Consider the following 55550-nt stretch of genomic DNA (forward strand, 5'->3'; position numbering starts at 1 on the left):
CCTGGCCGCGCTCCTGCCCGACGAGGCCGAGCGCGTCGAGGGCGACGACGTCGTGAAGGTCGCGCCGGCCGAGCTGCGCGTCGGGGACGTCGTCATCGTCCGCCCCGGCGGCAGCATCCCCGCCGACGGCACCGTCGTCGACGGCCGCGCCGACATGGACGAGTCGATGATCACCGGCGAGTCCCGGCCGGTCGCCCGCGGCGAGGGCGACCCGGTCATCGCCGGCACGGTGGCCACCGACTCCGGCCTGCGGGTGGAGATCACGGCCACCGGGGACGACACGGCCCTGGCCGGCATCAACCGGCTCGTCGCCGAGGCGCAGAGCTCGTCTTCCCGTGCCCAGCGCATCGCCGACCGCGCCGCCGCGTGGCTGTTCTGGTTCGCCCTCGGAGCGGCTCTGATCACCGCGACCGTCTGGACGCTGGCCGGGTCCCCCGACGACGCGGTCGTGCGCACCATCACCGTCCTCGTGATCGCCTGCCCCCACGCCCTCGGCCTGGCGATCCCGCTGGTCGTCTCCATCGCCACCGAGCGCGCCGCCCGCGGCGGCGTCCTGGTCAAGGACCGGCTGGCGCTGGAGTCCATGCGTCAGGTCGACGCCGTGCTGTTCGACAAGACCGGCACCCTGACCAGGGGCGAGCCCACCGTCACCGGCGTCGAGCCGACCGGAGACCTGGACGCCGACCAGGTGCTCGCCCTGGCAGCCTCGGCCGAGGCCGACAGCGAGCACCCGCTCGCCCGGGCCATCGTCGCCGCCGCCAAGGACCGCAGCCTCGCGTTCGAGCCCGGCAGCGGCTTCACTTCCTCGCCCGCCGTAGGCGTCACCGCGACCGTGGCCGGCCACGAGGTCCGCGTCGGCGGGCCCCGGCTGCTCGAGGAGACCGGACAGTCCGAGATCGACGCGGCCGACGCCTGGCGCGGCGAGGGCGCGATCATCCTGCACGTCCTGCGCGACGGGCAGGTGGTCGGCGGGCTGAAGTTGGCCGACGAGGTCCGTCCGGAGTCCCGCGACGCCGTCGACGCCCTGCACCGGCTCGGCGTCGAGGTCGTCATGATCACCGGCGACGCCGAGGCCGTGGCGAACGAGGTCGGACGGGAACTCGGCATCGACCGCGTCTTCTCCGGCGTCCGTCCCGAGGACAAGTCGGCGAAGGTCGCCCAGCTGCAGCACGAGGGCAAGAAGGTGGCCATGGTCGGCGACGGCGTCAACGACGCCCCGGCGCTGGCCCAGGCCGACGTCGGCATCGCTATCGGCGCGGGCACCGACGTCGCCATCGCCTCGGCCGGGGTCATCCTGGCCAGCTCCGACCCGCGCTCGGTGCTCTCGGTCATCCAGCTGTCGAAGGCCGCCTACCGGAAGATGAAGCAGAACCTGTGGTGGGCCGCCGGCTACAACCTCGTCTCCGTGCCGCTGGCAGCCGGCGTCCTCGCACCTGTCGGATTCGTGCTGCCGATGTCGGTCGGGGCGATCCTGATGTCGCTGTCCACCGTCGTCGTCGCCCTCAACGCCCAGCTGCTGCGGCGCATCGACCTCACCCCCGAAGCCAGCACCCGCTCCGTCCTGGAGCGCCAGAAGTGAAGGACACGCCCATGACACTCGACACCACCACAGACGGCATCGGCACCGTCAGCCCCGCCACCGGGGCCGACGCCGGTGCACACCAGCACGGCTACATCAGCGACAAGGACCGCTACCTGGCGCGCATGAAGCGCATCGAGGGCCAGGCCCGCGGCATCGCCAAGATGATCGACGAGGAGAAGTACTGCATCGACATCCTCACCCAGGTCTCGGCGCTCACCCGAGCTCTGCAGGGCGTCGCGACCGGATTGCTCGACGACCACCTCAAGCACTGCGTCCTCGACGCCGCCAAGCTCGGCGACGACGGCGCGGCCATCGCCAAGATCCAGGAAGCCACCGACGCGATCAACCGGCTCGTCCGGTCCTGAGGCTCGACGAGCAGCGCACCCGCGCACACCAAGGAGAGGGACCCATGCCCCGTTTCGACCCGCTGACCGCCGAGACCGCCGTCGGCTCGTCCCGGGACCTGCTCGGCGAGCTCGTCGAGCGCCACGGCACCGTGGGCGACATGGTCTCCACGATGGCCCACTCCCCGGCCGTCCTCGGCGGCTACCTGCAGCTGAGCCGGGCCATGCGCCGCGCCAAGCTCGACCGGAGGATCAGCGAGCTGATCTCCATCGCCGTGCAGGCGCAGCAGGGCTGCGGCCTGTGCCTCGACGCCCACGTCGCGGCCGCCCGCTCCCTGGGCGTCGCCGAGGAGGAGATCAGCCTCGCCCACCAGGGCACGTCGAGCGATCCCGCCATCTCGGCGATCATCCGGCTCGGGCTGCAGGTCTATCGGGAACCGACCTCCGTCACCGACGAGCAGATCGCCGAGCTCCGCGCGTTCGGCTACAGCGACCGCGCGATCGCCGACGTCGTCGGCGTCGTCGCGCTCAACATCCTCACCGGCGCGTTCAACCTCGTCGCCGGGCTGGGACCCGAGGACCAGCACTGACGCCCGAGGGCATTCTCTTCGGCGACCCGACTGTGCACGGGGCCTTTCGACCGGCGGGTGCGGGCCGCGTCGTCGGCCTCGCACCGGCTGGCCTGGCAGCGGGAGCCGTGCTCGCAGCAGTCGCACTGGCCTCGGCCAGAGCGGGGTCTGGCGGTCAGCTCCCGGGTCGGATTGGCATGTCGCCGGTGTTTGCCGAATACTTGTCCGGGGCCGCGGCGTGCTCCGCGGCACTCTGGGGCCACCGAATCGAGCGGAAGGCGGGAAGGCAGTGCAGCGTTTCCTGAGCATCGCGCGCCGCTTCTCGCCGGTGCTCGCGGTCCTCACCGTCGCAGCTCTGCTGATGCTGCAGCCGCCGGCTCGCGCCGCTGACCATTTCTCGATGTCTGCGTCACTGGGCACCGTCGCCGCCGGTGCGGGCGCTGCCGAGATGGCGACCGGTCATTCCCCGGCGAACAGCGCTCCCATTGTGGTCCACGGCCAGTTCTCGACCAAGAACGTCGGTGACCAGCAGGCGGCCGCGGCCGCCGACCCCCTGTCCATGGGGACCGTGTCCTCCGGGATGGGCATGGCGTCGGGCTGCGGCGCGGACTGCGGCTCGCCGGCGAGCCCGTCCCCGGGGCCGATGGACTGCGTCGCAGCGGGCTGCCTGATCCTGCTGGTGCTGCTGGTCGGGATCGGAAGCCTGCGGCCGGCAGCCCGCGGAGGCGGCTGGTCGCTTCCGCGCCCAGCACGGCGCACTCTCATTGAATCGTTGGTCCTCCGCTGCTGGGCTCGCCCTCCGCTGAGCCTCGCCGAGCTGTCGATCAGTCGCACCTGAGCCGGTCGCAGGTCCATCCGCGCCCGTTTCGGGGCAGCAGACATGCAGCCGTGGCCGTTCCCAGCCGGAGAACCGGCAAGTAACCACGGACCCGGCAAGTAACCACGGAACCTGTGGGCGGGTGTGCCGACCCGCGACGCTCGCGACGCCCCGGAGTCCATTCTCTGACGACTCCTTTGACAACTCGCGACGACCCCACCGGCTGGAGTTGAGCGGTCCATGCATCCTCGGCGACGTCGGGCACGTCTTCCCCGGTGGCCGTCGACCATCCCAGCTGAGAGACCCATGACCAAGAACCAGAAATCATCCACTAAGTCTTCGAAATCGTTGCCATCGCAGCGCTCGACCGGCGGGCGTACGGCCAGCAGCCGGTCCGCGCGGGACCGGCTGCGGCAGATGCAGCTCCAGGAGGCCAAGGCCCGCCGGACTCGACGGCTGATCACGGGTGCCGCGATCGCCGTCGTGGTGCTGGCCGTCGCCGCCGGAGCGGTGGTCATCGCCAGCCTCCAAGGCGGAGGATCCGGCGACCCCTCCGGCGGGTCGGCCGCCGCCGCGGGGCGTCGGGACCTGCCGCCATGGTCGCTGCCCGCCAACACCTCTGACGCGGCGAAGGCCGCCGGCCTCCGAGTCGGCCCGATGGAGGGAACGGCGGCCCACTTCCACTCCCACCTCGACATCAGCGTCAACGGGCAGCCCATCGCCGTGCCGGCCAACATCGGCGTCGACCCCGCTAGCGGCCAGATGTCGGAGCTCCACACCCACGACGAACGCGGCGTGCTGCACGTCGAGGCCCCCACCGCCGACGGCCGCTACACCCTCGGCCAGGTCTTCACCGAGTGGCAGGTCCGCCTCGACGCCGAAGGCATCGGCGGACTGGACAACAGCAACACCGACAGCCTGCGCGCCTACGTCGACGGGAAGCGATTCCAGGGAGACCCCGCCACGATCCAGCTCACCGCCCACCGGCAGATCTCACTGGTCTACGGGCCGCGAGACGCCACCGACGACCCGGCGGCCAGCTACGCCTTCGAGCAGGGCGAGTAGACGATGCCAGCGAGAGGACCACAGACCGCGGCCCGGACCGTTGCGCTGGCCGCCGTCGTGCTGAGCGTGACGCTGGCCGCGGGCTGCACGAAGTCCATCGACTCCGCCTCGCCGTCGAAGGACGGCGGCTCCGCCGGGCCGGCCTCCGGTGTGCAGCTCTATCAACCCGGCCAGCGCAAGCCCGCCTCGACCGCCGGAGGGCCGGACGTCATGACCGGCGAGAACGTGACCACCGACCATCCCGGCAAGGTGGTCGTGGTCAACGTGTGGGCGTCCTGGTGCGGGCCCTGCCGCAAGGAGGCTCCCGACCTCGCCGCCGCGAGCCGTGACACGGCCAAGACGGCCCGGTTCGTCGGCCTCAACATCCGCGACGACCGCGAAGCCGCGCAGGCCTTCACCCGCGCCTTCAAGACCCCCTACCCGAGCATCTTCGACCCCGAGGGCAAGCAGCTCGTCAGGTTCTCCGGCCAGCTGTCGACCACAGCGATCCCGACCACCCTGGTGATCGACCGCGACCGGCGCAGCGCAGCCCGGATCACCGGCCCGGTCGACCGCGACACCCTCGTCGCGCTCATCACCGACACCGCCAACGGCAAATAGCCGACGCCCCGATGAGTGCCGGACGGGCAAGGGAGGTGCTGGAATCGAACGGAGGCTGGAGCCCCGGCGGTGAGCGGGGACATGCCCGTGGCGCTGCCGGTGGCCTTCTTCTCCCGGGCACGTCCCGATGGACACCCTGCCGCTGCTCCTACACTCAGCTTGCGTTTAGCTCGGCCTCGCCGCAGCGCGACTGATTAGTCTCCATCTGAGGTACGGTGTGCCTGTGCGCGTGCGCCCGAGCCTGACATCCAGCCGATTCCTGGGCTGGATCGTCGTCCTCGTCGCTGCCGTCGCAATCGTGTTCGGGGCGGCAGTCACCGTTCAATCCGGCCAGAAGTCGGCGACGCCGCATGTCGAAGCTGTCAGCCCGGCGGTGCATCGGCAAGTCCTGACCGAGGAAGGCCAAGCGGTTGATCACGGCTGGCAGACCGTGGGGGTGGCGTCCGTGTCGCCGCCTGTTCCCGCAGCCCAGGTGAGCGGCGGTTTCTCGATGACGCCGTCCTCCGGCTCCGACCACGGACCCGGCGACGGCAGCTGCCCACTTCTCGCCGCGGCATGCATGATCGCCCTGATGGTAGTCCTGGTGAGCTGGAGGCTCCGTCGACCCGGCACATCGGTGATCCGCATCCTGCCGCGGATGGCGACCCAGGTCCCGCAGGTCTCCTCCGTGCGCTACATGCCAGCGGCTCGATCTCCACTCATGTTCGGGATCAGTCTGACCTGATCGATGAAGGGGAGGCACAGCCTCTCCCGCTGCGGTTGACTTCCATAGCGCGACCCTCTACCGCCCATGTCGCGGCGAGACGCCCGCGCTGTTCCCTGCGTGCATCGCCACGTTCAGCTGGCGCACCGTCGGCTGCCCCCTGTTCGCGCGAACCCGCTCGCGTTCGGTGTTCGGCATCGGTGTGCCCGTATTCGGAGATCCCAAATGCTTCATCTCGTCAAGCCCGGCCCGGTAAAGGCCCGGCGTGTCGTTGTCGCGGCCGCCTCGGCCGCTCTTCTTCTCGTTACTTCGGCCTGCAGCACTGGTGCCGGTGCATCCCCGACTGGTGGCACCAGTCGCGGAGCAGTCCCCGATCCGGGACTGGTTCTGTTCAAGCCGTCCGACCGGCAACGAACCGCCGTTGCTGAAGGGCCCAAGGTCATGGGATCGGGGACCGCGACCACGAGGCATCCGGGCAGGGTCGTGGTGATCAATGTCTGGGCCTCTTGGTGCGGCCCCTGCCGCAAGGAGGCACCCGACCTGGCCGCTGCCAGCCGCAGCACGGACGAGGTCGCCCGCTTCGTCGGTCTCAACATCAGGGACCAGCGCGATGCCGCGCGGGCGTTCAGCCGTGCCGTCAAGATGCCGTATCCGAGCATTTTCGACCCCGAGGGGCAGCAGCTGGTCAAGTTCTCCGGGCAACTGTCGACCACCGCCATCCCGACAACGTTGGTGATCGACGAGCAACAGCGCAGCGCGGCCCGAATCACGGGCCCTGTCGATCGCGACACCCTGATCCAATTGGTCAACGACACCGCCGACGGCAGGTGAGCGGCAATGCTTGATCAACTGGCCGCATGGGCGACACAGTCGGTGAGCGGGTCGATGCCGGTGGCCCTCCCGGTCGCCTTCCTCGCCGGTTTGGTGTCGTTCTTCTCCCCCTGCGTCATCCCGCTGTTGCCTGGCTACATCTCCTACGCCACTGGCATGTCTGCCGCCGACCTCGTCGCCGGCGGCTCACGGATGCGTCTGGGACGGACCTTGATGGGCAGCAGCCTGTTCGTCGCCGGGTTCGGCGTGGTCTTCGTTGCGAGCGCGTCACTGGCCGGGCTGCTGGGCAGCAGGTTCATCACCTGGCAGGACCCGCTCACCCGCGTCATGGGCGTGATCATGATCGGGCTCGGATTGGCCTTCACTGGCCTCCTCCGCTTCGCCCAGCGCGACCTGCGACTCAGTTGGCTGCCTCGCTTCGGGCTTCTCGCGGCCCCGCTGATCGGCTTCGTGTTCGGGCTGGGCTGGACGCCGTGCATCGGGCCGACCCTCGGGGTCGTGTTGACCATGGCGATGAGTCAGGCGACCGCAGCCAAAGGGGCGTGGCTGGCCATCGCCTACACGCTCGGACTCGGCATCCCGTTCATCGCCGCGGCGATCGCGTTCAACAAGATCAGCACGGCCGCCCGCGCCCTGCGGAACCGGCAGCAGTTGATCATGCGCATCGGCGGTATCTCCATGATCATAGTCGGCCTGCTGATGGCCACCGGCCTGTGGACCAACGTGATCGGTGCGCTCCGACAATCCATCAGCGGATTCGTGACGGTGATCTGATGAAGCAACCAGGCAGCAACAGCACTCCCGAAGAACGTCGTCGAAAGCAACGCCAACGCGAGATGAACCGCCAACTGCGCGTGTGGACTCCGCGCCGCGTCGTCGGGTGGATCCTCGTCGTGCTAGCGGTGGTGATGGGCATCACGCACTGGCTCGCGCACCTGGGATGGCGACCGATCCCACTGGCCATGGGCTGGCAGGACCTGCTGCTCGGCTACCCAGCCGCAGGCCTTCTCGCCATTGCCGGCGGGGTCGTCATCGGCGCGCGCACCCACCGGCCTGGATCCGGGAACCGTGGCCATCACTGATCCCGCTCACAGATTGCCGCACCACATGTCCCGAAACCGGCACTGACAGCAAGGCAGAAGTATGCACCCCCACACGCCAACGGCAATGCCCTTGACATCGGTACGCATCCACGGGCACCGGGACACCGGGTCCGTCCGTCTTCGGACGATGCACGACAGCGGTCCAAGCCGGCACCACGTCCTGCTCGCATGCGTGCAGGGCTGCAGCGACATCGGGGAGGCATCGGCTCAATGATCGGTCACACGCTCCCGTTGTTCTTCATTCCGAGCCCTCCGTGGAGGGAATGGTTGCTGTTCGGGCGACTCCCGATCCGGGCATACGCGCTGTGCATCATCGCGGGCGTGATCATCGGCACGATCGTCGCCACCCGACGGTGGATCGCCCGAGGCGGCAGCCGCGACGCGGTCGAGACCGTCGCCCTGGTTTCGGTTCCGTTCGGCATCGTCGGAGCCCGCCTCTACCACGTGATCACCGACTACCAGCTCTACTTCGGACCGGGCCGCACCTGGTATCGAGCGTTCTTCATCTGGGACGGCGGCCTGGGCATCTGGGGCGGTGTCGCGCTCGGAGCGTTCGGCGGCTACCTGGTCGCGCGCCGACGCCGGATCAGATTCTGGGCGCTCGCCGACGCTCTCGCCCCGGGGGTGGCCATCGCGCAGGCCGTCGGCCGACTGGGCAACTGGTTCAACCAGGAACTCTTCGGTCGGCCGAGCACCCTGCCATGGGCGCTGAAGATCGACCCGCAGTACCGGCCCGTCGGCTACGAGCAGTACGCCACCTTCCACCCGACGTTCCTGTACGAGCTGATCTGGGACGTCGCGGTGGCGATCGCGGTGATTGCGCTCGACCGTCGGTTCCGGCTGGGCCACGGCAAGGCGTTCATGCTCTACGTGATGTTCTACACCGCCGGCAGAGCATGGGTGGAGAGCCTGCGCATCGACCCCGCGCATCACCTCGGCCCGTTCCGGCTCAACGACTACGTCTCGGGCATCGTCTTCCTGGCCGCCCTGCTCTGCTTGCTCTGGCTGCTCCGCAACAAGCCCGGCCGGGAGCTGGTCGTCGAGGGTGACCGGTCGGTCGTCGGCGAGCGGCCGGGCAGCAGAGCTGGTGAAACGCCGCCCGTCCCCGCTTCCGATTCCTTCGCTGCGTTGGACCAATCAGAGCCATCCGCGCTCGATCACCCCACCACGCCGGAGCACGACTCCGGCACAGCCGAGCGTGCCGGCGGGGGTCCGCGGTGATCTACCGACGCGATGACGCGACTTCCACCCGCGGTGCCGCCTGTCACGTTGACGATGCTGCTACCGACATTTCTGTGACCTGCGTGGATTCCTCATCCACCCGGGGCCGCGGCGGTCAGATAATTCAGTCGCTGGGTCGGCTGGTCTTGGCCGCGTTGTCCGGGTTGGCAGTCGGGTTCGCGTTTCAGCCGTACGCACTGTGGCCGCTGGGCTTCCTCGGCGTCGCGGGACTGTCGGTGGCTGTTCACGCGGTTCCGCCTCGGCGCGGGTTCGCGGTCGGATACGTGTTCGGGGTGGCGCTGCTCCTGGTGGCGATCGGCTGGGTCCGGGTGATCGACGGCGGCGGCGCGGCCGCCTACCTGGGTGTGGTGGGCCTGATCGGATTCGAGGCCGTCTTCTTCGGGCTGCTCGGCCTCGCGCTGGCGATCATCGGGCGGCTCCGGTCCTGGCCGGTGATCGCCGCTGCTGCCTGGGTCGGCGTCGAGTACGTCTACGCGCGCTATCCGTTCGGCGGCTTCGGCTGGACCCGTCTGGCCTACACCGCAGTGGATGCCCCGCTGGCCGGACTGCTGCCCTTCATCGGCACCGTAGGTGTGTCGTTCGCGGTGGCTCTGCTGGCCCAGTGCGTCGGCTGGCTGGCGATCGAGATCATCCGGGCACGGCGGTCGCACGGACCGCTGACACGCAGCATGGTGGCCCGGACAGCGCTACCGGCATTGGCGACCTGGTCGATCGTGATGGGCACGGGTTTGGCCCTGTCCGGGTGGAATCCCGGCCCGCCGGCCCCTGCACAGAAGGCTCGTGTGGGCATAGTCCAGGGCAACGTTCCGGGGAAAGGGATCGAAGCGCTGGGCCGGATGCGCACCGTGACCGCGAACCATGTCCGGGAGACCCGCCGACTGATCAACGCCGCAGACCAGGGACGGATCGCCCGGCCCGACTTCGTTCTGTGGCCGGAGAACTCCACCGACATCGACCCGACCGTTGACCCGATCACGCGCGACCAGCTGCAGTCCGCGACCGAGCTTGCCGGGGTTCCCATCTTCGCCGGGGCGGTGATGGCCGGCCCCGGCGTCGACCAGCGGCAGACCAGCGGCCTGTGGTGGGACCCCCGCCGGGGCATCGTGGCCCGCTACGACAAGCGCAACCTGGTCCCGTTCGGCGAGTGGATCCCCTTCCGTGACCGACTGCTGCCGTTGTTCCCGATCTTGAAGCTGGTCGGAGCACAGTCGGTGCCAGGCACCCGGCCCGGCGCACTCCCGGTCCCCCTCCGCCTGGCCGGCGGCCCGGAGCAGCCGGTCATCGTGGGGGATGCGATCTGTTTCGAGCTGGCCTACGACGACACGATCTACGACGTGATCACCGGCGGTGCGCAGCTCTTCCTGGTCCAGAGCAACAATGCGACCTACGTCGGGACCGGCCAGGTCGACCAGCAGTTCGCCATCACCCGGGCACGAGCGATGGAGACCCGCCGCGAGATCGCCGTCGCCACCACCAACGGAGTCTCCGGCTTCATCGGCCGGGACGGCCGTGCGCAGTGGAAGTCCCGTGAGCGCACCGCCGCCTCGACCGTGGTGACGATGCCGCTGCGCACCAACATCACCCCGGCGGTGCGGATCGCCCCCTGGCTGGAGCGTGGCCTCGCACTCCTCGCGCTGAGCGGCTGCCTCACGGCGACGGTCGGGCGTGGCCGCGCCCGCCGGTCGAGAGCGGCAGGAGCGTGATGATGATCGTGAGTAGCCTGATCTGCACCGCGGTTCTGATGGTGGCGACCGGCCTGGGCTGCGTACGGACGCGCCCTTCTGCACGAGTGTTTCCCGGGTTGCTCCAGGTGGCCGGAGCCTGGAGCGCCTGCCTGCTACTTGTGGACCTTTGGCGTCGCGGTGCCGTCACTGTGGCGTCGATCGCGACGCTGTTGACCGTCTGCGCCGTGTCGATGATCTGGTTGCGGAGGGCGGATGGCAGCACCGAAGACACCTCTGACGACTTCCAGCTCTGGGAAAGCGAGCTCGCCAGCCCGGAGGTGTCGGAGGAATGAGCGTCTCCCGCGCGACCGGCCTCGCCCTGCTGGTCAGCCTCGCGCTGATGCACCCGATGGTGTTGACGTCAGCCGAACCCGTGCCGCCGAGCAATTCGTCGGTGCACCGCGTGCCACCCGACGCGCAGCCGATTCATGCTCCAGTCACGGCAAGCAACCCACCCGGTCGACATCCAGCAACTCGACAACCGTTGAGCGGCTGTCCCAGCTGCGCGCCCCCTTCGTTGGCGGCTTCATCGCATGACCGACCGACCGGTCCGATGGGCTGCATCGCCGCCGCTGGCTGCGTCATGACCATCGTCTTGCTGGCGGTGGCCGTGATCGTTCGTGGGCGAACCCCCGGTCGATGGTGGCATTGCCGAGCCCGCAGCATCGGATCGGCCATCGGAGCCGTCGCACATTGGCGTCGCCGACCGGCTCCCAGTCTCATAGAGCTGTCGATTCTTCGGATCTGACCCCACCCGCCCGGGCCATGAGCAGGCTGCGGTGAGCCCCAGCAATTCGTCCCGCTCCTCGGCCCATCAATTGCACACCCGGCTTGATCACTGCGCGCCCGGTTGAGCAGTCAGACAAGCTCCTCAGACTCTCCAGCACGACAGGAAACAGGAACGTGAATCAGAAGCGATCGAAGAACAAGCATCGACACGGTGCATCGACCAATCGCGAACCCGGATCCGCGCGCGCCCGCGCCCGGTTGGCAGAGATGAAACGGCAGGAGGCCCGCGCCCGAACGCGGCGGCGTTTCCTGGTCGGGGTCACCGCGGTCATCGTCGCCGGTGCCCTCGGCATCGGCATTTGGCTGGTGGCCCGGCAAGTATCAGCACCCAACGCCGCTGGGCCGGTGGCCGGCACCAAGGGGCGAAGCGATCTGCCGCCGTGGGGGCTCCCGGCCGATCCGGGCCGCCTGGCCGAGGCCGCCGGTCTGCAGGCATCGAACATGGAAGGCACCGCCGCGCACTTCCACTCCCATCTGGACATCACCGTCAACGGCCAGCCGCTCGCGTTACCGGGAGCAATCGGCGTCGACGCGAAGACCGGCTCGATGTCGGAGCTGCACACCCACGACGAACGCGGCGTCCTGCACGTCGAGTCACACAAGACCGACGGCAAATACACCCTCGGACAGCTGTTCGCCGAGTGGGACGTGCGACTCGACGGCCAAGGCATCGGCGGCCTGACCAACAACAAGACCGACAGCCTGCGCGCCTACGTGGACGGCAAACCGTTCACCGGCGACCCCGCCACGATCGAACTCGGCGAGCGACGCCAGATCTCACTGATCTACGGCCCCCGGAACGCGACCGACAATCCGCCCTCGAGCTTCGCCTTCGACGCCAATGAATGATCTCCGCCCCACCAGCAGATCCGATGCCGCACCTGGCCCGCGAGCCGATCCCGACGCGGCGGGCATCGCAACCACCGAACCCGCCACTCGCAGGACTTCCTCCAATGCGCCGGTGATCGGATTCCTCGGCGGGCTGCGGTTCCTGTGGACGCAGTTGATCACCATGCGGACGGCGCTGGCGTTGCTGTTCCTGCTGGCACTGGCCGCGGTGCCCGGATCGTTGGTGCCGCAGCAGAACATATCGCCGGTGCGAGTCAAGTCCTTCCTCGACCAGCACAAGACGCTGGGACCGATCTATGACAAGGTCGGACTCTTCAACGTCTACACCTCGCCCTGGTTCTCCGCGATCTACATCCTGCTGTTCATCAGCCTGATCGGCTGCATCATCCCCCGGGCCGGGGTCTATCTCCGGGCCGTGCGAGCACAGCCGCCCCGCACACCGCGATACCTGCATCGTCTGCCCGCCTACGCCTCCGCCGACCTGACCGCAGCCGAAGCCGGCGACAGCGCGGCCCCGACCGATGCTGCCATCCTGCGCCGGCTGCGCGACAACCTGCGAAGCAGGCGGTACCGGGTCACCCAGCACCCCGACGGGTCACTGGCGGCCGAGCGGGGCTACCTGCGAGAGGCGGGCAACCTCGCCTTCCACATCAGCCTGGTCTTCTTGCTGCTCGGCGTGGCCGTGGTCTGGCTGACCAGCTTCCGCGGCGACCGGGCGCTGGTCGTGGGAGGCGAAAGCTTCACCAATGACCTGGTGCAATACGACGACTTCAAGGCCGGCCCGCTGTTCCGGCAATCGTCTCTGACCCCCTTCAGCATCAAGGTCGACAGCTTCGACGTGAAGTTCGAGACCGGCAACGTCCAGCGAGGGGCCGCGCGGGAGTTCAACGCCGCAGTCACTGTCACCGACCGTCCAGGAGACAAGCCCCGCCAGGAAACCTTGCGGGTCAACCATCCGCTCAACCTGGCCGGCGGCGAAAAGGTCCACCTGATCGCCTGGGGATACGCACCGATCGTGACGGTGAAGGACGGCGACGGCAACGTCGTCTCCTCCGGTCCTGTCATCTTCCTGCCGCAGGACGGCAACTTCACCTCCGCTGGGGCGATCAGTGCGCCCGACGCCAGGCCTCGCAAACTCGGCTTTGAAGGGTTCTTCCTGCCCAGCGCCTACGTGGACGGCTCCGGGCCCCGCTCGGTGTTCCCCGACGCGTTGAATCCCCAACTGTTCCTGAACGCCTGGTCGGGCAAGCCCACCGCCGAGACCGGCCAACCCCAGAGCGTCTACTCGCTCGACACCCGCGGCATGACCCAGATCATGAACCCGAAGGACCCCAAACAGCCGCTGCGGTTCATCCTCCGACCCGGATACATCCAAAAGCTGCCCAACGGGCAAGGATCCATCCAGCTGGACGGGGTGCAGCGCTGGATCAAGATCCAGGTCGGCGACTCCCCCGGCGCACCCATCACGATCGTCGCTATCGGAACCGCCGTGCTGGGGCTCAGCTTCTCGCTGTTCATCCGGCCCCGGCGGATCTGGGCACGGATCCGACGGGTCGACGGCCACAACCTCCTCGAGATCGCCGGACTCGACCGGGCCGACGCCCGAACGGGACTCACCGAAGACGTCGAAGCCCTCGTCAACAGCCTCGACCTGCAAACGAGCTCACGCAACCAGACCCCACCCGGGCACGGGAACGAACCGGCAGAGCCCGATCCGACCACCGACAACCAATCACCGAAGGAGACGGCATGACGATCGACTACTTCTCCAACCTCGCTCTGGTCACCGCGACCGTGATCTACGCCCTGGCCCTCACCATGCACAGCATCGAATGGGCAGCCGCACGAAAAATTACCGCCGCCCGAAGCACCACCGGCAAGCGGAAGGGCGAGGCAGCGGACGACATCGAGACCAGAACCCGCCCCGACGCACGCGCAACGACCAGCCGCGCATCAGAGGCCTCAGCGTCCACCCTGACGATCACCCGGACCGCCGCCCAAGCCACGCCTGACTCACCGACCCTCGAGCCCGAAGGCGACGTCGACGTCGACGATGAACCCTTTGACGGAGACCCGATTCCGCAGCAGAAGACCGAGATGTTCGGTCGGATGGGCATCTCCTTCACCCTGATCGGGCTGGCCTGCGCGATCGCAGGCATTACCGCCCGGGGCATCGCCGCTCACCGCTGGCCGCTGGGCAACATGTTCGAGTTCACCACCATGGCGATGGTGATCATCGTCGCCGGCTACCTGGTCCTGGCCAAGATGGGGATGCGCTGGCTCGGCCTGCCCATCACCATGGTCGCCACCGTCGGCAACGGCCTGGCAGTGACCGTGTTCTACGTCGCAGTCGCCGGGTTGGTGCCGTCGCTGAACTCCTACTGGTTCATCATCCACATCACTGCCGCGACGATCAGCGGAGCAGCGTTCAACATCGGCGGAGCCATCTCGATCCTGTACCTGATCAAGAAGCGGGCCGAGGACAAGGGAACCGAGAAGGGCTACCTCCTCCGACTCCCCGATTCGCGCCGCATAGACGTGATCGCCTACCGGCTCTTCGCCTTCGCCTTCCCGCTGTGGACGTTCACCATCGCCGCCGGAGCAGTTTGGGCCGAGTACGCCTGGGGCCGCTACTGGGGATGGGACCCCAAGGAGGTCTGGGCGCTGGTCACCTGGGTGATCTTCGCCTGTTACCTCCACGCCCGATCGACCGCCGGCTGGAAGGGCGGACGGGCCGCCGTCATCGCCCTGCTCGGGCTTGCCGTCTTCTGGTTCAACTTCATCGGAGTGAACCTGCTCCTCTCCGGGCTCCACTCCTACGCAGGCATCTAACCAAGAAGCGAACGGTTGACATCGATACCCCTGGGGTACGACAGCGACTCAGCCGTTACCGCGGCACCACCAGCGAGCTCGACCCGTCTCAAAACGACACCCGGCCGCTTCAGGGCCCCTACGGCTTCAAGCCTTTCGCAGTGAACCAAGGCAGTGGATTCACCGTCCGGTAGACATCGCCGGGAGTGACGCCAGCGGGGTACAGCTCCAGGTGTGTGTGCGGGCCGAACGTCCGGCCGGTCATGCCCACCCGGCCGATGACCTGACCGGCGGCAACCCGCTGCCCGGTGCGGACCGCGGCCGACGCCATGTGCGCCATCAGCATCTGCTTCCCGTCGGGGAACTTGATGCTGACGTAGATGCCCGCCCAACCGCTGGCCGGACCGGTACCGCCGTTGGTGACGACCCCATCGGCTGTCGCTCTGATCGGTGTCCCGATCGGGGCAGCGAAGTCCACGCCAGTGTGATAGCGCGACCAGGATCCGACCTGCCCGAACGTGGCGACGATGTTGTAACTTCCCTTGGCGATCGGCAATGCCCCGCCCCCGCTGCTCGTGCCGCCTGCAGTGTCTGAACTGCCGAGATCGGCAGTACCGCTGTCGGAGCCGTTGTCGCTCGATGCCGAGTCGGTCCGGCCGACCGCCGTGCTACCGGAGGATGCATTGCCCTTGCCCGCGTCAGCTTCTTGGGCCGCTCGCATCTGCTGTTGACGCTGCTCCTTGCTGAGCGTTCCCGATAGTTTGCGGCTCTTCTCGGCGTCGGATTTCAACGCCTCTGATCGTTGCCGGGCAGCCTCCTCCGCCCGCGTGTCCTCCTGGCCGGTGTCGACAACCTTGCTGTTCTTCTGGGCTGCCCGGCGCGCCGCCATGTCGACGGTGCCGTCGAGAGGCTGGCCCGTGCTCTGCTCCTCGCTACTGCCGCTGCCTTGGGTATCGCTGCGCTGACCACTGCGTGTTGCCTCCCGAAGGCCCGCGCGCGACCGGCCAGAGGTGTCGGCCCGGTGCCCGGTGGAGCCCGCGTCATCGGGCGCGCCAGCCGTACTGGAGATTCCGGTGACCGCAGGGTTCGCCTCATGGGCAACGCCGGTCATGGCGACCGCGCCAGCGCCGGCAAGGCCGAGTCCTGCGATGGCGGCCGCGGCAATGCCGTGGCGGATCCAGCTGCGTCTGTCCCGTCCGATGTGATCCAGGGCTCGGCCAGCTCTTGCTGCGGTGCCCGCGCGCAACTCGCCGACGCGGGTTCGCAGCTGACCGAGGCTTCGCCGCTGGCGACCGTCGGGACTCATTCGGCTAGAACTCCTCGTGGGATGGGAATGACCGGACCGCTAGAGAATAACGGTTCGATAACATCGATGAATGCTGGCTTGGCCAGACTTGAGGAAATGCTCACGCCTTCGGTGGCGGTCAACGACCGCTCCAGGCCATGATAGGTCAGCCACTGCTGTATAGTTCAGTGGATGCTGACCATTGCTTCGCGCCTTGACGTCATGAACCGGCTCGGCCGGGCGATGGCGGACCCGACGCGCTCCCGGATCCTGATGTCCTTGCTCGGCGGCCCGAGCCACCCGGCCGTGCTGTCGCGCGAGCTCGACCTGACGCGCTCGAACGTGTCGAACCACCTGACCTGCCTGCGCGACTGCGGGATCGTGGTCGCCGAGCCGCACGGCCGGCAGACCCGCTACGAGATCGCCGACCCGCACCTGGCCGCGGCGCTGACGACGCTGGTGGACGTGACGCTGGCGGTGGACGAGAGCGCGCCGTGCATCGACCCGCACTGCTCGGTGCCGGGCTGCTGCGCCGTGACCGGCTCGGGGGACGCCTCGTGAGCGCCGCCTGCGGCTGCGACGAGCCGACCACCAGCCCATCCGAGGAGGCCGAGGAGACCGAGCGCTCGTGGTGGCGCGACCCGGGACTGGTGGTGCCGATCCTCTCCGGCGTCGCGTTCGGCACCGGCCTGGTGCTGGAGTGGTCGGGGATGCACATCGCGGCACTGGCCGCGTTCTGGGCGGGTCTGCTGCTGGGCGCGTACACGTTCGTGCCCGGCGCTCTGCGGAACCTGTTCGTCAGGCGGAAGCTGGGGATCGCGCTGCTGATGACGATCAGCGCCGTCGGCGCGGTGATCCTCGGCTACGTGGAGGAGGCCGCCGCGCTGGCGTTCCTCTACTCGATCGCCGAGGCCCTGGAGGACAAGGCGATGGACCGCGCCCGCGGCGGCCTGCGCGCGCTGCTGAACCTCGTGCCGGAGACCGCGACCGTGCTGCGCGACAGCGCCTCGGTCGAGATCCCGGCAAAGGAGATCGCCGTCGGCGACGTGCTGCTGGTCCGCCCCGGCGAGCGGGTCGCGACCGACGGGCTGGTCCGCGCGGGCCGCTCCAGCCTGGACACCTCGGCGATCACTGGCGAGTCGATCCCGGTCGAGGTCGCCCCCGATGACGCGGTCTCCGCCGGCGCGATCAACACCGCCGGTGTGCTGGAGGTCGAGGCGACCGCGGCGGGCACCGACAACTCGCTGACCACCATCGTGGAGCTGGTCGAGCAGGCCCAGGCCGAGAAGGGCGAGCGTGCGCGGATCGCCGACCGGATCGCCCGCCCGCTGGTGCCCGGGGTGATGGTCCTCGCCGTCCTGGTTGGCGTGCTCGGATCGCTGCTCGGCGACCCCGAGACCTGGATCACCCGCGCCCTGGTCGTCCTCGTCGCCGCCAGCCCGTGCGCGCTGGCGATCGCGGTGCCCGTCACCGTGGTCTCCGCGATCGGGGCGGCGACGAAGTTCGGCGTCGTCATCAAGAGCGGGGCAGCCTTCGAGCGCCTCGGTGGCATCCGCCACCTCGCCGTGGACAAGACCGGCACCCTGACCCGCAACCGGCCCGAGGTCACCGCCGTCGTCGCCGCCGACGGCTTCGACGACGCCCAGGTGCTGGCCTGGGCCGCGGCCGTGGAGCAGCACTCGACGCACCCTCTCGCCGCCGCCATCGCCACCGCGGGCCAGGGAGCCCCCGCCGCGCAGGACGTCGCCGAGGAGGCCGGGCACGGCATCGGCGGCCTGGTGGACGGCCGCCGGGTGACGGTGGGCAGCCCCCGCTGGATCGACGCGGGGCCGCTCAAGGCCCGGGTCGAGGAGCTGGAGGCCGAGGGCCAGACCTGCGTGCTCGTGGCCGTCGACGGCCGGCTGGCCGGGGCGATCGGCGTCCGCGACGAGCTGCGCCCCGAGGTCCCCGACGTCGTGCACACGCTGCGGGCCCAGGGCGTCGAGGTGAGCATGCTCACCGGCGACAACGCCCGCACCGCGCACGCGCTAGCGCAGCTCGCCGGGATCGGCGACGTGCACGCCGAGCTCCGGCCCGAGGACAAGGCCCGCATCGTCGCCCAGCTCTCCGAGGCCTCGCCCACGGCGATGATCGGCGACGGCATCAACGACGCCCCCGCCCTGGCCGGGGCGACCGTCGGCATCGCGATGGGCGCGACCGGCTCCGACGCCGCGATCGAGTCTGCCGACGTCGCCTTCACCGGCCACGACCTCGGCCTCATCCCGCAGGCGCTGCGCCACGCCCGCCGCGGCCGGGCGATCATGAACCAGAACATCGTGCTGTCCCTGGCGATCATCACCGTGCTGCTGCCGCTGGCCATCACCGGCGTGCTGGGCCTGGCCGCGGTCGTCCTCGTCCACGAGGTCGCCGAGGTCGTCGTCATCGCTAACGGGCTGCGCGCCGCGCGTGCCCGCAAGCCTCAGGCAGCGGGCTGATGCGGGCGAAGGACGCGGTCCGCGGGTCCACTGCCCGGATCGCTCATGGTCCGAGGCGGACGCTCCTGGTAGCGGGGACCTTCCTGCTCGGCGGTTTGGTCGTCCTGGTCGACCAAGGGACCAAGGCATGGGCTGAGGCCACCCTCTCGACGCAGGAGCGCATCCCGCTCGTCGGCGAGCTGCTGGGACTCCAGCTGGCGTACAACCCCGGTGCGGCGTTCTCCTTCGGCGAGGGCTCGACCTGGGTGTTCGCGCTGGTCGCTGTCGCGGCCGCGGTCGCCGCGGTCGTCTTCGCGTTCCGTGTCCGGCGTCTTCGGTGGGCGGTCGTGATCGGTGCCGTCGGCGGTGCGGCGGCCTCGCACGCCGGGGACCGGCTCTTCCGCGCCCCCGGCTTCGCCCGCGGCCACGTCGTGGACTTCCTGGCCTACGGCGACTGGTTCATCGGGAACGTCGCCGACATCGTCATCGTCGTGGGCGCGGTCACCGGGGCGTTCCTGATGCTCCACGACGGCTCATCGCCAGAAGACTCCCCGAGTTCTTCGGCACGGCTCAGTTCCGAAGAGGCTGGCGAGCGGAGCTGACGACGGCTGCCGAGCCGCAGACAGGATTGAGAGGAGAAGATGTTGGAGATCACGCTGCAGTACTTCGACGGGTGCCCGAATTGGGAGGTGATCGACCGGCGGCTCGCCGAGGCCCTCGACGGCCGATCGGACGTCCGCGTCGCGCATCAGCGAGTCGAGACCGCCGACGACGCCGCCCGCCTCGAGTTCCACGGGTCCCCGACCGTCCTCGTCGACGGCGTCGACCCCTTCGCCGACGAGCACACACCGGTCGGGCTCGCCTGCCGGGTGTTCCGCACTCCTGCCGGGCTGGCCGGGTCGCCGACCGTCGATCAGCTGCGCGCAGCCATCGGTCGCGCGCCGACGTCGGCGGTGACGGGGCTCGAGTCGCCGGTCGGACCGCTGGGCGGGCTGCCGATCGCCTGCGCGCTCGCGCCGACCGCGGGCAAGCAGCAGCTCGAGAGGTGGCGAGCCTTCGACGACGACTACCTCCTCGAGGTCGAGCGCGGAGAGGCCAGACTGGTCGTGCACTACGCCCGGACCGACGACTCAGCGCGGCGGCTGCGCGACCTGGTCGCGACCGAGAGCGCCTGCTGCTCGTTCGTCGACTGGCAGATCGACGACGACCACGCCGACCTGCGCCTTGTCGTCACCGGCACCCCTGAGCAGCTCGCTGGTCTCAGTATCGGCTAGGTAGGTGTTCGGGGCCAGCCGCTGGCCGCGGCGACGCCGATGCGCCACCAGCATCGTCGTCCCGGTTTCTCAGGCAGCTCGGCGCAATCCGCGCGTGGACGGGCCGCGTCCGGGTACGGGACCGGATGGCCGAACAGTCGCTGACCGTGTTGCCGGGAGGAAGGAATCCGGATGGACGTCCTGAGCGCAGTCGTCGACGCGCTGGCGATGGCCGGCTCGATGGGCTGGCAGATCCTCTGGCCCCTCGTGCTCGGTTTCATGCTGTCCGGCGTCATCCAGGCGGTGGTGCGCAAGGAGCGCGTCACGCAGCTGATGGCCGACGACTCGCCGAGATCGATCGCGGTCTCCGCGCTGTTCGGCGCGGCGTCCTCGTCCTGCTCCTACGCCGCGGTCGCGCTGGCCCGGGCGCTGTTTCGCAAGGGCGCGGACTTCGCGGCGGCGATGGCCTTCGAGATCGCCTCGACCAACCTGGTGCTCGAGCTCGGGCTGGTCCTGTGGTTCGTGATGGGCTGGCAGTTCACCGCCGCGGAGTTCGTCGGCGGCCCGATCATGATCGTGCTGGTCGCGCTCGGATTCAGGCTCTGGATGCGCGGCCGGATCGTCGAGGCGGCGCGGCGGCAGGCCGAGCAGGGGCTCGCCGGGTCGATGGAGGGCCACGCCGCCATGGACATGTCCGTCCAGGGCGACGCCGGATTCTGGGCCCGGCTGCTCTCCCGGGACGGCGTGACCGCGGTCTCGCGCTACTTCGTGATGGACTGGGCGGCCGTGCTCCGCGACATCGTGCTGGGCCTGCTGATCGCCGGCGCGTTCGCCGCATGGGTGCCCAAGGCCTGGCTGCAGGCAGTGTTCTTCACCGAAGACCCGGTCGCCTCGTTCGTGCTGGGCCCGCTGATCGGGCCACTGCTGGCCGTGGTCAGCTTCGTCTGCTCGGTCGGGAACGTGCCGCTGGCGGCGGTGCTGTGGAACGGCGGGATCAGCTTCGGCGGCGTGGTCAGCTTCCTGTTCGCCGACCTGATCATCATCCCGATCATCCTCATCTACAAGAAGTACTACGGCTGGAAGGCCACGTCCCGGATCTGCCTGGTCTTCTACGCCGCGATGGTCGTCGCCGGATACCTCGTCGAATTGATCTTCGGCCCGCTCGGCATGGTCCCGCACGACCGGAACCTGGCAGTCGCCGAGACCGGCATCAGCTGGAACTACACCACCTGGCTGAACATCGCCTTCCTGGCACTCGCCGCCGCCCTGCTGACCGTGTTCCTCCGCACCGGCAGTACCGGCATGCTCCGCATGATGGGCGGCTCCCCGGAGCCGGCAGAGCGCGGACACCACTGACCGGCTCTCCGCCGCGGACGGCTCAGCCCGCGACGCACGAGGACGATGAAGCCTCGGCTGGCGGCGAGTCGGATGGTTCACCGAGATCGTCCATCTCCAGTGCCTGCCGGCCCGATCGGCACGGTGGTCCGGCCGGCGACGACGGCGAGATCGGCGCAGCACTCACAGATACCGGCAGACCTGGTCCGGGCTGCACGAGTCGAGGTCGGGCTTCGCGGCGTCGTTCCTGAGCCCGGCGATGGTGTCTCGGAGCGCCGCGAGCTGGGCGATCTGCTGCTCGATCTCGGCCAGGCGTGCATCGAGGAGGTCGCGCACGTGCTCGCAGGGCGCGTGGCCGCCGTCCCGGATGTCGAGGATCTGGCGGATCTGGGCGAGGGTGAGGCCCGCGGCCTGGCCGCGGTGGACGAAGTCGATCCGGGCGACCGTCTCGGGCGCGTAGTCGCGGTATCCGGACGGCGTCCGCTCGGCCGGGGGAAGCAGTCCCTGCTCCTCGTAGAAGCGCAGCGTCTTCGCCGTCGTGCCCGCCCGCTCTGCGAGTTCCCCGATGCGCATCTCGCATCCCCTCTTCGATCGGCGGAAAGTCCTCTTGACCTTCCCCTGCACTGGAAGGTCCAGCATGGCTGAGCAGGGACCAGAAGTCCAAGCATCGACAGGGAGCCGGGATGACCACCATGTACGACCTCGCCATCATCGGATCGGGCGGCGGGGCGTTCGCCGCCGCGATCCGCGCGACCACGCTCGGCAAGTCGGTGGTGATGATCGAGCGCGGGACCTTCGGCGGCACCTGCGTGAACACCGGCTGCGTGCCGTCGAAGGCCCTCATCGCCGCGGCCGACGCACGGCACTCCGCGGCCGACGCCGCCGACCGGTTCCCGGGGATCGAAACGACGGCGGGGCCGGTGGACATGCCCGCCCTGATCGCCGGGAAGCAGGCGCTGGTCGAGTCGCTGCGGGGCGAGAAGTACGCCGACGTCGCCGACTCCTACGGGTGGGCCGTCCGCCGCGGCGACGCCGCGTTCGCCGGCACCCCCGACGCACCGGTCCTCCAGGTCGCCGGGGACGACGGGAGCACCGAGACGATCGAGGCCGGGCACTACCTGGTCGCGACCGGCGCTCGGCCGTGGGCCCCGCCGATCGACGGTCTGGACGAGACCGGGTACCTGACCTCGACCACGGCGATGGAGCTGACGGAGGTCCCTGAGTCGCTGCTGGTGATCGGCGGCGGCTACGTCGCCCTGGAGCAGGCGCAGCTGTTTGCCCGGCTCGGCTCCGAGGTCACCGTGCTGGTGCGGTCCCGGCTGGCGTCGAAGGAGGAGCCGGAGGTGTCCAGGACGCTGCAGGAGGTGTTCGCCGACGAGGGCATCCGGGTGGTCCGCCGTGCGCTGCCGACGCGGGTGTCGCGGGACGCCGCGACCGGGCAGGCCTTCGTCACCGCCGACGTCGCCGGCGGCCGGGAGGAGTTCCGCGCCGACCAAGTGCTCCTCGCCCTCGGGCGACGACCAGCCACCGACGGGCTCGGCCTCGACGCGGTCGGGGTCGAGACCGGGGACCTCGGCGAGGTGGTCGTCTCCGACCGGATGCAGTCCTCCCACCCGCGGATCTGGGCCGCGGGCGACGTGACCGGCCACCCCGAGTTCGTCTACGTCGCCGCCCAGCACGGCACCCTCGTCGCCGAGAACGCGTTCGCCGACGCCGACCGGGCCGTGGACTACGCCCGGCTGCCGAGGGTCACGTTCACCGGCCCTGCGATCGGCGCGGTCGGGATGACCGAGAAGGACGTCGTCGCCGCAGGGATCCGCTGCGACTGCCGCGTCCTGCCCCTGCATCATGTTCCCCGCGCACTGGTCAACCGCGACAGCCGCGGCTTCGTCAAGATCGTTGTGGACGCCGACACCGGGAAGATCCTCGGCATCACCGCCGTCGCCAAGGACGCCGGCGAGCTCGCCGCCGCAGGGGTCCACGTGCTCGGCAAGACCGTCGCCGAGGTCGCCGACGCCTGGGCCCCCTACCTGACCATGGCCGAGGGCATCCGGATCGCCGCCAGGGCCTTCACCACCGATCCGTCGCTCCTGTCGTGCTGCGCGTGAGCGCGCACGGGGCCCAGCCCACCGATCACAGATCCGAGGAGATCGCGATGACCGACCGCACCACCGACCTGGCAGGAGGCCTGGCCGACCGGCTCGTCCGCACCGAGGAGTCCGGGCTCGACGCCGGCCTGCTCGTGCCGCTGCTGAGGCTGCTCGTCGAAGGGCATCCACTCGCGGTGGAGGACCTCGCCGACGCGGCCGGCCGCAGCGAGGACGACGTGCGCGCAGGCCTGGCGCTCGTCCCCGACACCGAGTACGACGAACAGGACCGGATCGTCGGCCAGGGCCTCACCCTGCGCCCCACCGTCCACCGGTTCGCCGTCGACGGGAACGACCTGTACACCTGGTGCGCCCTGGACACCCTGGCCTTCCCAGCCCTGCTCGCACGCCCGGCGCGCATCGAGTCGACCTCGCCGACCAGCGGCCAGACCGTCCGGGTGACTGTCGACCCCGCCGCAGGCGTCACCCGCGTCGAGCCCGCCACCGCCGTGGTGTCCCTCATCGACCCCGAGCGCTTCGCCTCGATCCGCTCCTCCTTCTGCAACCAGGTGCACTACTTCGCCTCGCCCGAGGACGCCGAGGAATGGCTCGCCGAGCACCCCGACGGCCAGGTCGTCACCGTCGCAGAAGCCCACTGGCTCGGCTCCGCACTCGCCTCCGCTTTCCTGGACGGCCCCGAAAGGGCCACCGGCGGACGCAACGTCCACCCATGCTGTTGATCACGACCCAGCCACGAGAATGCAAGACAAATGCGCCGACCGGATGATCGACCGGGCGGCGGGCTGCTGATGGCGGACGGCGCGGTTCTCTTCGTGGTGCTCTGCTGCGGACTGCCGCTCGTCCTCGCCGGAGGGGCGCTCGCCGGGATCGGCGGCCACCTGCGCAGCCCCTGGACCGTCGCCGCGGGGATCGCAGTCGTCCTGGCCGTCGCCGCGGCCGCAATAGCCGGGGCGCACCGCCGAACCCAGGACGCCGACTGCCGTCCGTCCCGGACCACGCGGGCCGCACAGGACCCAGCGGCACACCGACGCCGAGCAGCCGGCGCGGATCGATGACCGCCCGCGTCTCGCCGAGACGCCGCTCGGGAACGGCGCTGGCGGACACGACGAGCCGGCGCGGACACGGCAGCCGGGCACACGCCCACGAGGATGCCGTCACCAGATGCCCTGCCGCTCCACGCGCAAGGCAGATTGCCGACCAGAACGCGCAGCGATTTGCCATTTGATTCGACGCGCTTCAATATAGAGGCATGTCTAATCAAGCAGTGACCGCTGCGTCCCCGGCGACCCGACGGCTCTCGACCTTGGATCGGTGGCTGCCCGCCTGGATTGGCCTGGCGATGGTCGCCGGCCTGCTGCTGGGCCGTCTTGTCCCGGGGCTGTCCGGGCTGCTGTCCCGGATGGAGGTCGGCGGGATCTCGGTGCCGATCGCGCTGGGGCTGCTGGTGATGATGTACCCGGTGCTCGCGAAGGTCCGCTACGACCGGGTCGCCGCCGTCACCGGCGACAGGAAGCTGCTGGTCTCCTCGCTGGTGCTGAACTGGCTCGTCGGCCCGGCGGTCATGTTCGCCCTCGCCTGGGTCTTGCTGCCGGATCTGCCCGAGTACAGGACCGGGCTGATCATCGTCGGCCTGGCCCGGTGCATCGCGATGGTCGTGATCTGGAACGACTTGGCCTGCGGGGATCGCGAGGCCACCGCGGTGCTGGTGGCGATCAACTCGGTTTTCCAGGTCGTGATGTTCTCCGTCCTGGGCTGGTTCTACCTCACTGTCCTGCCCGGCTGGCTGGGCCTGGACACGCAGGGGCTGGACGTGTCGGTGGGGCAGATCGCGCTCAACGTGCTGGTGTTCCTCGGCGTCCCGCTCGTCGCCGGGTTCGCGTCGCGGTGGATCGGCGAGAAGCGCCGCGGACGGGACTGGTACGAGGAGAAGTTCCTGCCGGTGATCGGGCCGTGGGCGCTCTACGGCCTGCTGTTCACGATCGTGCTGCTGTTCGCCCTGCAAGGGAAGGCGATCACCTCCAACCCGCTGGACGTCGCCCGGATCGCGCTGCCGTTGCTGGCCTACTTCGCGATCATGTGGCTGGCCGGGATGCTGCTCGGCCGCGGCCTCGGCCTGGGCTACGCCCGGTCGACCACGCTCGCGTTCACCGCGGCGGGCAACAACTTCGAGCTCGCCATCGCCGTCGCCATCGGCACGTTCGGTGCCACGTCCGGGCAGGCGCTGGCCGGCGTCGTTGGGCCCCTGATCGAGGTGCCGGTGCTCGTCGGCCTCGTCTACGTGTCCCTCTGGGGCGCAAAGGCCTGGTTCCGCACCGACCCCTACGCCGAATCGAGTGCATCATGACCACCGCCGAAGCCGTCACCGGTTCCGAGGCTTGCGCGCCGTCCACGACGCACGCGATCGGCCAGGAAGCCGCGACGACCGTGGCCGGCGCGCTGAAGGCGCTGGCGGAGCCGCTGCGGCTGCGGATGCTGTCCGCTATCGCGACCGATCCCCGCGGCGAGTCCTGTGTGTGCGATCTCGCCGAGCTCGCCGACGTGTCCCAGCCGACGGTCTCCCATCACCTGAAGGTGCTCAAGGAGACCGGGCTGCTGCTGTCGGAGCGCCGTGGCACCTGGGTCTGGTACCGGATCGCCCCGGCGAGGCGGCGCGCCGTCTCCGCGCTGCTCGACGCGTTCGCCCCCGCCGCGGTCGCCGACGCCCCCGAGAATGCGGAGGCCCGCGCTCAGACGCTGCCGGACATGGACGGCCGGGTCACCCGCCTGGGCGAGGAGCTGGCCGACGAGACGGCCGGCCTGGACCGCGACCTCGTGATCGCGATCGTGCGCGAGTCCTACGCGGGCCTCGCCCGCTCGGCCAAGCTCACCCAGCACATGATCCCGCTCACCGAGCGCTTCGCCCGCCAGCGCCTGGCCGACCTGACGCGAGACCGGGAGGCAGGCCGGCCGCAGGTGCTGTTCGTGTGCGTCGCCAACGCCGGCCGCTCCCAACTGGCCGCGGCGATCGTCAACCGGCTCGCCGGAGGCAGGGTGATCGCGCGCTCGGCGGGGTCGACGCCGGCGGCGGACGTGCACCCGCACGTCCGGTCGCTGCTCGCCGAGATCGAGGGCGGGCAGGAAGCCGACCGAGCCTTCCCGAAGCCCCTCACCGACGACGCCGTCCGCGCCGCCGACGTGGTCGTCACCATGGGCTGCGGCGACGTCTGCCCGATCATCCCCGGCGTCCGCTACGAGGACTGGGCCGTCGGCGACCCCGCCCTGGCCTCGCCCGAAGGAGTCGAAGCGATCCGCGACGACATCGAGCGCCGCGTCCGCACGCTCATCGCCGCCCTCACCGACTGAAAGAACAGGACCGAACATGACCGATCCGAAGCCCTCCGTCCTCTTCGTCTGCGTCCACAACGCCGGCCGCTCCCAGATGGCCGCCGGCTGGCTCCGCCGCCTCGCCGGCGACCGCATCGAGGTCCGATCGGCGGGCTCGATGCCCGCCGATCAGATCAACCCGGTCGCCGTCGAAGCGATGGCCGAGGTGGGCATCGACATCGCCGCGGAGCAGCCCAAGATCCTCACCACCGAAGCGGTGCAGGACTCCGACGTCGTGATCACCATGGGCTGCGGCGACACCTGCCCCTTCTACCCCGGCAAGCGCTACGAGGACTGGACCCTCGACGACCCCGCCGGCCAGGGCATCGACGCCGTCCGCCCGATCCGAGACGAGATCCGCGCCCGCATCGAGAAGCTGGTCGACGAACTGCTCGCGCCCGCCGAGCAGGAGGAACGCGGGCAGGTGCCGGCGGTGCTGTTCGTCTGCAAGAAGAACGGCGGGAAGTCGCAGATGGCCGCCGCCCTCATGCGCCAGATCGCCGGCGACGCCGTCGAGGTCTACTCCGCGGGCACGGCCCCAGGGGCGTCGCTCAATGCGCTGTCCGCTGCTTCGGTCGCGGAGGTCGGGGCGAGCATGGCCGGCGAGCACCCCAAGCCGATCGACCCGGCCCTGCTGCGCACCGTGGACCGCGTCGTCGTCATCGGCGACGAGGCCGTCGTCGAGCCCGCGCCGGGGATGGCCGGGACCATCGAGACCTGGAGCATCCACGAGCCGTCAGACCGCGGGATCGAGGGCGAGGAGCGGATGCGTCTGATCCGCGACGAACTCGCCGAGAAGGCCCGCGGCCTCCTCTCAGATCTGGTCGTCTCGTCGAAGGCCTGAACCCGGGTCACGCCGTCTGCTCGGCCGTGGCCTCCGCCCGGCGGGGAGCCTGGGTGCGTGAGCTGGCGATCATGAGCACCGTCCCGACCGCTGCCAGGGCGGCGAGGACGAGGAACGCGTGCGCGTAGCCGCCGGTCGCCTCGGCCAGCACCGCGCCGGCGAACGGGGCGAGGGCTGTGGCCAGCAGCACCGGCAGGCCCAGGACGCCGGAGAGGTGGCCGTAGGCGCGCGGGCCCCAGCGGTCGGTGATCGCGGTCGCCTGCAGCAGCGTCGCGATCCCGCGCCCGATCCCGGCGGCCATCGCCGCCGCGACCAGCAGGCCGACCGGGCCCGGTACGACGGCGAGGGCGAGCGTGCTCGCCGACACCAGGACGAACACCGTCGCGGTGCGCGCGGTCAGCGGGACGCGGCGCGCCAGACCGGTGTAGACGAGGCGGCCGGCGACCTGGCCAATGCCGCCGAGGCCGAACACCCATGCCGCGGACTGCGCGGTCAGGCCGCGCTCGAGCATGAGCGGGACCAGGGCGAGCAGTCCGGAGTACATCGCCAGCGACACCAGGGTGAGTCCCGCTGCGAGCAGCCGGAACCGTGCGCTGCGCAGGACCTCCGTTGCGTGGGCGCGGTCGACGGCGGGTTCCTCGGGGTGCTGCTTCGCGGGCCAGGGCCGACGCAGGAGGAACCAGTGAGCCGGGACCGTGAGCACGGCGAGGACGACCGACGCCCACAGGTAGGTCGCCCGCCAGCCCACGTGCGCGCCGACGGTCGCGGTCAGCGGAGCGAACACCGTGCTGGCCAGGCCAGCGACCAGGGTGAGCGTCGCCAGCGCACCCAGGCGTCGACCCGAGAACCAGCCGGTGATCGCGGCGAAAGCCGGCGGGTAGAGCACCCCGGCCATCGCGGCCCCGGCCAGCACCCAGCCACCGATGAAGACCGGCAGTTCCGGCGAGACGGCGATCACCACGAGGGCGAGGACGCCGAGGATCGAGCCGGCGGACATGATGCGGCGCGGCCCGTGCTGGTCGATGACCCGGCCGACCGGCACCCCGGCCAGCGCCGAGACGACCAGCGCGGCCGAGAATGCCGAGGCGACGACGACCGGCGACCAGCCAGTGTCGGCGCTGATCCGCGGGGCGAGGACGGGGAAGGCGTAGTAGAGCAGGCCCCAGGAGGCGATCTCGGTCACGCACAGCGCCGCCAGCACCGTCCCCAGCGCTGGGCGCGTCGCCAGCTCAGGCAACGGCGGCACCCCGCGGCTGCCCGGCCAGAGCCGTGACCACGTAGTCGGCGTCGCGGTGGACCCCGCGCAGCGTGTTCGAGGAGAACGAGCGCTGGAACTCCAGACCGAGGAAACCCACACCCGGCAGGCCGGTCGCGACCCCACGGTCATGTCTCGGCATGCCGGCTTCGTCGAGGACGCCGAGGGAACGCAGGTACGGCAGATGCGGCCGGTAACCGGTCGCGAACACCACCGCGTCGACCTGCTCCCGCGAGCCGTCCGGCCACACGACACCGTCGGAGGCGAACTCGGCGAACATGGGCCGCTGGTCGGGGCGTCCCGCCTCCAGCGCCTTCCGGTACTTGTCGGTGCCGATCACTGGGGTGCCGGTGACGATCCGGGCGAGGACCGACGGCGGCAGCAGGTCGGCGCGGGTCACCTTCAACCACCAGTGCAGATCCTTTCCGGCGATGACCTGCGGCGCGAACCGGACCCGGTCCCGCACCGCCAGCGACGTCCTGGCGTGGTCGGCGAGCTCGTGGGCGACCTGGACGGCGGAGTTGCCCGCGCCGACGACCACGACCCGCTGGTCCGAGAACTCCTCCGGGGACCGGTAGTCGGCCACGTGCAGGACCCGGCCGCCGAAGGCTCTCTGACCGGGGATCGTCGGCACGTGCGGGTTGCCGAACGAGCCCGAGGCGGCGATCAGCGCGGACCCCTCGAACCTGCTCCCGTCGGCCAGCTCGACCATGAACGAGAGGCCGTCCGCGGCCACGCCGACGACCCGAGCCCCGGTTCGGATCTCGACATCAAGACTGCGGGCATAGCCGCGGAGGTAGTCGACGACCTCGTCGCGGCCCGGGTAGCCGTCCGGGTCGCCGGGAAATGGGTGGCCGGGGAAGGCGCTGTAGCCGCGCGGGGAGAACAGGCGCAGACTGTCGTAGTAGCGCGGCCAGGACCCGACCGGCTCCGGCCCGGCCTCCATGAGGACCGGCTCCCAGCCGTTCACGAGCCCGGCACGGGCGGCGGCCAGCCCGGACTGGCCGCCGCCGACGACGATCAGGCGGCCGCGGCTCATCCCGCCGTCCTCGTGCCGAGCTGGATCAGCTGCGGCGCGGGCGCGCAGCAGCCGCCGGACGACGCCTCTTCGGGCGCGTCGAACAGGCCCGACCCGCCGCACACCCCGGTGTCGGGCAGCTCCAGCTCCACCCGCGACGCGGCGTCGTGGTCACCGGCGAGCTCGGCGGCCACGCTGCGGACCTGCTCGTACCCGGTCATCGCCAGGAACGTCGGAGCGCGGCCGTAGGACTTCGCTCCGACGATGTAGAAGCCGGGCTCCGGGTGGGCGAGGTCGGCCGCGCCCGTGGCGCGCACCGAGCCGCAGGAGTGGACGTTCGGGTCGACCTCGGCGGCGAGCTTCGCCGGGGCCTGCAGCCGCACGTCCAGGTCCAGGCGCACCTCGGACAGGAACGACAGGTCCGGGCGGAACCCGGTCGCGACGACCACCCGGTCCGCGGGAGCGAGCCGGCGGCCGTCCTCGGCGACCAGGACCGCCCGGCCGTCCTCGATCCGCACTTCCTCGGTGCGGAACCCGGTGACCAGGTCGACGAGGCCGTCCTCGACGGCCTTCCTCGCCCGCTGGCCCAGGGCACCGCGCTCGGGCAGCTCGTCGGCGGGCCCGCCGCCGAACGCGTTGCCGACGGAGCCGCGGCGCAGCGCCCACGTCACCCGGGTGCCCGGCTCGCGGCGCACCACCGCCGCGAGGTCACCGATGGCGGTCGCTGCCGAGTGCCCGCTGCCGACGACCACGACGTGCTTCCCGGCGAGGGCTGCAGCCTCATCCCGGCTCGGGGTGCGATGGCCGAGCAGACCGGCCTCGACCGCGTCGACCTCGCCCAGGGCAGGCAGCCCGTCCGCGCCCGCCGGGCTCGGGGCCCGCCAGGTGCCCGAGGCATCGATCACCGCACGCGCCTCGAACCGCTCCTGGCTCCCGTCGGCGCGGCGGACGTGGACGACGAACGGCTGCTCGGCCCGACCGGCGTCGACCGAGAGGTCGCGGCCCTTCCGGCCCACCCCGACCACGCGCGAGCCGTACCGGACGCGGTCGCCCAGCGCCTCGGCGAGCGGGGCGAGGTAGCCCTCGACCCACTGCGCGCCCGTCGGGTAGTCCTTGTCAGGCGTGCTCCAGCCGGAGGGCTCGAGCAGGCGGCGGGCCGCGGGATCGGTGAGCTCCGACCACGGCGAGAACAGGCGCACATGGCCCCACTCCGTGACAGCCGACGCCGGGGTGTCGCCCGATTCCAGGACCAGCGGCTCCAGCCCGCGCTCGAGCAGGTGGGCGGCGGCGGCCAGACCCTGCGGGCCGGCTCCGATGACGATGACGGGATTCACTGCAACCTCCACGTATTGACGTTCTTCGATGTGTCGAGCCTGCCTCACGTATCGACAGATGTCAATACGTGAGGCAGAATGGAGGCATGAGCACTCCTCCCGCCACCGAGGCCACGGCCGACGTCGCGCCCTGCTGCGTCCTCGGCGAGACGATCGACGACGGCCTCGCCCACGACCTCGCGAAGGTGTTCAAGGCCCTCGGCGACCCCACCCGGGTCAAGCTCATGTCCCTCATCGCCGGCAGCAGCGACGGCGAGATGTGCGTCTGCGACCTCACCGAGCCCGTCGGGCTCTCCCAGCCCACCGTCTCCCACCACATGAAGCTGCTCGTCGAGGCCGGGCTCGTCGCCCGCGAGCAGCGCGGCCGCTGGGCCTACTACCGCCCCACCATCGACACCCTCGCCGCCGCAGCCAAGGCGCTCAACGCCTGATGGAGCCGCTGGCGACCAGGCCCATGACGCCGGCCGACTGGCCCGCCGTCGAGGCCATCTACCGCGCAGGCATCGCCACCGGCCACGCCACCTTCGAAGCCGAGCCCCCGCCGGACTGGCACGCGTTCGCGTCCGGCAAGCGTCCCGACCTCATGCTCGTCGCCGTCGACGGTGATGACCGCGTGCTCGGCTGGGCCGCCGCCGGACCCGTCTCGGCCCGCCCCGTCTACCGGGGCGTCGTCGAGCACTCGGTCTACGTCGCCCCTCACGCGGCCGGGCGCGGCGTCGGATCGCAGCTGCTCGGAGACCTCCTCGCCGTCGCCGACCGATCAGGCGTCTGGACGGTCCAGTCTTCGATCTTCCCCGAGAACGCCGCCAGCCTGAAACTCCACCAGAGCGCCGGATTCAGGGTCGTCGGACGCCGCGAGCGGATCGGGCTGATGCCGTGCGGGCCGCTCGCCGGCCAGTGGCGGGACACCGTGCTCATCGAGCGGCGCGCACCCGCGACGACTTCTTGAACCTCACGACTCCGGCTACGCACCGGGCCGCAAGGTGGTGGTGCTCGTCGGCCGACAGACGCGCACGGTCGACGCCTCGACCCGTCCGTGGTAGCCTGAGGGCACTACATCCCCCACGCCTCTCCACGATGCGCACTTGGGGGATTTTCTCTGCCCGCATAGAGGAGGGAGCGTCGATGCCGCAGCCGCGCCGCGCGCCCCGCCCGCGCGGAACGCTGAGCTACGACAAGCCGCCAATGGAGCTGGAAGATCTCGTCGACCGCCTCGCCGACCGCGGACTGGTCATCGTCAACCGGGACCGGGCGCTGCGGCACCTGCGCCACATCGGATACTACCGCCTCTCCCCCTACACGATCCCGTTTCAGACGGCCGGACCGGAGCATCGCCTGCGAGATGGGACGTCGTTCGACGACGTGCTCGACCTCTACGTTTTCGACCGGGCGCTGCGCTCGGTGGTCATCGACGCCCTCGAGCGCGTCGAGGTCGCCGTGCGCGCGGCGCTGACCGATCACATGTCGACGGTCTACGACGACCCGCACTGGTACATGGACGCCTCACACTTCCGCGACCGCGGCAAGCATGCGGGACTTCTGAAGATCGTCAGGGACACCTGCGACGAGCGGCTCCGCGGCACCCCGGACGCCGGGGAGGACTCGCTGGTCCACCGCTCGGCGCTCGAGCACTACCTCACCACCTACGGCTCACCCGAGCTGCCGCCGTCCTGGCTCATGGTCGAGACCCTCACCGTCGGACAGCTCACTAGCGGGTACCGGAATCTGAAGCGCCGCTCTGATCGGACCGCCGTCGCCCGGAGCATCGGCCTGACAGCGCCCGTGCTCGAGTCTTGGATGCAGACCTACGTCCGCGTTCGCAACGTCTGCGCCCACCACGGCCGACTGTGGAACGTCGGCCTCGGCGTCTACCCGGCGATCCCGAACTCGCCCATCGTGTCCTGGCTCGAAGGAACCGAAGCGCTGCCCGAGAGATCGAGGAAGCGGCTCTACCCCGTCCTCGTCTCCCTGCAGACGGTCCTGGAAACGATCTCCCCGCGCAGCGGCTGGGCGCGGCGACTTCACGAACTGGTCGACTCCCGCCCCGCGATGAACCTGCGTGGCATGGGCATCCCCGACGACTGGGCAGACGACCCGTTCTGGCGTCGACAGCTCGACTGAGCCGCCTGACGATCCGTCATGACAGAGGTCGGATTATCACTCGTGGTTGGGTTGAACGCGAGCGTTCGGCTAGCGTTTCCGCTGGCAGACTGGGCAAAAGTGGCTGGAGCGGTTCATGAATCGCTCGCGCACGATCGGGGTGCCGCAGCGCTTGCACGGGCGACCTTCCCGCCCGTATACATCCAATGTCATTCGTCCGCTGGCTCCGTTGACGTTGACATAGAGCGCGTCGAAGGATGTGCCGCCCTCCCCCAGCGCGGCGATCATCACCTCGCGCGCGTGCTCGAGCAGCCCGGCGACCACGGGGCGGGTCAGCCGGTCGGTCCATCGCTCCCCGTGCAACCGCGAGCGCCAGAGCGCCTCGTCGGCGTAGATATTGCCGATCCCCGACACGAGCGTCTGGTCCAGCAGCGCTCGTTTGACCGCCGTATGCCGGTGCCGCAGCTTCCGGTTGACGCTCGCCTCGTCATACGCCGCCTCGAGCGGGTCGGGAGCGATATGCGTGATGACCGACGGAATCTGCTTGTCGGAGAACGGATCTGGGACCAGGTCGACCAGCTGCAGCCCGCCGAACGTGCGCTGGTCGACGAAGCGCAACTCGCGCCCGTCCGACATACCGAAGAAGGCGTGGCAGTGTTTCGGCCGCGGTGTGTCCGCGGAGGTGACCAGCATCTGCCCGCTCATGCCGAGGTGCACGACCAGCGCCTCACCGGAGTCGAGCGCGAGCCAGAGATATTTGCCTCGCCGGTCCGCCTGCTCGACGGTCACGCCGGTGAGCGCGGCGGCCAGCGCCGCCGGCCCGGCCTCGTGCCGGCGAGCGACCCGCGCCCCGAGCACCGATGCGGTCTCGAGCCGGCGCCCGACGACATGCTCGGCCAGGCCGCGCCGGACGACCTCGACCTCGGGAAGCTCAGGCACCGGGTTCGACGACCGGCTCGGCCTCGGTGGCCTTGGCCGCACGCTCCTTGAGCACATTCCAGGCGGCCTCGGCGGCGATCTGCTCGGCCGCCTTCTTGTTGCGGCCCACGCCGTCCCCGAGCTGTTCGCCGGCGACCACGGCGTGCGCGGTGAACACCTTGTCGTGGTCCGGCCCCTCCTCGTCCACGAGGTATGACGGGGCCCCGAGCCCCTGGGTCGCGCACAGCTCCTGCAGCGAGGTCTTCCAGTCCAGTCCGGCCCCGAGCCCGGACGCCTGGGCCATCAGGCCGTCGACCAGGTGGTGCACCAGGGCCGCGGCGGGCGGCATACCGCCGGAGAGGTAGACCGTGCCGATGACGGCCTCGGTGGTGTCGGCGAGGATCGAGTCCTTGTCGCGACCACCGGTCGCGAGCTCGCCCCGGCCGAGCAGCAGGTAGTCACCCAGCCCGAGCTCGCGGGCGACTCCGGCCAGAGCGCGCGAGTTGACGACCGAGGCCCGGTATTTCGCCAACTGACCCTCGGGCTCGTCCGGATAGGTGTGGTAGAGCGTGTCGGTCACCACGATGCCGAGCACCGCGTCACCGAGGAACTCCTGCCGCTCGTTGTGCGGCAGGTTGCCGTTCTCGTAGGCGTACGACCGGTGGGTCAGGGCACGCAGAAGCAGCGGCTCGTCGACGGCCACCCCGCAGATGCGCTGAAGCTCTGCGACGAGGTCGGCGACGGGCCGCTGCTGCGCCTGACGGGCTCGCTTGGAGGTCACGTCGAGGCGGGGCTCGTCAGCCCTGGTGCTCGGTGCGCTCCGCGGCGCTGTAGTGCCGGCCGTTGTAGGTGCCGCAGGCCGGGCAGGCCAGGTGACCCTGCTTGGGCGCACCACACTGCGGGCAGGTCGACAGCGCCACCGGCGTCGCCTTCCAGTTCGCACGGCGCGAGCGGGTGTTGGCGCGCGACATCTTCCGCTTCGGGACAGCCACGTCAGTTCCTTCTCTCGTCGGTGTCGGAGTCGTCGCTCGCCAACGCGGCCAGCGCCGACCACCGGGGGTCGATCACTTCATGGTGGTGACCGGGGTCGTCGGCCAGGCGCGCCCCGCATTCGGAGCACAGACCCGGGCAATCCTCCCGGCATACCGGCTGGAAGGGCAGTGCAGGCACCACCGCATCCCGCAGCACGGGCTCGATGTCGGCGAGGTCGCCGTCGAGCTCGTACAGGTCGTCGTCGTCGCTGCTCACCTCATGGTGGTGCGCGGCGCGATCGGTGTAGGCGAACAGCTCCTGGAAGGACACGTCCACCGGGACGTCCACCTGCTCCAGGCACCGCACGCAGGCACCGGTCGCCGTCGCCGTGGCCGTCCCCGAGATCAGCACACCCTCGACCACCGATTCCATCCGCAGCTCGAGGTGGACCGGCTGGCCCTCCGGGACTGCGATGACCTCGGTGCCGAGGTGATCCGGCGCCGGCACGTCGCGCTCGACTTCGGCCATCTGCCCCGGCCGCCGACCCAGCTCCTTGGTGTCAAGGACGAGGGGATTGCGCGGGTCGAGATGCATGGCCTTATCAGGGTCGGTGTCAGCGTGGGGACGGTCCCCGTCATACGGACGAAAGACCGACACACAAGGCTACCGGTCGCCCGGCTCGTTTCCCAAACCCGCGGGCCGCAGCCGTGCGAGCAGCGGCTGCAGCACCGGTGGCGGCACCATCGCCGAGACATCGGCTCCCAGGGCGGCACAGGTCCGGATCAGCGAGGAGGAGTAATGGCTGAGTGCCGGATTGCCCGGCAGGAACATCGTCTCCACGCCGCTCAGCTCGCGGTTCATCTGGGCCATCGGCAGCTCGTAGTCCCAGTCGCTGTTGCTGCGCAGTCCCTTGAGCAGGACGCCCGCGTCAAGCTCCTGGCACACGTCGACGACCAGCCGGCGGCCGAAGGACTGCGCGCGGACATTCGGCAGGTGGGCCACCGACTCCTCGATCAGCCCAAGCCGCTCCTCCGGGCTGAAGGTGCCCTGCTTGTCCGGGTTGAACAACACCGCCACCACGACCTCGTCATACAGCCGCGCGGCACGCTCCAGCACGTCGAGGTGGCCCATCGTGATCGGGTCGTAGGAGCCGGGGCACACGCACCGGCGCGGGTCGCCGCTCAGGGTGCCAAGAGTGCTCATGGCGCGACCATCTCACAGTTCACGCGATCTCGCCCTCCGGCAGGTACTCGGCATACCAGATCGTCGTCTCGCCGTAGGCGCGCGGACCAAGGACCTCGATGCCCACCGGCCACACCGGCTCCGGCGACCGGCTGGACCGCTCGACGATCACCACCGCGTCCTCGGCCAGCCGGCCGACCAGCCGCTCGAGCACCGCCGCCAGCGTGTGGTCGGCCAGGTCGTAGGGCGGGTCCAGGAAGACCAGGTCGTATGCCGGGCCGCCGTCGCCCTCGAGGAACCGTTCCACCTTCTCCGCGCGCACCTCGACCTGCGGCAGGGCCAGCTCGCGGGCGTTGCGCCGGCAGACGTCCGCGGCCCGGCGGTCCCGCTCGACGAGCACCACCCGGGACGCGCCGCGGGAGGCGGCTTCCAGACCGAGGGCGCCGGATCCGGCATACAGGTCCAGCACGGTCGCGTCCTCGATCGCCTCCAGGAACTGCAGCCGGGCGAACAACGACTCGCGCACGCGGTCGCTCGTCGGGCGGGTGCCCGAGCCAGGCGGGGTGGCGATCCGGCGACCGCCCGCGGTGCCCGCGATGATCCGCGTCATCAGCCGCGCTCCAGGAAGGCGGCCTGCTCATCGTCCAGCCGGCGGGCCAGCATGGCCTTGAGCGCCGGGTGGCCGGACAGGTCGGGGTCCTCGGCGATGAGCCGGGTGGCGTCGTCGCGGGCCGCCTCGATCAGCTCGACGTCCTTGGGGTGGCTGAGCCGCAGCAGCCGCAACTGCGTGCGCCGGCCGCTCTGGTTCGCGCCGAGGATGTCGCCCTCGCGGCGCAGCGACAGGTCCAGGTCGGCCAGCTCGAAACCGTCGGTGGTGGCCGCGACCGCCTCCAGCCGTTCGTAGGTCTGTCCCGCTTCGGCGTCGGTGACCAGCAGGCACAGGCCACCGGCCGAGCCACGCCCGACCCGGCCGCGCAATTGATGCAACTGGGAGATGCCGAACCGGTCGGCATCCAGGATCACCATGGCCGTGGCATTGGGCACGTCCACGCCGACCTCGATCACGGTGGTCGACACCAGCACGTCGATCTCGCCGCGCCCGAAGGCCTGCATCACCGCGTCCTTCTCCTCGGCCGGCATCCGGCCGTGCAGCATCTCCAGCCGCACGCCCGCCAGCGCGGGCTCCGCGCGCAATTGCTCGAGGGTCTGCACGACGCCGTGCAGCGGCCGCTTCTCGCTCTCCTCGCCGTCGTCGTCACCGTATGCCGCCTGCGCGTCCCCCTCGTCGTCGTCACCGATCCGCGGGCAGACCACATAACCCTGATGACCGGCCGCCACCTCCTCGGCCAGTCGCTGCCAGGTGCGCTGCAGCCAACCGGCCTTCGCCGCCGGCACCACATGGGACACGATCGGCGCCCGCCCGGCCGGCAACTGGGTGAGGGCCGAGGTCTCCATGTCGCCGAAGACCGTCATCGCCACCGTGCGCGGGATCGGTGTCGCGGTCATGACGAGCACGTGGGGTGGATGAGTTGCCTTGCCCCGCAACGCATCTCGCTGCTCGACCCCGAAGCGGTGCTGCTCGTCCACCACGACCAGCCCGAGGTCGTCGAAGTCCACGCCCTGCTGGATCAGCGCATGGGTGCCGATGACGATGCCCGCCTCGCCGGTGACGATGCCGAGCAGGGCGCGCTCGCGGGCCGCCTTGGACATGCTGCCGGTGAGCAGTGCGACCTTGGTGCCGTGTTCGGCTCCCCCGAGCATGCCGCCCTCGGCGAGCTCCCCCAGCATCGCCCGGATCGACCGATCATGTTGTCCCGCAAGGACTTCGGTGGGCGCCAGCAAGGCCGCCTGGGCGCCGGAGTCGACCGCGGCGAGCATCGCCCGCAGCGCCACGATGGTCTTGCCCGAGCCGACCTCACCCTGCAGCAGCCGGTGCATCGGGCGCTCGCCGGCCATGTCCTGTGCGATGCGCTCACCGACCTCGCGCTGGCCGGCGGTGAGCTCGAAGGGCAGCCGGGCGTCGAATGCCGCGAGCAGCCCGCCCTCGCGGGGGCGGCGCGGCGTGGAGGTCTCGCGGTCGTAGGCGGCGCGCCTGGCGGCCAGGGCGGTCTGCACGACGAGGGCTTCGTCATACCGCAGCCGGCGACGGCCACGGTGTGGTTCGACCTTGTCGATCGGCCGATGGATCATCCGGTAGGCCTCGTGCTCGCTCACCAGCCCGTGCGCGTGCAGGATCTCGGCGGGCACCGGGTCCGGGTCGTCCCAGCAGTCGAGCAAGTAGCGCACGACCTGGGCCATGTTGAGGTCGTTGACGCCCTTCATCACCGGGTAGATCGGGATCACCTCGCCGGGATAGATGTCGGTGTCGGTGATGAAGCTGTAGGACGGGTGCGCCAGTTGCAACTGGCCCTTGTAGTAGCCGAGGGTGCCCATGAACAGCGCGGTCGTGCCGGGCTTGAGATCGCCTGCGACATAGGTGTTGAAGAAGACCAGGCCGGCCTTCGTGCCGTCGGCGTCGACGATCGTCGCGGTGAGCATCGAGCCCTTGCGCTGTCGCATCTTGTGGGTCTTCGCCTCGGTGACGGTCGCGATCAATGCCACGGCGTCGCCCGGGGCGAAGTCGGCGAACCGGCCCGCGACATTGCGGTCGAGATACTTGCGCGGCAGCAGGTCGAGCACGTCGCCGGCGAACTCGATGCCCCGCTTGCCCTTGAGCTTCGCGGCCCCGGCGAGATCGGCGACCTTGGTGAAGCGGGTGACTCGATCGACCATCACTCCACCCCGACCGCAAGCAAGGGCGCGGCACCACCACCGGCCACGACCACGACCTCCAGATCGGCCCGGCGGCGCACCAGGTCCGACCGCAGCGTGTCCGCCAGCGCTTTCGGAGCGCCCCGGCCGGTGACCAGCGTGACGATCTCGGTCTCGTCGGTGACCAGATCAGCCAGCAGGGCGGCAGCGAGCCGCAGCGGTTCACCCGAGGCGTCGCCGCCCACTTCGCCGATCCGCAGGTCGGACAAGGCGTCGTTCACTGCGCGGTCGACACGGTCCGGAGGATCGGAGGGCACCACCACGCTGCTCGCCGCCAACAGCTCGACCGGGCCCGAGCAGTCCGGGACGATGGCGCGAACTCCTTTGTCCACCAACGACTTTCGCAGCACACGCGCGGTCTCGGCCGACCGCTGCCCGTCGGCGAGGAGCACGACGCCCTCGGGTCCTCCCTCGCGGATCGAGCGGATGGCGCTCGACCGCGCCAGCCGGCCAGCATCGGCGGACACCACCAGCAGGCCGTGCTCCTTGGCGTAGGTCTTCAGCCCGGGAGCGTCGTCGATCACCGCGACCACGACCGTGCGCCGGTCCTGGGTGGCGGCCGCGCGCTGCTCGAGTTCGTCGGCGAAGCGCACCACCCGGAAGCGGTGCGGGCGCCCGGCCTCGACACCAGCGTTGACGGCGGCGGCGATGTCGTCGACGTGAACGTGCACCGACCAGGTCGGCTCGCTGCCGGCGACCACCAGCGAGTCGCCGATGCCGTCGAGGGTGGTGCGCAGCGCGTCGACGCGCGCGGTGTCGGAGTCGGTCAGCAGGTACATCACCTCGTATGCCGGCCCGCCCTCACCGGCCGTGCCGCACTCACCGGCCGCTCCGGCTGCGGGCAGACGCTGCGGCAACCACTCCGGCCGATCGGCGAGCGAACGCCGCGGCATCTGGTCGCCGGCGACCACCCGCTGCAGGGCCTCGAGCACGATGAGCAGACCCGCTCCCCCGGCGTCCACCACGCCGACCCGCTCCAAAGCGGGCAACTGCTCGGTGGTGCGCAGCAGGGCCGAGCGAGCCGACCGGACGATCGCGTCGGCGGTGGCGGCGAGGTCGCCGTCGACCGCCACCTGTTCGGCGCCGTCCGCGGCCGACGCGGCGACGGTGAGGATGGTGCCCTCCACCGGCCGGCTGACGCTGCGCCAGGCGTAGTCGCTGGCGCGGCGCAGCGCCCCGGCCAGGTCGCGGGCGCCGAGCGGGCGGCCATCGGCCTCGGCGAAGACCTCGGCCACGCCGCGCGCGATCTGGGACAGGATCACCCCGGAATTGCCACGAGCGGCCATCAGGGTCGCCTGCGCGAGCGCTTCGGCTGCCGCGCGCAGGTCATCGGGTTCGGTGAAGGTCAGCGAGCCGAGCGCGCCGTCGAGGGTGAGCAGCAGGTTGGTGCCGGTGTCACCGTCCGGCACGGGAAACACGTTGAGCCCGTTGAGATCCTCCTCGTGCACCGCCAGATCGGTGCGCGCCGCGACGATCCAGCGCCGCAGCGCGTGCAGGTCGAGGTGGTCCAGGCTCATCGGGGGAAGGCTATCCGTCACCTTCGTCGGTTTGGAGCATGACCGGAGCCTTCGGTAGTCTTGCGTGGTTCCCGCACTTCCTGCCGTGCTTCGTCGCGGACGGCCGCGGGCGCACTCGAATCGTTTTGAACCTAGGAGATCACCGTGGCTGCCACCTGCGACGTCTGCGGCAAGGGACCCGGCTTCGGTCACAACATCTCGCACTCGAACCGCCGCACCAAGCGTCGTTGGAACCCCAACATCCAGCGCGTGAAGGCGCTGGTGGGCGACGCGGGCGTGACCCCGAAGCGTCTCAACGTCTGCACCTCGTGCCTGAAGGCGGGCAAGGTCAAGCGCTGACCGCACCCCCTTTCATCGTGAGAGCCGGCCTTCGGGCCGGCTTTTTCGTTGAGCGAAGTGGTCCCAGCCGCCACCGGTCTGCGGTATGCCGTCCAGGCTCACCCCGGTGCCCGCCGTCACCTCGCCGATCGCCCGCCAGGACGGCTCAGCCGACGGCACACCGCCCGGCGGGAAGGTCGCCAGCAGGGAGTGCTCCTCGCCACCGGTCAGCACGAACGGCAGCCCGTCGGCGCCGAAGACCTCGCGGATCGGCCCGTCGACCTCCCGCTCCAGCGCCGCCCGGTCCAGGGCGATGCCCACACCCGAGGCGGCCGCGATGCGCCCGGCGTCGCGCACCAGCCCGTCGGAGATATCGAGCATCGCGGTGGCGCCGGCGTCGGCCGCAGCGGGACCGGCCTCGTAGGGCGGTCGCCCGGCGGTGCGATGCGCCTCGCGCAGCACGGCGGCAGCCGCGCTCTGCTCGGGACGGTCGGCGGCATCGGCATACAGCGCGAGACCGGCGCCGGAACGCCCGAGCGAGCCGCACACGGCCACCACGTCGCCGACCCGCGCCCCGGAGCGCAGCACCGGTGCCCGGCCGCCCAGGTCGCCGAGCGCGGTCAGCGTGATCACCACGACCCCGGCGGGCGCGGACGACAGGTCACCGCCGACCACGCTGGTGCCGGCCTCGGCAGCCGCGGCCGCGATGCCCGTGGCCAACTCCTCCAGCCAGGCGATCTCGGTGGCCGGCGCGGCCGCGAGCGCCACCACCAGGCCGGTGCACCGCGCGCCCATCGCGGCGATGTCGGCGACATTCTGGACCACGACCTTGCGGCCGACATCGGACGCCGACGACCAGTCGTCGCGCCAGTCCAGCCCGCGCACCATCGAGTCGGTGGTGACCACGACCGCTCCGGACGCCCGCAGCACGGCCGCGTCGTCACCGGGCGCGAGCAGGACGTCGCTGGAGGCCGCGAAATGCGGCAGGATCCGGGCGAGGATCTGCTCTTCGGACAACTGCGCCAGGGTGGTCACTGCACCGGCCCTCCTCCCGCTCTGCCGCCGTGGACAACCGCACGGTAGCGTCTGTCGCACCGTCCGCACCCACCGCGACCAACCGAAGGCAGAGGTGACCCATGGTCCAGGCCTACATCTTGATCCAGACCGAGGTCGGCAAGGCCCAGAGCGTCGCCGCCGATGTGGCCGCGATCGCCGGTGTCGTGACCGCCGAAGACGTCACCGGTCCGTATGACGTGATCGCCCGGATCGAGGCCGGCACGGTCGATGAGCTGGGCAAGCTGGTCATCGCCAAGATTCAGGACGTCCGGGGCATCGCGCGCACGCTGACGTGCACCGTCGTCCACGTCTGATCCTCGCCGCGGCGCTCGCCGCCACGATGCTGAGCGCGTGCGGCAGCGACAGCGTGGCGGTGTCGGCCGGGCCACGGTCGGCGGACGCCGCGTGCGGGAAGGTCGCCCAGCGGTGGCCCTCGACCGTGGCCGGCACGTCGGTCCGCACGGTGACACCGGACGACCCGACCGTGCACGCCTGGGGCGATCCGGCGATCATCGCGCGGTGCGGGGTCGCCCCGCCCGGGCCGAGCACCGAGTGCGTCTCGGCCAGCGGGGTGGACTGGGTGATGCGCGATCTGTCCGACGGCAAGGCCTTCGTCACCTTCGGACGGGACCCGGCCATCGAGGTGCTGGTGCCTTCGGCCTATTCCCCCGAACCGCTCGTGCTGGGCGCCTTCGCCGAGGCGGCGGCGCAGATCCCGCAGGGCCCGGATCGCTGTAGCTGACCGCTGCCGCCGACGACGCTCAGCGCAGGCCGACCCGGCGCTCCAGCGCGAGCTCGATCAGCTCGGTGATCAGCTCGGCGTAGCTCAGCCCGGACGCCGCCCAGACGTGCGGATACATCGAGGCCGGCGTGAAGCCCGGCATCGTGTTGATCTCGTTGAGCGTGAGTGTGCCGTCCGGTCCGTAGAACCAGTCGACGCGCGCCAGACCCTCGCAGCCGGCCGCATCGAAGGCCTTGACCGACAGGTCCTGGATCTGCGCCGCCGTCTCGTCGGGCAGGTCCGCGGGGCAGGTGAGCGCGGCCGAGCCGTCGAGATATTTCGCCTCGAAGTCATAGAAGGTGTGCTCCCCCGTCGCCACCGTGATCTCACCGATCTTGGAGGCGCGGGGCGGGTTGCTGCCGCGACCTTCGAGGATGCCGCATTCGACCTCGCGGCCGACGACGGCGCCCTCGATGAGCACCTTGGGGTCGAACTGCCGGGCGTACTCGACCGCGTCGCGCAGCTCATCCGGCCCGGTGACGCGACTGACCCCGACGCTGGACCCGGCCCGCGCCGGCTTGACGAAGACCGGCCAGCCGAGCGCCGCGACCGGTTCGAGGCAGGCGCTCGGGTCGCGACGCCATTCCTTGTCGGTGATCAGCACGTACGGCCCGACCGGCAACCCCGCCGCGCGGAAGACGACCTTCATCAGGTGTTTGTCCATCATCACCGCGGAGGCCGCGACGCCGGAGCCGACATAGCGGGTGTCGCTGAGCTCGAGCATGCCCTGCAGGGTGCCGTCCTCACCGAACGGCCCGTGCAGCAGCGGGAAGACCACATCGACCTGCGACAACTCGCGCGGGGCGTCGCCCGGCTCGCGCACCATCAGCTCGTGGTGGTCGGGGTCCGGCGTGATGATGACCTCGCGCTCGCCCTCGACCTGCGGGGTGCGGGCAGCGGTGAGACGCAGCGGCTCGGGATCGTCGGCCATCAGCACCCAACGCCCGGTCGGGGTGATGCCGACCGGCAGCACGTCGAAGCGATCCCGATCGATCGCTTCCAGCACGCTCGCTGCGGTGGCGCAGGACACCGCGTGCTCGGCGGAGCGGCCGCCGAAGACCACGGCGACGACGGGTTTGCGATCCGGACGGTCCGGCAGGTTGGCGTTCATCGTCTGGGAGCCTAACCACATGTCGCACGAGTTTTCGCCCGCCACTCGGGTCGTGGCCGCAGGCCGTCCGCCGCGCGTCCCGGGCGCGCCCGTCGGGCCGGCGGTCACCTTCACCTCGACGTATGTCGCGGGCGAGGCCCCGGCATACGGCCGGTTCGGCAATCCCACCTGGACCGAGCTGGAGGACGCGCTCGGCGAGCTCGAAGGCGGCCGTGCGCTGAGCTTCGCCAGCGGTATGGCGGCCATCGCCGCCGCGCTGTCGCTCACCCCCGAGCGGGCCACCGTGGTCGCGCCGCAGCACTGCTACAACGGCACCGGTGCCCTGCTCTCGCAGTATGCCGAGCAGCGGGGCTGGCAGGTCCGGCGGGCACCCATCGAGGACACCTCGGCATACGTCCAGGCGATGGCGGGCGCCGACGTCGTGTGGCTGGAGTCGCCGACCAACCCGATGCTCGAGATCGCCGACCTGCGCGCGCTCTGCGACGCGGCGCGTGCCCACGGGGCAATCTCGGTGTGCGACAACACTTTTGCCACGCCGCTGGACCAGCGCCCACTGGAATCGGGCGCCGACCTCGTCATGCACTCGGTGACCAAATATCTCGCTGGGCATTCCGACCTCGTCCTCGGTGCGGTCGTCGTGGGCGACGACGCGCTGCACGAGCGGCTGCTCGCCCACCGCACCCTGCACGGTGGCATCCCGGGGCCGATGGAGGCCTGGCTCGCGTTGCGCGGCCTGCGGACCTTGCACGTGCGCTGGGACCGCGCCTGCGACAACGCCCGGGTCCTCGCGCAACGGCTGGCGACTCATCCCGCGGTGAGCCGGGTGCGCTATCCGGACCGCGGCGCGATGATCGCCATCGAACTCGGCGGCGACCAAGCGGCGGCCGAAGCACTCGAGCGGGCGGTCGAGGTGTGGCTGCCCTCGACCAGCCTCGGCGGCGTCGAGTCGATGCTCGAGCGCCGGCGGCGTCACCCGACCGAGCCGCCGACCGTGCCCGCGGACCTGGTCCGGCTGTCGGTCGGCATCGAGGACGTCGAGGACCTGTGGCGCGATCTCGACGCCGCGCTCAGGAGGTCTCGAGCTTGCGCGCCCGCGACATGAGCGAGCCGACGACATCCCGGGTCGAGCGGCCCTCGTAGAGCACGGCCTCGACGTTCTCCACGATCGGCACGTCGACACCGGCCTGCTGGGCGAGCGCCAGGATCGACCGGCAGGACTTCACGCCTTCGGCGACCTGCTTGGTCGCGGCGATGGTCTCCGCGAGGCTCTTGCCCTGCCCCAGCGCATAACCGAAGGTGCGGTTGCGCGACAGCGGCGAGGCGCAGGTGGCCACCAGGTCACCGACCCCCGCCAGCCCGAGGAAGGTCTGCGGGTCGGCGCCGAGGGCCGTGCCGAGCCGGGCGGTCTCGGCCAGCCCACGGGTGATCAGGCTGGCGGTGGTGTTGTCACCCATGCCCATCCCGTGCGCCATCCCGACGGCGAGCGCGATGACGTTCTTGGTGGCACCGGCGATCTCGGTGCCGACCACATCCGCCCCCAGGTAGGGCCGGAAGTATGGCGTCGCGCAGGCCTCGGCGACCCGGGCGCGGGCGCGGGGGCTGCTGGAGGCGACCACCACGGCGGCCGGCTGACGCTCGACGATCTCGCCGGCGAGGTTCGGCCCGGAGACCACCACGATCCGGGCGGGGTCGATGTCGCCGGCCTCGGCGATGACTTGGCTCATCCGCTTGTTGGTGTCGAGTTCGACACCCTTCATCAGCGACACGACCGGCACGTCGTCGGGGAAGACCGGACCCCAGGCGAGCAGGTTCTCGCGCAGGCTCTGCGAGGGCACCGCGATGATCACCATGTCCGCGCCGTCGGTGGCCTCGGCCACGTCTGCGGTTGCGGTCACGCTGTCCGGCAGCCGCAGGCCGGGGTGGTAGTCGGGGTTGGCGTGGGTCGCGTTGATCCGCTCGGCGAGCTCGGGGCGCCGCGCCCACAGGCGCACCTCGCCACCGGCGTCGGCGACGATCGAGGCGAACGCCGTGCCCCAGCTGCCGCTGCCCAGGACTGCCGTGCGTGCCATCGATGCTTTCCTTCCGCGGTTCGTGCGCGTGCCACGGTAACCGCCTCTGACCACCCGCAGGAGCCGGACCTCGGGATCTGACACGATGCCGTGCGTGGCTGCGCTCACCTCCACCTGGTTCCTCGTCGTGCCGGTCAAGGACCGCATGCTCAGCAAGTCGCGCCTGCAACCGCCCGAGGGCGTCGCGCGAGCCGAGCTCGCGCACGCCATGGCACTGGACACCCTCGAGGTGGTGCTTCAGGTCGTGCCGGCCGCGCAGGTGGTGGTGGTGACCGCGGACGACCGGGTCGGGCTGGTGATGCGCGAACGCGGCACCGTCGTGCTGCCCGACCCCGGCCGCGGCCTCAACCCGGCGATCGAGGCGGGTCTGGCCTGGGTGACCACGAATGCTCCGGGCCGGGCGGGCGCCGTGCTGCTCGCCGACCTGCCGACCCTCACCCCCGAGGTGCTGTATGCCGGCCTGCGCGCCTGTGCCGCAGCCGAATCCGCCGTCGTGCCGGACTCCTCGGGACTCGGCACGGTGCTGCTGGCGCACCACGACGCGGCCCGGTTGCGCCCGAGTTTCGGGCCGGGCTCGGCGGCTCGGCATGCCCGCCGGGCCACCGTGCTCGACCTCGACCTGCCACAGTTGCGGCACGATGTGGACGACCTGCCCGGGCTGCGGGCGGCATACCGGATGGGTTTCGGACGGCATACCGCCGCGGTGCTGGGCATCGACGGCGAGGAGGCGAGCTGAGCGATGCAGGCGACGGTGCACGAGATCGACCCGGCGACCGGTGCCGGGTCGGTGATCACCGACAACGGACGGGTGCTGCCCTTCGACGCCGACGTGGTCGCGGCAGCCAACCTGCGCCACCTGCGGGTCGGGCAGCGGCTCCACCTCGAACTCGCCGGCGGCGCGATCAGCCGGCTGTGGATCGAGGGCGTCGGCCCGGGTCAGCGGATCCGCTGACAGCAACGGGCCCCGGCGACCAGGTGGTCACCGGGGCCCGATCGCTCGTGGCTCAGGCCTTCTTGGCGGTGCGACGCGCGGTCGACTTCTTGGCGGTGGTCTTCTTCGCCGTGGTCTTCGCGGCGCTCTTGGCCGGAGTGGTCTTCTTGGCGACCGTCTTCTTGGCGGCGCTCTTGGCCGGGGTGGCCTTCTTCACGGTGCTCTTGACGGTGGCCTTCTTGGCCGTGCTCTTGGCCGGGGTGGCCTTCTTGGCGGTCGACTTCTTGGCGGCGGTCTTGGTGGTCGCCTTCTTCGCCGTAGTGCCGGCGGCGGCCTTGGTGGCGGTGCGGCCGCCGGCGTTGCCGGTCTTGGGCAGGCTGGACGGCTTGGCGACGACGGCCTTGAAGTTGGTGCCGGCCTTGAACTTCGGCACCGAGGTGCGCTTGATCGGCACGGTCTCGCCGGTGCGCGGGTTGCGGCCGGTGCGGGCGGCGCGGGTGACCTTCTCGAAGGTGCCGAAGCCGGTGATGCCGACCTTGTTCCCCCGGGCGACCTCACGAATGATCGCGTCGAGGACCGCCTCGACGGCGTCGGTGGCGGCCTTCTTGCCGCCGAGTCGGGACTCGATGCTCGTAATGAGCTCTGCCTTGTTCACGTTCATCCCCTCAGTAGGACGCGATCCGGCTTCGAGCCGGTGCTGACTGGTCCGCGGTTGCGGATAGCACAGACCGTAGGCCGAAGACAACGCGTCGGCAACCATCTGGGGCACGCATGTTGTTGTCCCGCAACGCCTTTGGGAGCCCAAACGGCAGTCGGGCCAGCTCCCTGCGGAGCCGGCCCGACCGGTGCGTTTCGGTGAAATCCGTTGTGCCGCAACCAAATTGAAGGTGCGGCTCGCCTGGATGCCCTCTGGGTCAGGCGATCTCGACCTGCGGCTTGTATGCCGGCCGGTGCGCCTCGAAATCTTCGATCTCCTGCGCGTGTCGGAGGGTGAGGCTGATGTCGTCCAGCCCCTCCAGCAGCCGCCAGCGGGTGTAGTCGTCGACCTCGAAGGCGAAGACATGTTCGCCGCAGGTGACGGTGCGCTCCTGCAGGTCGACGGTGACCTGCGTGCCCGGGTGGTTCTCAAGCAGCTTCCACAGCAACTCAATGTCCTCTTGCCGCAGCTGCGCGGTGAGCAGCCCGGACTTGCCGGAGTTGCCCCGGAAGATGTCGGCGAAGCGCGAGCTCAGCACGACCCGGAAGCCGTAGTCCATCAGGGCCCAGACGGCGTGCTCGCGCGAGGAGCCGGTGCCGAAATCGGGCCCGGCGACCAGCACCGAGCCGGCGCGGAAGGGCTCCTGGTTGAGCACGAACGACTCGTCGGCCCGCCAGGCGGCGAAGAGTCCGTCCTCGAAGCCGGTGCGGGTGACTCGCTTGAGGTAGACCGCGGGGATGATCTGGTCGGTGTCGACGTTGCTGCGGCGCAACGGGACTCCGACTCCGGTGTGGGTGGTGAAACGTTCCATCGGCGTGGCTCCTCTCAGGCGACGGTGGCCGGCGCGGGCAGGTCGGCGGGGCTGGACAGCGTGCCGCGGACCGCGGTCGCCGCGGCGACGACCGGGCTGACCAGGTGGGTGCGGCCACCCTTGCCCTGCCGGCCCTCGAAGTTGCGGTTGGAGGTGGACGCGCTGCGTTCGCCGGGGGCGAGCTGATCGGGGTTCATGCCCAGACACATCGAGCACCCGGCGAGCCGCCACTCGGCACCCGCGTCGACGAACACCCGGTCCAGTCCCTCCGCCTCGGCCTGCAGCCGGACGCGAGCCGACCCGGGCACGACCAGCATGCGCACGCCCTCGGCCACCCGGTGGCCGCGCAGCACGTCGGCCGCCGCCCGCAGGTCCTCGATCCGGCCGTTGGTGCACGAGCCGAGGAAGACCGTGTCGACGCTGATCTGCTTGAGCGGCGTCCCGGGGGTCAGGCCCATGTACGCGATGGCGCTCTCGACGGCATACCTCTCGGCGTCGTCCGGAATGTCTTGGGGCACAGGCACATTCGCCGACAGCGGCAAGCCCTGGCCCGGGTTGGTGCCCCACGTGACGAAGGGCGACAGCTCGGTGGCGTCGATGTGGACCTCGGCGTCGAAGACGGCGTCGTCGTCGGTGACCAGCTGGCGCCAGGCGGCGACCGCCTCCTCCCAGGCTTCACCCTGCGGTGCGTAATCGCGGCCGCGCAGGTAGTCGAAGGTCGTGTCGTCGGGAGCGATCATGCCCGCCCGGGCACCGGCCTCGATCGACATATTGCAGATCGTCATCCGGGCTTCCATGGACAGCTTGCGGATCGCCTCGCCGCGGTATTCGAGCACGTAGCCCTGCCCACCACCGGTGCCGATCTTGGCGATCACCGCGAGGATGAGGTCCTTGGCGGTGACGCCCTCGGGCAGGTCACCGTCGACGGTGATCGCCATCGTGCGGAACGGCTTGAGCGGCAGGGTCTGGGTGGCGAGCACGTGCTCGACCTCGCTGGTGCCGATGCCGAAGGCCAGCGCGCCGAACGCGCCGTGGGTGGAGGTGTGGCTGTCGCCGCAGACGATCGTCATACCGGGCTGGGTGAGCCCGAGCTGGGGCCCGATGATGTGCACGATGCCCTGCTCGGCGTCGCCCATCGGGAACAGCCGGATGCCGAACTCCTCGCAGTTGCGGCGCAGCGTCTCCACCTGGGTGCGGCTCACCGGGTCCGAGATCGGCCCGGCGGTGGTCGGCACATTGTGGTCCTCGGTGGCGACGGTGAGATCGCGCCGGCGGACCGGGCGCTGCGCGAGGCGCAAGCCGTCGAAGGCCTGCGGGCTGGTCACCTCATGCAGCAGATGCAGGTCGATGTAGAGCAGGTCCGGCTCCCCCTCGGCCCTGCGCACCACATGCTGATCCCATACCTTCTCGGCGAGCGTCTTACCCACGGCTCATCCTCCCTGCGTCGAAACGTTCCGTGACGAGGTTCTCTCGGCGGTTCCGCCCGAGGACTTGCGTCTCGCTTCCTGAGACGGCAATATCATCACATGGACAACTCTAGCGGTGTCGGCGTCCTGGACAAGGCCGCCGTCGTCCTCTCGGCCTTGGAGGCAGGTCCCTCCACGCTCGCTCAGCTGGTGGCGCACACCGGACTGGCGCGGCCGACCGCCCATCGCTTGGCGGTCGCGCTCGAGCACCACCGGCTGGTCGCCCGCGACCTGCAGGGCCGGTTCGTGCTCGGTCCGCGCCTGGCGGAGCTCGCGTCTGCCGCGGGTGAAGACCGGCTGCTCGCCGCGGCCGGTCCCGTCCTCGGCGCGCTGCGCGACCACACCAACGAGAGCGCGCAACTGTTCCGGCGCCAGGGCGACCAGCGCATCTGCGTCGCTGCCGCGGACCGGCCGGTCGGCCTGCGCGACTCGATCCCGGTCGGCGCGACCTTGTCGATGCTCGCCGGCTCGGCCGCCCAGGTGTTGCTCGCCTGGGAGGAGCCGGACCGCCTGCACCGCGGGCTGCAGGGTGCCAAGTTCACCGCCACCATGCTGTCCGGCGTGCGCCGCCGCGGCTGGGCGCAGAGTGTCGGCGAGCGGGAGCAGGGCGTCGCCTCGGTGTCGGCGCCGGTGCGCTCGCCGAGCGGGCGCGTCATCGCCGCGGTGTCCATCTCCGGCCCGATCGAGCGCGTCTCGCGCCAGCCGGGCCGCCTGCACGCCGCGACCGTCGTCGCCGGCGCCAACAAGCTCACCGAGGTGCTCGCTCGCGCCCACGTCGCGGGTCAGCGGCGCGGCGCGGCCGGCGCGTAGTCGCACCGGCGGCTAGCTCAGCGGTCGTCGGCCAACCGCTCGTGCTCCTCACGGGCGGCGCGCGCGGCCCCATCGAGCCGCCGCGCCTCGGCGAACTCCGCGAGCAGCCGCTCGGCCTGCTGCACCATCGACTCGTTCAGCTGGGCGTGCGCCGCGCGTCGCTGCTCCTCGCGCTCGCGGCGGTTCTCCCGCAGTGCGGTGACCGGCCACATCGGGGCGGCGAGCGCAGCCTTGCGCGCGGCATACCGCTGCGCTGGGTCGAGCTCCTGGGCGCCGAGGTAGGGCGCGACGGCATACAGCAGGACCCCGAAAAGATAGACCGAGCCGCACACGACGAGCAGGACCAGCACCACGGTCAGCACACTCATCACTCCGCACGATTCGAGGCTTCCAGTATGCCCGCATGATGGGAGAGCACTGCTATCCGCGCGTCGTGAGGAGCACTCGCATGACCCTGTCCGAACTGGCGGCGCGCACCGGGGTGCCGATCGCGACGATCAAGTACTACCGAGACCCATGTCGAACGGCTGCGGCTCATCCGCGCGCTCACGGGCTGAACCAATAGGTCACCCGAGCGCGGCCCGGACCACCTGGCGCAGGTGCTCTGGCGTCTGCGAAACCCCTTCCAGCGCAACGAAATACGCGCTGATCGCATCGGCGTCGAGCGCGTGCGTCTCGGCCAGACCGCGCGCGATCACGGTGAGATAGGCGTCCGCCGGCGGGTTCACCGCGGGTCGTTGATCGCGCGGACAGGTGAAGGTGACGACCGGCAGCTCCTCGAGTTCGTCGACCCGGAGCAATCGCTCGTATCGGCCCGGACCGAGATCCTGGCCCCCGCTGTCCCACAGCGGTCCGAGATCCAGGTCGTCGCCGACCTCCCGGTGCATCTCCTGATGCAGCAGGTCGACAAACTGCTCGCGGGAGATCAGGTATGCCGACGCGAGCGCGCGGCCGGTGCGATCCGGGTCGTAGAACGCGATCCCCCCGCCCCAGGTCGGCGACTCCCAGCCGAAGAAGATGCTGCCCGGGAGCTCGAGCGCGCGGGTGTCCCGCGGCGGCGTGGCGTCGCGGGCTCCGGCCATCGTGCGTGCCGCGCCCTCCGGCCGGCCACCGGCCAGGTAATGCCCGAAGCGCGCCGCAGAGAGGTTGGAGCCATAGGCGGCATACCAGAGCAGATCAGGCACGCACGGCAGGTTAGCGGCGGGCCGCAACGAGCACGGCTCCCCGATCCGAGTGGATCGAGGAGCCGTATCGCTCTACGTAGCCCCGACGGGATTCGAACCCGCGCTACCGCCTTGAGAGGGCGGCGTGCTAGGCCGCTACACAACGGGGCCGCGGCGAGGAGAAACCCTACCTGCTGGCGAGGATTTCTCCGAATCGTCCGGTGCTGCACGAGCGCCGGGCGACAGCGCTGGGGTACCAGGACTCGAACCTAGACTAACTGAACCAGAATCAGTCGTGCTGCCAATTACACCATACCCCAAGGGGGTATCACTCCTCGCGCGCCGCGGGCGGCCTTCGAGGGGCGAACCGAGGAGGAACTCTACCGGTCCGGCACCGCGCCCCCAAATCGAGGGCGTCGCCACGGGAAAGTGGTCGCTATAACAGCCGGAGAGCTCTACTACGGGTGTAATGGGATGTCGGCGAGGGTGCGCGCGATGCGCACGCCGTTGGGTGCCAGGTCCGGCGCCGAGTGGTCGGGCACGCTTGCCGCCTCACTCCCCCGCGGCCGGCGCAGCCACCAGGACACCAGGCCGGCATCGCGGGCTCCGAGCGCGTCCGACACCAGCTCGTCGCCGACATAGGCAGTCTCCTCGGGAGCTGCTCCGAGGGCTGCACACGCATGCTCGAACACCCGCGCGTCCGGCTTGCCGAAGCCGAGCGTGTCACGCGTGACCACCACCTGGAACCACTCCCGGATGCCGAGGGCGTCGAACTTCAATTGAGTCGCGTCCGCCGACGAGTTGGTCAGCGCGCCGACGGCGAGTCCCGCTGTCGCGCAACGGGATAAGAAGTCAGGCACGTCCTGGTAGACGCGTTGCGCGTCGTGGAAGGCCGGACGGAAGGCATTCTCGTATACCGTGAGCGCACCGTCGGGGACCTCCTCGCCGACGTGCTCGGCCACCTCGGCGAGCCGGGCGCCGCGCATCTGCTCGAAGTCCAACTCCCCTGCGGTGTAGCGGCGGAAGAAGCCGCCTGGGTCGACCCGGAAACGGGCAGAGGCGTCGGCATACCACTGCGGCTCGTGACCCGGCCAGACCGCCGCCATCGCGGCCCGGCCACCGGCGAGCATCGCCGATGTCGTGTCGAGGAGGGTGTCGTCGATGTCGAGCAGGACTGCTCGCAACGGACTCACAAGTCGTCGTGCAGGCGCTGCAACCGGCGCATGGTCGAGGCCTTGCCGAGGATCTCCATCGACTCGAACAGCGGCGGCGACACCCGCTGCCCGGAGATCGCGGTGCGCAGCGGGCCGAACGCGAGCCGCGGCTTGATGCCGAGGCCGTCCACGATCGCCTCGCGCAACGCCGACTCGATCCGCTCCGCGGTCCACTCCCGGCCATCACCCAGCGGCCCGCCGATGGCGCCACTGATCGGCTCGAGCGCCGAAATCGCCGCTGCGAGAACGTCTTTGGCACCATCCTTCAACTGCGCGCGAGCGTCGTCGGCGATGGGCAGCGCGTCATCCGGGGTGTAGAACGGGCGCACCAGCGGCGCCGCCTCGGACAACAACTCCATCCGGGTCTGGATGAGCGGGGCGATCTCCTGCAGCCGGCCGAGCTCGGGCAGCGAGGGATGCACCGGCAGCACACCGTCGGCGTGCAGATAGGGCAGCAACCGGGTGCAGAAGTCGCCGACCTCGAGCTCGCGGATGTAGTGCCCGTTGAGCCAGTTGAGCTTCTCCAGGTTGAAGATCGCCCCGGAGCGCTTGACCTTCGACCATTCGAAGCCGTCGGTGAACTCGGCGAAGGTGAAGACCTCGCGCTCGCTGCCGTCGGCCTCGATGATCGGCGGATAGCACTGCAGCGCAAGGAAATTCATCACCGCCTCGGGCAGATAGCCCTGCTCCTTGAACCACGACAGCCGCGCCCAGGGGTTCTTGCGCTTGGAGATCTTGGATTTGCTCTTCTCCAGCAGCAGCGGCATGTGCGCATACAGCGGCGGGGTCAGCCCGAGCTTGCGGTAGAGCAGGGTGTGCTTGGGGGTGGACGACATCCACTCCTGGCCGCGCACGACATGGGTGATCGCCATCTCGTGGTCGTCCACGACGACGGCCAGGTGGTAGGTCGGGAAGCCGTCCGCCTTGAGGATGACCTGGTCGTCCGGGCGAGGGCCGGACGAGCGACCCATGATCAGGTCGTCCCAGAACAGGTCGACATCGTCGGGAACGAACAGCCGCACCACCGGCTGGTCGGTGAAGCCCGGCAGCTCGGCCCGCTCCTCCTTGGTCTTGCCGTAACAGAGGCGGTCGTAGCCGGTGGGCTGCTTGGTCTTCTGCTGCCGCTCGCGCATCTCGGCCAGGCGCTCGGCCGAGCACCAGCAGTAGTAGGCGTCGCCCTGCTTCAGCAGCTGCTCGACATACGGCCGGTAGGTGCCGAGCCGCTCGGACTGGCGGTAGGGCGCGTACGGCCCGCCGATGTCCGGGCCCTCGTCCCAGTGCAACCCGAGCCACGACAGCCCGTCGTAGATCCCCTGCTCGGCACCCTTGACCAGCCGCTTCTGGTCGGTGTCCTCGATGCGCAGCACGAACGCGCCGCCGTGCTTGCGGGCGAAGGCGAGGTCGAACATCGACATATATGCCGTGCCGACGTGCACGTCACCGGTGGGCGACGGCGCGACGCGCAGGCGGGGCGGGGTGGAGGTGGGGTCAGCGCTCATGATGGCCCGATTCTATGGGCCCGCCGACACCGCGCGAGGCGGCGATCCGGCTCAGCGCTCGAACATCGCGTCCGGCGCGAGCACGGCGACGACGCGCCCCCGCACGGTGACCTGGTCACCGGCGAACAGCTCGATCTCGCTGACGACCTTGCGTTCCTTGACCTCGACCGGCCGGGCGCGCAGCACGAGCTCGACGCCCAGCGGGGTCGGCGCGAGGAAGTCGACCTGCAGCGAGGCGGTGACGAAGCGCAGCGGCGGCTGGGTGCCGGGCTCGCGCCCGGCCGCGCGGTAGGCCGCGAGCGCCGCCGTGCCCGTGCCGTGGCAATCGATGAGCGAGGCGAGCAGACCGCCATACACGAATCCGGGGATCGCGATGTACTTGTCGTCCGGCGTATGCCGGGCGACGGATTCGTCACTCTCCCAACGGGATTGGACGTGCAAGCCGTCGGCGTTGAGTCGGCCGCAGCCATAACACCACGCGGTCTCGTCGGGATAGTGATCCTGCACGGCGTCGCTCATGGCACGACTTTCTATCGGGGCATCAGGGCGAGGGTCAACGACTCCTGCAACCAGGTGAGGAAGTCGTAGTAGAGGCCGAGCACGAGACGCGGGTCGTCGGGCACGTCCGGCGCGGTCATCAGCCGGCGGTGCAATTCCTCGCTGTCCTCGTCGGTGCGCAGCTCGAGCCGCTCCCCCAGCGCGAGGCGCACGTCGGCGAGGCCCCGCATCAGCGCGACCGCCTCCTCGGTCGTCAGCCGCACCTTGTCGTCCTTCTCCGGTATGCCGGAGAGCGCGTCGATGGCGCGGTGCAACAGCTCAGACTTCTGTCGCCGCAGCGACCCCTCGG

General features: G+C 70.5%; 61 protein-coding genes, 2 tRNA genes and 2 pseudogenes (2 of these 65 cut by a window edge). 38 read left to right on the plus strand and 27 right to left on the minus strand.

The genetic code is table 11. The features are described 5' to 3' along the window. From G9U51_RS01370 to ccsB, 16 genes are all read left to right on the plus strand, one after another. On the plus strand, positions 1-1579 hold the 3' portion of the coding sequence (locus G9U51_RS01370; RefSeq protein WP_084515714.1) for a heavy metal translocating P-type ATPase. The gene continues 614 nt to the left of window position 1, outside the view; the window shows 1579 of its 2193 coding nt (coding positions 615-2193); its start codon lies beyond the left edge, outside the window; its stop codon occupies positions 1577-1579. Between the two features lie 11 nt (positions 1580-1590). Continuing rightward, the gene (locus tag G9U51_RS01375) at positions 1591-1947 is read left to right on the plus strand and encodes a metal-sensitive transcriptional regulator (RefSeq protein WP_094458783.1); all 357 of its coding nucleotides are present in this window, start codon (positions 1591-1593) and stop codon (positions 1945-1947) included. Positions 1948-1991: 44 nt separating this feature from the next. Then, positions 1992-2516, plus strand: a complete 525-nt coding sequence (locus tag G9U51_RS01380; RefSeq protein ID WP_029144357.1) for a carboxymuconolactone decarboxylase family protein — start codon at positions 1992-1994, stop codon at positions 2514-2516. A gap of 268 nt (positions 2517-2784) precedes the next feature. Continuing rightward, a complete protein-coding gene (locus tag G9U51_RS01385) occupies positions 2785-3333 on the plus strand; it encodes a hypothetical protein (protein ID WP_029144358.1) in 549 nt (182 codons plus the stop codon). Between the two features lie 396 nt (positions 3334-3729). Continuing rightward, entirely contained in the window at positions 3730-4377 is a 648-nt protein-coding gene (locus G9U51_RS01390; RefSeq protein WP_051191545.1) for a hypothetical protein, read from the plus strand. A 3-nt stretch (positions 4378-4380) separates the two neighbouring features. After that, entirely contained in the window at positions 4381-4977 is a 597-nt protein-coding gene (locus tag G9U51_RS01395; RefSeq protein WP_084515715.1) for a TlpA family protein disulfide reductase, read from the plus strand. Between the two features lie 223 nt (positions 4978-5200). Beyond that, positions 5201-5701: a hypothetical protein gene (locus tag G9U51_RS01400; protein WP_029144360.1), complete on the plus strand. Its 501-nt coding sequence runs from the start codon at positions 5201-5203 to the stop codon at positions 5699-5701. 204 nt (positions 5702-5905) lie between these two features. Further along, the gene (locus tag G9U51_RS01405; RefSeq protein WP_029144361.1) at positions 5906-6511 is read left to right on the plus strand and encodes a TlpA family protein disulfide reductase; all 606 of its coding nucleotides are present in this window, start codon (positions 5906-5908) and stop codon (positions 6509-6511) included. Between the two features lie 54 nt (positions 6512-6565). Then, complete coding sequence (locus G9U51_RS01410) at positions 6566-7285, plus strand: cytochrome c biogenesis CcdA family protein (protein ID WP_235945367.1); 720 nt, start codon at positions 6566-6568, stop codon at positions 7283-7285. Next, positions 7285-7593 (plus strand): hypothetical protein, encoded by a 309-nt coding sequence (locus G9U51_RS01415; protein ID WP_051191550.1) that lies wholly within the window; start codon positions 7285-7287, stop codon positions 7591-7593. Before G9U51_RS01410 ends, G9U51_RS01415 begins: the two co-directional genes overlap by 1 nt. Positions 7594-7824: 231 nt before the next feature. Then, on the plus strand, positions 7825-8835 hold the full coding sequence (lgt, locus tag G9U51_RS01420; protein WP_051191552.1) for a prolipoprotein diacylglyceryl transferase: 1011 nt from the start codon (positions 7825-7827) through the stop codon (positions 8833-8835). Between the two features lie 83 nt (positions 8836-8918). After that, entirely contained in the window at positions 8919-10559 is a 1641-nt protein-coding gene (gene lnt, locus G9U51_RS01425) for an apolipoprotein N-acyltransferase (protein ID WP_328823245.1), read from the plus strand. 8 nt (positions 10560-10567) lie between these two features. Next, entirely contained in the window at positions 10568-10873 is a 306-nt protein-coding gene (locus G9U51_RS01430) for a hypothetical protein (RefSeq protein ID WP_156876521.1), read from the plus strand. Positions 10874-11411: 538 nt separating this feature from the next. After that, on the plus strand, positions 11412-12218 hold the full coding sequence (locus G9U51_RS01435) for a twin-arginine translocation signal domain-containing protein (RefSeq protein ID WP_144009640.1): 807 nt from the start codon (positions 11412-11414) through the stop codon (positions 12216-12218). A gap of 112 nt (positions 12219-12330) precedes the next feature. Then, positions 12331-13971: a cytochrome c biogenesis protein ResB gene (resB, locus tag G9U51_RS01440; RefSeq protein WP_207947906.1), complete on the plus strand. Its 1641-nt coding sequence runs from the start codon at positions 12331-12333 to the stop codon at positions 13969-13971. Continuing rightward, complete coding sequence (gene ccsB / locus G9U51_RS01445) at positions 13968-15050, plus strand: c-type cytochrome biogenesis protein CcsB (protein ID WP_029144365.1); 1083 nt, start codon at positions 13968-13970, stop codon at positions 15048-15050. The genes resB and ccsB overlap by 4 nt, the downstream gene beginning before the upstream one ends. 118 nt (positions 15051-15168) lie before the next feature. Here the strand turns inward: ccsB and G9U51_RS01450 are convergent, their stop codons facing one another. Beyond that, a complete protein-coding gene (locus tag G9U51_RS01450; RefSeq protein ID WP_084515719.1) occupies positions 15169-16335 on the minus strand; it encodes a M23 family metallopeptidase in 1167 nt (388 codons plus the stop codon). 171 nt (positions 16336-16506) lie between these two features. Here G9U51_RS01450 and cmtR point away from each other — a divergent pair, with 171 nt between their 5' ends. The 5 genes from cmtR to G9U51_RS01475 all read left to right on the plus strand — a co-directional run bounded on the left by cmtR (position 16507) and on the right by G9U51_RS01475 (position 21376). Continuing rightward, a complete protein-coding gene (cmtR, locus tag G9U51_RS01455; RefSeq protein ID WP_029144367.1) occupies positions 16507-16875 on the plus strand; it encodes a Cd(II)/Pb(II)-sensing metalloregulatory transcriptional regulator CmtR in 369 nt (122 codons plus the stop codon). Further along, the gene (locus G9U51_RS01460; RefSeq protein WP_094459169.1) at positions 16872-18788 is read left to right on the plus strand and encodes a heavy metal translocating P-type ATPase; all 1917 of its coding nucleotides are present in this window, start codon (positions 16872-16874) and stop codon (positions 18786-18788) included. The genes cmtR and G9U51_RS01460 overlap by 4 nt, the downstream gene beginning before the upstream one ends. Further along, the gene (locus tag G9U51_RS01465; protein ID WP_029144369.1) at positions 18788-19369 is read left to right on the plus strand and encodes a signal peptidase II; all 582 of its coding nucleotides are present in this window, start codon (positions 18788-18790) and stop codon (positions 19367-19369) included. The genes G9U51_RS01460 and G9U51_RS01465 overlap by 1 nt, the downstream gene beginning before the upstream one ends. A 39-nt stretch (positions 19370-19408) precedes the next feature. Beyond that, positions 19409-20041, plus strand: coding sequence for a hypothetical protein (locus G9U51_RS17715; RefSeq protein WP_229118921.1), 633 nt, complete (start codon positions 19409-19411; stop codon positions 20039-20041). Positions 20042-20212: 171 nt separating this feature from the next. Continuing rightward, positions 20213-21376 (plus strand): permease, encoded by a 1164-nt coding sequence (locus G9U51_RS01475; protein ID WP_029144370.1) that lies wholly within the window; start codon positions 20213-20215, stop codon positions 21374-21376. 162 nt (positions 21377-21538) lie between these two features. Here the strand turns inward: G9U51_RS01475 and G9U51_RS01480 are convergent, their stop codons facing one another. Beyond that, the gene (locus G9U51_RS01480) at positions 21539-21928 is read right to left on the minus strand and encodes a heavy metal-responsive transcriptional regulator (protein ID WP_029144371.1); all 390 of its coding nucleotides are present in this window, start codon (positions 21926-21928) and stop codon (positions 21539-21541) included. A gap of 110 nt (positions 21929-22038) precedes the next feature. Here G9U51_RS01480 and merA point away from each other — a divergent pair, with 110 nt between their 5' ends. The 7 genes and pseudogenes from merA to G9U51_RS17180 all read left to right on the plus strand — a co-directional run. Next, positions 22039-23463: a mercury(II) reductase gene (gene merA, locus G9U51_RS01485; RefSeq protein WP_029144372.1), complete on the plus strand. Its 1425-nt coding sequence runs from the start codon at positions 22039-22041 to the stop codon at positions 23461-23463. A 47-nt stretch (positions 23464-23510) separates the two neighbouring features. Then, a complete protein-coding gene (gene merB, locus G9U51_RS01490) occupies positions 23511-24182 on the plus strand; it encodes an organomercurial lyase MerB (protein WP_094459170.1) in 672 nt (223 codons plus the stop codon). Between the two features lie 30 nt (positions 24183-24212). Next, complete coding sequence (locus G9U51_RS01495; RefSeq protein ID WP_174878643.1) at positions 24213-24518, plus strand: hypothetical protein; 306 nt, start codon at positions 24213-24215, stop codon at positions 24516-24518. Between the two features lie 209 nt (positions 24519-24727). Next, positions 24728-25807 (plus strand): ACR3 family arsenite efflux transporter, encoded by a 1080-nt coding sequence (arsB, locus tag G9U51_RS01500; protein WP_029144373.1) that lies wholly within the window; start codon positions 24728-24730, stop codon positions 25805-25807. Then, the gene (locus G9U51_RS01505; RefSeq protein WP_029144374.1) at positions 25804-26805 is read left to right on the plus strand and encodes a metalloregulator ArsR/SmtB family transcription factor; all 1002 of its coding nucleotides are present in this window, start codon (positions 25804-25806) and stop codon (positions 26803-26805) included. The genes arsB and G9U51_RS01505 overlap by 4 nt, the downstream gene beginning before the upstream one ends. A gap of 16 nt (positions 26806-26821) precedes the next feature. Then, positions 26822-27220, plus strand: a pseudogene (locus G9U51_RS17175) (arsenate reductase ArsC); the annotation flags it as partial. 51 nt (positions 27221-27271) lie between these two features. Beyond that, positions 27272-27670, plus strand: a pseudogene (locus G9U51_RS17180) (arsenate-mycothiol transferase ArsC); the annotation flags it as partial. Positions 27671-27677: 7 nt separating this feature from the next. Here G9U51_RS17180 and G9U51_RS01515 read toward each other — a convergent pair. Genes G9U51_RS01515 through G9U51_RS01525 form a run of 3 tightly spaced genes read right to left on the minus strand, consistent with a single transcriptional unit; the run spans position 27678 to position 31277 of the window. After that, positions 27678-28907, minus strand: coding sequence for an MFS transporter (locus G9U51_RS01515; RefSeq protein ID WP_207947907.1), 1230 nt, complete (start codon positions 28905-28907; stop codon positions 27678-27680). Further along, positions 28900-29964, minus strand: a complete 1065-nt coding sequence (locus G9U51_RS01520) for a flavin-containing monooxygenase (protein ID WP_029144376.1) — start codon at positions 29962-29964, stop codon at positions 28900-28902. The genes G9U51_RS01515 and G9U51_RS01520 overlap by 8 nt, the downstream gene beginning before the upstream one ends. After that, entirely contained in the window at positions 29961-31277 is a 1317-nt protein-coding gene (locus G9U51_RS01525) for an FAD-dependent oxidoreductase (RefSeq protein WP_036283240.1), read from the minus strand. Before G9U51_RS01525 ends, G9U51_RS01520 begins: the two co-directional genes overlap by 4 nt. An 86-nt stretch (positions 31278-31363) precedes the next feature. Between G9U51_RS01525 and G9U51_RS01530 the strand changes: the two genes are divergently transcribed. The 3 genes from G9U51_RS01530 (at position 31364) to G9U51_RS01540 (ending at position 33398) form a co-directional block, all read left to right on the plus strand. Next, entirely contained in the window at positions 31364-31708 is a 345-nt protein-coding gene (locus G9U51_RS01530; protein WP_029144378.1) for an ArsR/SmtB family transcription factor, read from the plus strand. Continuing rightward, entirely contained in the window at positions 31708-32226 is a 519-nt protein-coding gene (locus G9U51_RS01535) for a GNAT family N-acetyltransferase (RefSeq protein WP_029144379.1), read from the plus strand. Before G9U51_RS01530 ends, G9U51_RS01535 begins: the two co-directional genes overlap by 1 nt. A gap of 128 nt (positions 32227-32354) precedes the next feature. Continuing rightward, positions 32355-33398: an Abi family protein gene (locus G9U51_RS01540; RefSeq protein ID WP_235945285.1), complete on the plus strand. Its 1044-nt coding sequence runs from the start codon at positions 32355-32357 to the stop codon at positions 33396-33398. A gap of 69 nt (positions 33399-33467) precedes the next feature. Here the strand turns inward: G9U51_RS01540 and mutM are convergent, their stop codons facing one another. From mutM to G9U51_RS01580, 8 genes are all read right to left on the minus strand, one after another. Further along, positions 33468-34316 (minus strand): bifunctional DNA-formamidopyrimidine glycosylase/DNA-(apurinic or apyrimidinic site) lyase, encoded by an 849-nt coding sequence (gene mutM, locus G9U51_RS01545; protein ID WP_166192056.1) that lies wholly within the window; start codon positions 34314-34316, stop codon positions 33468-33470. Then, the gene (rnc, locus tag G9U51_RS01550) at positions 34309-35076 is read right to left on the minus strand and encodes a ribonuclease III (protein WP_166192059.1); all 768 of its coding nucleotides are present in this window, start codon (positions 35074-35076) and stop codon (positions 34309-34311) included. Before rnc ends, mutM begins: the two co-directional genes overlap by 8 nt. A 16-nt stretch (positions 35077-35092) precedes the next feature. Further along, on the minus strand, positions 35093-35287 hold the full coding sequence (rpmF, locus tag G9U51_RS01555; protein WP_166192062.1) for a 50S ribosomal protein L32: 195 nt from the start codon (positions 35285-35287) through the stop codon (positions 35093-35095). A gap of 1 nt (position 35288) precedes the next feature. After that, complete coding sequence (locus G9U51_RS01560; RefSeq protein WP_235945286.1) at positions 35289-35861, minus strand: YceD family protein; 573 nt, start codon at positions 35859-35861, stop codon at positions 35289-35291. A 69-nt stretch (positions 35862-35930) separates the two neighbouring features. After that, the gene (coaD, locus tag G9U51_RS01565; RefSeq protein WP_166192065.1) at positions 35931-36470 is read right to left on the minus strand and encodes a pantetheine-phosphate adenylyltransferase; all 540 of its coding nucleotides are present in this window, start codon (positions 36468-36470) and stop codon (positions 35931-35933) included. 19 nt (positions 36471-36489) lie between these two features. Beyond that, complete coding sequence (rsmD, locus tag G9U51_RS01570; protein WP_166192068.1) at positions 36490-37059, minus strand: 16S rRNA (guanine(966)-N(2))-methyltransferase RsmD; 570 nt, start codon at positions 37057-37059, stop codon at positions 36490-36492. Further along, positions 37059-39221: an ATP-dependent DNA helicase RecG gene (locus tag G9U51_RS01575; RefSeq protein WP_166192071.1), complete on the minus strand. Its 2163-nt coding sequence runs from the start codon at positions 39219-39221 to the stop codon at positions 37059-37061. The genes rsmD and G9U51_RS01575 overlap by 1 nt, the downstream gene beginning before the upstream one ends. Continuing rightward, a complete protein-coding gene (locus tag G9U51_RS01580; protein ID WP_166192074.1) occupies positions 39221-40777 on the minus strand; it encodes a DAK2 domain-containing protein in 1557 nt (518 codons plus the stop codon). The genes G9U51_RS01575 and G9U51_RS01580 overlap by 1 nt, the downstream gene beginning before the upstream one ends. Positions 40778-40921: 144 nt before the next feature. Here G9U51_RS01580 and rpmB point away from each other — a divergent pair, with 144 nt between their 5' ends. After that, on the plus strand, positions 40922-41116 hold the full coding sequence (gene rpmB, locus G9U51_RS01585) for a 50S ribosomal protein L28 (protein ID WP_166192077.1): 195 nt from the start codon (positions 40922-40924) through the stop codon (positions 41114-41116). Positions 41117-41128: 12 nt separating this feature from the next. Here rpmB and thiL read toward each other — a convergent pair whose 3' ends face one another. After that, on the minus strand, positions 41129-42130 hold the full coding sequence (gene thiL / locus G9U51_RS01590) for a thiamine-phosphate kinase (protein WP_166192080.1): 1002 nt from the start codon (positions 42128-42130) through the stop codon (positions 41129-41131). A 101-nt stretch (positions 42131-42231) separates the two neighbouring features. On the opposite strand from thiL, the gene G9U51_RS01595 reads away from it, so the two are divergent. Continuing rightward, positions 42232-42465, plus strand: coding sequence for an Lrp/AsnC ligand binding domain-containing protein (locus tag G9U51_RS01595; protein WP_166192084.1), 234 nt, complete (start codon positions 42232-42234; stop codon positions 42463-42465). Beyond that, a complete protein-coding gene (locus G9U51_RS01600; protein WP_166192087.1) occupies positions 42444-42893 on the plus strand; it encodes a DUF3515 family protein in 450 nt (149 codons plus the stop codon). Before G9U51_RS01595 ends, G9U51_RS01600 begins: the two co-directional genes overlap by 22 nt. A 19-nt stretch (positions 42894-42912) precedes the next feature. Here the strand turns inward: G9U51_RS01600 and G9U51_RS01605 are convergent, their stop codons facing one another. Continuing rightward, positions 42913-44043: a D-alanine--D-alanine ligase family protein gene (locus G9U51_RS01605; RefSeq protein ID WP_166192090.1), complete on the minus strand. Its 1131-nt coding sequence runs from the start codon at positions 44041-44043 to the stop codon at positions 42913-42915. A 19-nt stretch (positions 44044-44062) separates the two neighbouring features. On the opposite strand from G9U51_RS01605, the gene G9U51_RS01610 reads away from it, so the two are divergent. Then, positions 44063-45145, plus strand: coding sequence for a trans-sulfuration enzyme family protein (locus G9U51_RS01610; protein ID WP_166192093.1), 1083 nt, complete (start codon positions 44063-44065; stop codon positions 45143-45145). On the opposite strand, the gene G9U51_RS01615 is transcribed toward G9U51_RS01610, so the two are convergent. Then, entirely contained in the window at positions 45111-46112 is a 1002-nt protein-coding gene (locus G9U51_RS01615) for an NAD(P)H-dependent glycerol-3-phosphate dehydrogenase (protein ID WP_166192096.1), read from the minus strand. The two genes, G9U51_RS01610 and G9U51_RS01615, sit on opposite strands and share 35 nt — an antisense overlap. Positions 46113-46206: 94 nt before the next feature. Here G9U51_RS01615 and cofC point away from each other — a divergent pair, with 94 nt between their 5' ends. Beyond that, a complete protein-coding gene (cofC, locus tag G9U51_RS01620; protein WP_166192099.1) occupies positions 46207-46848 on the plus strand; it encodes a 2-phospho-L-lactate guanylyltransferase in 642 nt (213 codons plus the stop codon). Positions 46849-46851: 3 nt separating this feature from the next. Further along, positions 46852-47064, plus strand: coding sequence for a hypothetical protein (locus G9U51_RS01625; protein WP_166192102.1), 213 nt, complete (start codon positions 46852-46854; stop codon positions 47062-47064). Positions 47065-47116: 52 nt separating this feature from the next. Here the strand turns inward: G9U51_RS01625 and G9U51_RS01630 are convergent, their stop codons facing one another. The 3 genes from G9U51_RS01630 to leuC form a co-directional block, all read right to left on the minus strand. After that, complete coding sequence (locus G9U51_RS01630) at positions 47117-47704, minus strand: HU family DNA-binding protein (protein WP_171715548.1); 588 nt, start codon at positions 47702-47704, stop codon at positions 47117-47119. Between the two features lie 253 nt (positions 47705-47957). After that, positions 47958-48551: a 3-isopropylmalate dehydratase small subunit gene (gene leuD, locus G9U51_RS01635; protein ID WP_166192108.1), complete on the minus strand. Its 594-nt coding sequence runs from the start codon at positions 48549-48551 to the stop codon at positions 47958-47960. A 14-nt stretch (positions 48552-48565) separates the two neighbouring features. After that, positions 48566-49978 (minus strand): 3-isopropylmalate dehydratase large subunit, encoded by a 1413-nt coding sequence (gene leuC / locus G9U51_RS01640; protein WP_166192111.1) that lies wholly within the window; start codon positions 49976-49978, stop codon positions 48566-48568. A 99-nt stretch (positions 49979-50077) separates the two neighbouring features. Here leuC and G9U51_RS01645 point away from each other — a divergent pair, with 99 nt between their 5' ends. Further along, entirely contained in the window at positions 50078-50827 is a 750-nt protein-coding gene (locus tag G9U51_RS01645; RefSeq protein WP_166192114.1) for an IclR family transcriptional regulator, read from the plus strand. Positions 50828-50844: 17 nt separating this feature from the next. On the opposite strand, the gene G9U51_RS01650 is transcribed toward G9U51_RS01645, so the two are convergent. From G9U51_RS01650 to G9U51_RS01685, 8 genes are all read right to left on the minus strand, one after another. After that, a complete protein-coding gene (locus G9U51_RS01650) occupies positions 50845-51195 on the minus strand; it encodes a hypothetical protein (protein ID WP_166192117.1) in 351 nt (116 codons plus the stop codon). A gap of 198 nt (positions 51196-51393) precedes the next feature. Beyond that, on the minus strand, positions 51394-52011 hold the full coding sequence (locus G9U51_RS01655; RefSeq protein WP_166192120.1) for a histone deacetylase: 618 nt from the start codon (positions 52009-52011) through the stop codon (positions 51394-51396). A gap of 77 nt (positions 52012-52088) precedes the next feature. After that, positions 52089-52161: transfer RNA gene (locus tag G9U51_RS01660), tRNA-Glu, on the minus strand. Between the two features lie 77 nt (positions 52162-52238). Continuing rightward, positions 52239-52310, minus strand: a tRNA-Gln gene (locus G9U51_RS01665). A gap of 138 nt (positions 52311-52448) precedes the next feature. Next, positions 52449-53183: an HAD family hydrolase gene (locus G9U51_RS01670; protein ID WP_166192123.1), complete on the minus strand. Its 735-nt coding sequence runs from the start codon at positions 53181-53183 to the stop codon at positions 52449-52451. After that, complete coding sequence (gene gltX / locus G9U51_RS01675; RefSeq protein ID WP_166192126.1) at positions 53180-54703, minus strand: glutamate--tRNA ligase; 1524 nt, start codon at positions 54701-54703, stop codon at positions 53180-53182. The genes G9U51_RS01670 and gltX overlap by 4 nt, the downstream gene beginning before the upstream one ends. Positions 54704-54754: 51 nt before the next feature. Continuing rightward, the gene (locus G9U51_RS01680; RefSeq protein WP_166192129.1) at positions 54755-55222 is read right to left on the minus strand and encodes a PaaI family thioesterase; all 468 of its coding nucleotides are present in this window, start codon (positions 55220-55222) and stop codon (positions 54755-54757) included. Positions 55223-55233: 11 nt separating this feature from the next. After that, positions 55234-55550, minus strand: the 3' portion of a protein-coding gene (locus tag G9U51_RS01685; RefSeq protein ID WP_166192131.1) for a DUF2017 family protein. The gene runs 274 nt beyond the window's last position; the window shows 317 of its 591 coding nt (coding positions 275-591); its start codon lies beyond the right edge, outside the window; the stop codon is at positions 55234-55236.

Origin of the sequence: Metallococcus carri (assembly GCF_011440275.1) — a bacterium.
GTDB classification, from domain to species: Bacteria; Actinomycetota; Actinomycetes; order Actinomycetales; family Dermatophilaceae; genus Metallococcus; species Metallococcus carri.

Bases quoted from the DNA above. Each gene is read 5' to 3' on its own strand.
- G9U51_RS17715 (WP_229118921.1), top strand. From the start codon at position 19,409: ATGTTGGAGATCACGCTGCAGTACTTCGACGGGTGCCCGAATTGGGAG.
- G9U51_RS01645 (WP_166192114.1), top strand. From the start codon at position 50,078: ATGGACAACTCTAGCGGTGTCGGCGTCCTGGACAAGGCCGCCGTCGTC.
- G9U51_RS01405 (WP_029144361.1), top strand. From the start codon at position 5,906: ATGCTTCATCTCGTCAAGCCCGGCCCGGTAAAGGCCCGGCGTGTCGTT.
- G9U51_RS01415 (WP_051191550.1), top strand. From the start codon at position 7,285: ATGAAGCAACCAGGCAGCAACAGCACTCCCGAAGAACGTCGTCGAAAG.
- merB (WP_094459170.1), top strand. From the start codon at position 23,511: ATGACCGACCGCACCACCGACCTGGCAGGAGGCCTGGCCGACCGGCTC.
- gltX (WP_166192126.1), bottom strand. From the start codon at position 54,703: ATGAGCGCTGACCCCACCTCCACCCCGCCCCGCCTGCGCGTCGCGCCG.
- G9U51_RS01610 (WP_166192093.1), top strand. From the start codon at position 44,063: ATGTCGCACGAGTTTTCGCCCGCCACTCGGGTCGTGGCCGCAGGCCGT.
- G9U51_RS01475 (WP_029144370.1), top strand. From the start codon at position 20,213: ATGGACGTCCTGAGCGCAGTCGTCGACGCGCTGGCGATGGCCGGCTCG.
- cmtR (WP_029144367.1), top strand. From the start codon at position 16,507: ATGCTGACCATTGCTTCGCGCCTTGACGTCATGAACCGGCTCGGCCGG.
- ccsB (WP_029144365.1), top strand. From the start codon at position 13,968: ATGACGATCGACTACTTCTCCAACCTCGCTCTGGTCACCGCGACCGTG.
- G9U51_RS01580 (WP_166192074.1), bottom strand. From the start codon at position 40,777: ATGAGCCTGGACCACCTCGACCTGCACGCGCTGCGGCGCTGGATCGTC.
- coaD (WP_166192065.1), bottom strand. From the start codon at position 36,470: ATGAGCACTCTTGGCACCCTGAGCGGCGACCCGCGCCGGTGCGTGTGC.
- G9U51_RS01395 (WP_084515715.1), top strand. From the start codon at position 4,381: ATGCCAGCGAGAGGACCACAGACCGCGGCCCGGACCGTTGCGCTGGCC.
- rsmD (WP_166192068.1), bottom strand. From the start codon at position 37,059: ATGACGCGGATCATCGCGGGCACCGCGGGCGGTCGCCGGATCGCCACC.
- G9U51_RS01375 (WP_094458783.1), top strand. From the start codon at position 1,591: ATGACACTCGACACCACCACAGACGGCATCGGCACCGTCAGCCCCGCC.
- G9U51_RS01480 (WP_029144371.1), bottom strand. From the start codon at position 21,928: ATGCGCATCGGGGAACTCGCAGAGCGGGCGGGCACGACGGCGAAGACG.
- leuD (WP_166192108.1), bottom strand. From the start codon at position 48,551: ATGGAACGTTTCACCACCCACACCGGAGTCGGAGTCCCGTTGCGCCGC.
- G9U51_RS01575 (WP_166192071.1), bottom strand. From the start codon at position 39,221: ATGGTCGATCGAGTCACCCGCTTCACCAAGGTCGCCGATCTCGCCGGG.
- G9U51_RS01560 (WP_235945286.1), bottom strand. From the start codon at position 35,861: ATGCATCTCGACCCGCGCAATCCCCTCGTCCTTGACACCAAGGAGCTG.
- G9U51_RS01505 (WP_029144374.1), top strand. From the start codon at position 25,804: ATGACCACCGCCGAAGCCGTCACCGGTTCCGAGGCTTGCGCGCCGTCC.
- G9U51_RS01390 (WP_051191545.1), top strand. From the start codon at position 3,730: ATGCAGCTCCAGGAGGCCAAGGCCCGCCGGACTCGACGGCTGATCACG.
- lgt (WP_051191552.1), top strand. From the start codon at position 7,825: ATGATCGGTCACACGCTCCCGTTGTTCTTCATTCCGAGCCCTCCGTGG.
- G9U51_RS01680 (WP_166192129.1), bottom strand. From the start codon at position 55,222: ATGAGCGACGCCGTGCAGGATCACTATCCCGACGAGACCGCGTGGTGT.
- G9U51_RS01630 (WP_171715548.1), bottom strand. From the start codon at position 47,704: ATGAACGTGAACAAGGCAGAGCTCATTACGAGCATCGAGTCCCGACTC.
- G9U51_RS01450 (WP_084515719.1), bottom strand. From the start codon at position 16,335: ATGAGTCCCGACGGTCGCCAGCGGCGAAGCCTCGGTCAGCTGCGAACC.
- G9U51_RS01520 (WP_029144376.1), bottom strand. From the start codon at position 29,964: ATGAGCCGCGGCCGCCTGATCGTCGTCGGCGGCGGCCAGTCCGGGCTG.
- G9U51_RS01530 (WP_029144378.1), top strand. From the start codon at position 31,364: ATGAGCACTCCTCCCGCCACCGAGGCCACGGCCGACGTCGCGCCCTGC.
- G9U51_RS01380 (WP_029144357.1), top strand. From the start codon at position 1,992: ATGCCCCGTTTCGACCCGCTGACCGCCGAGACCGCCGTCGGCTCGTCC.
- G9U51_RS01605 (WP_166192090.1), bottom strand. From the start codon at position 44,043: ATGAACGCCAACCTGCCGGACCGTCCGGATCGCAAACCCGTCGTCGCC.
- G9U51_RS01410 (WP_235945367.1), top strand. From the start codon at position 6,566: ATGCCGGTGGCCCTCCCGGTCGCCTTCCTCGCCGGTTTGGTGTCGTTC.
- G9U51_RS01615 (WP_166192096.1), bottom strand. From the start codon at position 46,112: ATGGCACGCACGGCAGTCCTGGGCAGCGGCAGCTGGGGCACGGCGTTC.
- G9U51_RS01495 (WP_174878643.1), top strand. From the start codon at position 24,213: ATGCGCCGACCGGATGATCGACCGGGCGGCGGGCTGCTGATGGCGGAC.
- G9U51_RS01540 (WP_235945285.1), top strand. From the start codon at position 32,355: ATGCGCACTTGGGGGATTTTCTCTGCCCGCATAGAGGAGGGAGCGTCG.
- G9U51_RS01535 (WP_029144379.1), top strand. From the start codon at position 31,708: ATGGAGCCGCTGGCGACCAGGCCCATGACGCCGGCCGACTGGCCCGCC.
- G9U51_RS01465 (WP_029144369.1), top strand. From the start codon at position 18,788: ATGCGGGCGAAGGACGCGGTCCGCGGGTCCACTGCCCGGATCGCTCAT.
- merA (WP_029144372.1), top strand. From the start codon at position 22,039: ATGACCACCATGTACGACCTCGCCATCATCGGATCGGGCGGCGGGGCG.
- G9U51_RS01595 (WP_166192084.1), top strand. From the start codon at position 42,232: ATGGTCCAGGCCTACATCTTGATCCAGACCGAGGTCGGCAAGGCCCAG.
- G9U51_RS01650 (WP_166192117.1), bottom strand. From the start codon at position 51,195: ATGAGTGTGCTGACCGTGGTGCTGGTCCTGCTCGTCGTGTGCGGCTCG.
- G9U51_RS01625 (WP_166192102.1), top strand. From the start codon at position 46,852: ATGCAGGCGACGGTGCACGAGATCGACCCGGCGACCGGTGCCGGGTCG.